The sequence below is a fragment of the Pantoea sp. FN0305 genome, assembly GCF_050113845.1.
In the GTDB taxonomy this organism is placed as follows: domain Bacteria; phylum Pseudomonadota; class Gammaproteobacteria; order Enterobacterales; family Enterobacteriaceae; genus Mixta; species Mixta alhagi.
In genome coordinates, this window is the sequence record NZ_JBNJSN010000002.1 from 568097 (window position 1) to 625767 (window position 57671).

Genomic DNA, 57671 nt, shown 5'->3' on the forward strand with positions numbered 1-57671 from the left:
AGCGTGCCGCCAATGCCGGAAAGCAGACAGGAAAACCACAATACCCACGGCTCGTGTGCCATCGCCATTGCAGCAAAACCAGCCGCACGCAGCAACATGCCGCTGATAATCATCGGCTTGGCACCGAAGCGATCGGCAATCGCGCCGCCAAATACGCCCAGTCCCTGCTGCACCAGCTGGCGCAAACCCAGCGCGATCCCGACGATCATCGCCGCCCAGCCCAGCTGATCAACGAAGCGGATTGAGATCAACGGGAATACCACAAAGAATCCCAGCACCACCAGCATGTTATCTACCAACAGAAAAACCCGACCAAGACGTCGGGCGCGCGCAACTCCAGCCATGCTGTTTCCTTAGCGATGCTAAATATAATTACTTTTTAGGGATATTATTTTGCGCGTTAACTGTTTAATTTAACAGCAAGTGCAGAATGATATTTTTTTATCGATCTTTGGCAAAATGTGCTGTAATTTCAGCGGAGTAATGATGCCTGCCGCGGCATTATCGCCACGCAGTTTTACCGGCGCTAATCGGGGCCGGGCAGCGGCGTCGCTATTAATAATCGGGCTGCGTTGATTTTTAGCGCGACAGGCATCAATAAATTTTGTTTATCAGCCATGGCTTTCAGGAGAAGAGATGTTTGGCTACCGTTCCGCCGCACCGAAAGTGCGTCTGACCACCGCTCGGTTGGTGGTCCGCCTTGTTCATGAACGCGATGCATGGCGACTGGCTGATTATTACACGGAAAACCGTGCTTTCCTTAAACCCTGGGAGCCGGTCCGTGATGAGAGCCACTGCTATCCTTCTGGCTGGCAGGCGCGTCTTGGGTTGATTACCGATATGCATAAGCAGGGCAGCGCCTTCTATTTTATCGTGATGGATCCTGAAGAGAAGGAAGTGCGCGGCGTGGCTAACTTTAGCAACGTATTGCGCGGCTCGTTTCACGCCTGCTATCTCGGTTATTCGCTTGGTGAAAAATGGCAGGGACAGGGCATGATGTTCGAAGCGCTGCAGACGGCGATTCGCTATATGCAGCGACAGCAGCGGATGCATCGTATTATGGCGAACTACATGCCGCACAACCAGCGCAGCGGCAACCTGCTGGCGCGGCTCGGGTTTGAGAAAGAAGGCTATGCGAAAGATTACCTGCTTATTAATGGCCGCTGGCAAGATCATGTGCTGACCGCGCTCACCAGTCAGGAGTGGACGCCGGAGCGGCGTGGCTAAGCGTCGATTTTTCACTTTATGCACCGCCAGAGACCGCGGCGCGGGAGTCTGTGATGACAGTAAAGATTGGAGTGGTGGGATTAGGCGGTATTGCGCAAAAAGCCTGGCTGCCGGTGCTGGCGCATGCCGACAGCTGGACGCTGATGGGTGGTTTTTCGCCTAACCAACAGAAAGCGCAGCTAATTTGCGACAGCTGGCGGATGCGCTGCTATTCACAGCTTGACGCGCTGGCCGCCGACTGTGATGCGGTATTTGTTCACAGCAGCACCGCCAGTCATTATCAGGTGGTGCGAACGCTGCTGGAGCAGGGCGTGGATGTTTGCGTGGATAAACCGCTGGCGGAAACCCTGAGCGAGGCTGAGGCGCTGGTGGAGCTGGCGCATAAACGCGGGCGCAAGCTGATGGTGGGCTTTAACCGACGTTTTGCCCCGCGCTATCAGCAGCTTAAAGCGGCCTTACAGCAGCCCGCCTCCATCCGCATGGAGAAACATCGCAGCGACAGCGTCGGGCCGCACGATCTGCGTTTTACGCTGCTGGATGATTATCTACACGTGGTGGATACCGCACTGTGGCTGGTGGAAGGGAAAGTCACCTTGCGTCACGGCTATATTCAGACCACCGAGGCGGGAGAGATGCTCTACGGCGAGCATCATTTTAGCGTGGGCAATGCGCAGATCACCACCAGTATGCACCGGCGTGCCGGGACGCAGCGCGAATCGGTCTCGGCAATTGCTGATGGCGGCGTCTGGCAGCTGGATGAGATGCGCGAATGGCGATATGAGCACAATGGTCAAACGCTAACAGAAGCGGTTCCCGCCTGGCAAACCACTCAGGTTCAACGCGGTTTCGATGGCGCGGCCCGCCACTTTATTGCCTGCGTGCAAAATCAGACAATGCCGGAAACCAGCGGCGAGCAGGCGCTGAAAGCCCAGCGTATCGTGGAAAAAATCTGGCGTGACCTTGAGCGGGAATAACCTGCAGTAACAATCCTTTGTGGTTATTTCGCTGCGTATCGGTAGACTAACCGCCGGATCGACCGCTGTCGGTCCGCTATTGTCTGTTAACCGGATTGAATATTCAGGATGCGCAGTTAACCATGAATTTGTTGAAATCCCTGGCAGCGGTCAGCTCAATGACGCTGTTTTCCCGCGTGCTGGGCTTTGCCCGTGATGCGATCGTGGCAAGAGTATTCGGCGCCGGGATGGCTACCGATGCCTTTTTCGTCGCCTTTAAACTTCCCAACTTGCTGCGCCGTATTTTTGCCGAAGGCGCGTTTTCTCAGGCTTTTGTGCCGATCCTGGCGGAATATAAAAGCAAGCAGGGGGAAGAGGCGACGCGTGTTTTCGTCGCATATATCTCAGGCCTGTTAACGCTGGCGCTGGCGTTAATCACCTTTCTGGGCATGCTTGCCGCCCCCTGGGTGATTATGATCACCGCGCCAGGCTTTGCCGATACTGCCGATAAGTTTGCGCTGACCAGTAGCCTGCTGCGCATCACTTTTCCCTATATTTTCCTGATTTCGCTCGCTTCGCTGGTGGGGGCGATTCTGAATACCTGGAACCGTTTTTCGGTACCGGCCTTTGCGCCCACGCTGTTAAATATCAGTATGATCGGCTTCGCGCTGTTTGGCGCGCCCCATTTTAACCCGCCGGTGCTGGCGCTGGCCTGGGCGGTGGTGGTCGGCGGCGTGCTTCAGCTTGGCTATCAGCTGCCGCACCTGAAGAAAATTGGCATGCTGGTACTGCCGCGTCTGAACTTCAAAGATGCGGGCGTCTGGCGCGTGCTGCGCCAAATGGGCCCGGCTATTCTCGGGGTTTCCGTTAGCCAGATCTCGCTGATTATCAATACAATTTTTGCCTCCTTTCTGGTCTCTGGCTCTGTCTCCTGGATGTACTATGCCGACCGTCTGATGGAGTTTCCTTCTGGCGTACTGGGCGTGGCGTTAGGCACGATTTTACTGCCGTCGCTGTCGCGCAGCTTCGCCAGCGGCAATCAGGCGGAATATTCGCGTCTGATGGACTGGGGGCTGCGTCTCTGTTTTCTGCTGGCACTGCCGAGCGCGGTGGCGCTGGGGATCCTTTCCGGCCCGCTCACCGTGGCGCTGTTTCAGTATGGGAAGTTTTCCGCTTTTGACGCCGCCATGACGCAGCGGGCGCTGATCGCCTATTCGGTCGGACTGATGGGGCTGATCGTGGTTAAGGTGCTGGCGCCCGGTTTTTACTCCCGTCAGGACATTAAGACGCCTGTCAAAATCGCTATCGTGACGCTGATTATGACGCAGCTGATGAACCTGGCCTTTATCGGGCCGCTGAAACATGCCGGGCTGGCGCTCTCTATTGGGCTGGGAGCCTGTCTGAACGGTGCGCTGCTTTACTGGCAACTGCGTAAGCAGCAAATTTTTCAGCCGCAGCCGGGCTGGACAGGATTTTTACTGCGTCTGATTCTGGCGGTAGTGGTGATGGCGGGTGTGCTGACTGGCATGATGATGGTGATGCCTGCCTGGGATATGGGCGGTATGTCGTATCGGCTAGCCCGTCTGGCAGCGATCTGCGCCGTGGGCGGCGGCGCTTATTTTGTGGTGCTGGGCCTGTTAGGATTCCGACCGAAAGACTTCGCACGCCGCTCGGTAGCCTGATAACAGACAGACGAAACCCGCCGGCAGCAAATCCGGTGGGTTAAGTAGGGTGGCCTTAAACCCGCCGGCAGCAAATCCGGCGGGTTAAGTGCGGTGGTCTTAAACCCGCCGCGAGTTAAAGCCGCCTGACGTCGCCTGACCATCCGGACCGTAAAAGGCCTGAGTCTGATGCGGTTTTAGCAGTGCCAGCGCCTTATCGTTATAGTCCATCTGCTTATTTAACAGCATCCCATTATGGGTATTGTTGTCGCGTAGCTGACGGGTGCGCTGCTCAATCGCCTGCCAGCGACGAGCCAGCTCCGGCTGAGCGCGATAGGGCGCCTGAATACGGTACTGCTTTTCTGATTCCCGCCGGATACCGTCAAGATAGTTCAGCGTGGTCAGCAGTGAACTTTTATCCTCGGTAATACGCTGTAGCAGGCTGCTGTTAATGAGGCCGGCAGAGAGCTGCTCGTTTTCTTCCTTCATTATTGTGCTCAGCGAACCAAGCACTTCCTGCATTTTATCCAGCGCGGTAATCAGGCTATTCATAGCGGTTATTTATCCTGTAAATAAGATTTCGCTTCCTGAATCAGGGCATCGGCGATTTTGCCGGTATCCATTTTCAGTTCGCCATTGCGAATGGCGGTTTTCAGTTGCTCAACGCGGGCAGTATTAATATCTTTTCCGTCCGAGGTCATCAGCTGAGACTGTGCGCCGCTCAGGCTAACCTGCGCTGCGCTGGCTGGCGTTGCCGGGCTGGAGGTCTGACGAGCCTTTGCAGCGCCGCTGTTATCATTGGTTTCACGTGGCTGAACAGTGCTGACAGGCTGCGTAGCTTTAGTTTTGTCGATGCTCATAATCTGGCTCCAGTAGGTTCAGGCGTTAGGGCAGCCTGAGAGGCAAAGAGTACAATGTATGTTGATCCCACTATCGGCAACTCAACACTCATCTTTAGCAGTTTATAGAGATATAAGAATATTCCCATCCGCACTCACGTTGCCACTCACTATTTGCCCATTTCCCATGCGCACCCGAACCCGTTGCATCGCCGTGGCGTTATTCAGCGCACGTCCTTCGCTACTAATGTTAAAACCGTCGCCCTGAGCGATAACGATCACCGGCTGGCCGGCCTTCACACGCCAGGCCTGGCGCACCATTGAGAGCGTTAACGGCTGACCCGGTGAAATATCGCGGACGCTTATGGCTTCTGTTATTTGTTGAGGATCCAGCACCGCCCGTGCGGGCAGGGCATCAAGCCGGCCCTGCTTGATCCTGAAATCATCGGGCGTTAACGCGGTGCCGCGTGGGATTTGGCGACTGGCGACCACATAGTCGCCGGTTACCTGTACTTCTACCTGCAGAAAACGCCGCTCCCGGTCACAGGTCGCCGCCACGCTCATGTTTCCCCACAAGCGGCTGTTGCCCGGCAGGCTAAGCTGCGGCGCGGCGCATGTGGGCCATTGCTGTTGCGGAGTGCGTACCACTACATTCATTCCGGCGGCATGCAGCGGATCGCGCGTTTTAAAGAACTGGTTAAGCTGAGCGCTAAGATCGTCTGCCCGTACCGGCATTACCAGTAAGGTCAGCATCGCACCCAGCCACCACGTCACTATCCGCATCATGTTTATCCCCGTCCTGACTCATGGGGCTGATTCTACCCGTGCGCGCAACTTTTCAAGGCAAAAAATAGCGATGCTTTTTAGCGCTATTCCAGCGATAGCTTTTGCAGCGCCCGATTATGCTGACAACTCAAAATTTCACTTCCGGAGGAAAGCATGCTCGACAAACTGGATGCAGCTCTGCAATTCGGCACCGAAGCGCTCAATCTGCGGGCTCAGCGTCAGGAAATCCTGGCATCCAACATCGCTAACGCTGATACGCCAGGCTACCAGGCCCGCGATATCGATTTTGCCAGCGAGCTTAACCGCGCGCTGGAGAAAGGGCGGGCGCAGGGCTCTGGCCTGTCGCTGGCGGTGACGTCGGCACGCCACATTCCTGCGCAAACCGCGACGCCGCCATCAATGGACCTGCTGTATCGCATTCCCGATCAGCCGTCGATGGATGGCAACACGGTCGATATGGACCGTGAGCGTACGCAGTTTGCAGATAACAGCCTGAAATACCAAACCGACCTCACGCTTATCAGTAGCCAGATTAAAGGCATGATGAACGTGCTGCAGGGACAATAACCGATGGCACTGCTTAATATTTTTGATATCGCCGGTTCGGCGATGGCTGCACAGTCACAGCGTTTAAACGTGGCCGCCAGTAACCTGGCTAACGCCGACAGCGTTACCGGACCTGACGGTCAGCCTTATGTCGCCAAACAGGTGGTATTCCAGGTGGATGCCGCTCCGGGACAGGCCACCGGCGGCGTGCGCGTTGCGCAGGTCGTGGAAGATCAAAGTCCGGCGAAGCTGGTATTCGATCCGGGCAATCCGCTGGCGGACGCCAAGGGCTACGTCAAGATGCCTAATGTCGACGTGGTCAGCGAGACGGTAAACAGCATGGCGGCGTCGCGCAGCTATCAGGCGAACGTTGAAGTGCTGAACACCGTCAAGTCAATGATGATGAAAACCCTGACCATTGGTCAATAACGGAGAATAACCATGGGCTTAGCCGTTGGCGTAAATGAAAAGATCGATCCCAGTGTATTGACCAGTACCACTGGCGCATCGGGCAGCAGCAGCGCAACCGATCTACAGAGTAACTTTTTGACATTGCTGGTGGCGCAGTTAAAAAACCAGGATCCCACCAATCCAATGGAAAACAACGAACTGACCACGCAGCTGGCGCAGATCAATACCGTGAGCGGTATTGAGAAACTGAACACCACGCTGGGTTCGATTTCTGGTCAGCTCAACAGCAACCAGTCAGTACAGGCTTCTACCCTGATCGGCCATGGCGTTATGGTGCCGGGCAGCCAGATCCTGACCGGGAAAGGCGAGACCACGCCGTTTGGCGTAGAGCTGACGCGTGCGTCAACCTCCACGACCGCCACCATTACCGACGGCAGCGGCAAAGTGATGCGTACGATCGATCTTGGCGGCCTGACCGCTGGCGTTCATACCTTTGCGTGGAATGGCACCTTAACGGATGGCACCACTGCACCGGATGGCAAATATAACGTCACCATTGCCGCCAGCAACGGGACGGAGCAACTGGTGGCGCAGCCACTGAATTACGCCTTAGTGAACGGTGTGACCACCGATTCCAGCGGGGCAATACTCGACCTCGGGACGATGGGCACTTCCACGCTCGATAAAATTCGTCAGATTCTCTGATTCGACACTCATTTATTCAGGAGTAACACATGGGCTTTTCACAAGCGGTCAGCGGTTTAAACGCGGCCTCCAGTAACCTCGACGTTATCGGCAACAACATTTCCAACTCTGCGACTGCGGGCTTTAAATCCAGCACCGTCTCTTTTGCCGACATGTATGCCGGTTCCAAAGTGGGCATGGGTGTAAAAGTTGCGGGCGTGATTCAGGACTTTAACGACGGCACCACCACCACCACCAGCCGTGGTCTTGATGTGGCTATCAGCCAGCAGGGCTTTTTCCGCATGGCGAATGACAGCGGCGCGATTTACTACAGCCGTAACGGCCAGTTCACGCTGGATGAGAACCGCAACATCGTCAACATGCAGGGCATGAAGCTGACCGGCTATCCGGTAGCGGGCACCCCGCCGACCGTGCAGACCGGCGCTAACCCGGTAGCGCTCAGCGTACCGACCACGCAGATGACCGCACGCGCAACCACCACGGGTTCGCTGGTTGCAAACCTGAATTCATCTGACGGCACCAAAGTTGATGCGAATTTCGATAGCACCGACGCTACCAGCTACAACGCCAAGTCTTCAATGACCACTTTTGATTCACTGGGTAACACGCACATCATCGATCTGTACTTCGTGAAAACGGCGGATAACAGCTGGAGCGTACACCCGATCGACTCCAGCAGCGGCACCACTACTGCGCCGTTTACTATGAGCTTTAACGCCAACGGCGTGTTGACCTCAGCTACCGACCAGACCATCTCTATGGGCGCCCTGAACGGCTCTAACGCACAGACCTTTGCGCTGGACCTTACCGGTAGCATGCAGCAGAACACCGGCGCTAATACCTTCGGTAACCCGACGCAGGATGGTTACAAGCCGGGCGACCTGGTGAGCTACCAGATTAATGGAGACGGCACGGTAGTAGGTAACTACTCCAACGAAAAAACGCAGGTACTGGGACAGATCGTTCTGGCGAACTTCGCTAACGCCGAAGGCCTGAAATCTGAAGGCAACAACGTCTGGTCCTCCACAGCCTCTTCTGGCCAGCCGCTGGTAGGCCTGGCAGGCACCGGTAACCTCGGTACCCTGACCGCAGGCGCACTGGAGTCTTCTAACGTCGATCTGAGTAAAGAGCTGGTAAACATGATTGTGGCGCAGCGTAACTATCAGTCGAACGCGCAGACCATCAAAACACAGGATCAGATCCTTAACACGCTGGTTAACCTGCGTTAATACGGCTGACGGGAGAGCGCTATGGATCACGCTATTTATACCGCCATGGGCGCGGCAAGCCAGACGCTCAATATGCAGGCGGTTACGGCCAGCAACCTGGCCAACGCCTCAACGCCGGGCTTTCGTGCCCAGCTTCATGCGCTGCGCGCGGTGCCGGTAGAAGGCTTAACGCTGCCGACGCGTACGCTGGTTACCGCCTCGACGCCAGGCTCCGATATGACGCCGGGTACGCTCAATTATACGCAGCGCTCGCTTGACGTTGCGGTACAGCAAAATGGCTGGCTGGCGGTACAAACGGCAGATGGCACTGAAGCTTATACCCGCAACGGCAATATGCAGATTAGCCCCACCGGCGAGTTGACCATTCAGGGTCGCCCGGTGATGGGTGACGGCGGCCCGATAGCGGTGCCGCAGGCGGCAGAAATCACGATTGCGGCTGACGGTACCATTACCGCGTTGAATCCGGGCGATGAGCCCAACGCGACGGTACAGCTGGGGCGTTTAAAGCTGGTGAAGGCGACGGGGCAGGAAGTGATACGTGGTGATGACGGACTGTTTCGTCTGAATGCGACGGCACAGGCCCAGCGCGGCGCGGTACTGCAAAACGACCCGACGGTGCAGGTGATGCCCGGGGTGCTGGAAGGCAGTAACGTAAACCCGGTCGAAACCATGGTTGACATGATTGCCAACGCCCGCCGCTTCGAGATGCAGATGAAAGTCATCTCCAGCGTCGATGAAAACGAACAACGCGCCAACCAGCTGCTCAATATGACCAGCTAAGGCAAGAGGAAAACAGCATGATCAGTTCCTTATGGATCGCCAAAACCGGTCTTGACGCCCAGCAAACCAATATGGACGTCATTTCCAACAACCTGGCAAACGTCAGCACCAACGGCTTTAAACGTTCACGTGCGGTATTTGAAGATTTGATGTATCAGACCATGCGTCAGCCGGGCGCTCAGTCTTCTGAGCAAACCACGCTGCCGTCTGGCCTGCAGATCGGTACCGGTGTACGTCCGGTTTCCACCGAACGTCTGCACACCCAGGGCAACCTGTCTAAAACCGACAACTCGAAAGATGTGGCGATTAACGGACAGGGCTTTTTCCAGGTGCAGATGCCGGATGGCACCGCAGCGTATACCCGTGACGGCTCGTTCCAGGTCGATCAGAACGGCCAGCTGGTAACCAATGCGGGTTTCCCGGTACAGCCCGGCATCACCATTCCCGCTAACTCCCTGAGCATCACTATCGGGCGTGACGGCGTGGTGAGCGTGACCCAACAGGGTCAGGCGCAGCCGGTACAGGTGGGGCAGCTGACGCTGAGCACCTTTATGAATGATACCGGCCTCGAAAGCATGGGTGAAAACCTCTACAAGGAAACTCAGGCTTCCGGCGCACCTACCGACAGCACGCCTGGCCTGAACGGCGCCGGCCTGCTGTATCAGGGTTATGTTGAAACCTCTAACGTCAACGTGGCGGAAGAGCTGGTCAGCATGATCCAGACGCAACGCGCTTATGAAATCAACAGTAAAGCTATTACTACCTCCGATCAGATGTTGCAGAAACTGACGCAGGTATAAGGGCAGTAAGCGCGCTTAGTCGCGGACTGGCGGAGTTTCGGCTCCGCCAAATTAAATAATGCAATGAAAGGTATATACGTCGTGGCGAAGCAATTCACTTTAAAGCCTGGACATTGGGTTATCGCAGCGATGCTGATGACTCTTAACGGTTGCGCCCTTGTTCCCCGTACACCGCTGGTCACCGGCCCGACAACGGCTCAGCCGATGCCCGCTTCGCCGCCCGTGGTTAACGGCTCTATTTTCCAGGGGGTGATGCCGATGAACTACGGCTATCAGCCTCTGTTTGAGGATCGTCGTCCGCGCAATATCGGCGACACCCTGACTATCGTATTGCAGGAAAACGTCAGCGCCAGCAAAAGCTCTTCAGCTAACGCCAGCCGCGACGGCAGCGCCAGCCTTGGCCTCACCGCTGTGCCGCGCGCCCTTGAAGGCCTGCTGGGCGGCGATAAAACCACAATGAGCGGCGCAGGGAAAAATGATTTTGCCGGGAAAGGAGGTGCTTCGGCCAATAACACCTTTACCGGTACGATTACCGTTACCGTGAATCAGGTACTGCCCAACGGCAACCTGAATGTGGTCGGTGAGAAACAGATTGAGATTAACCAGGGCACCGAATTTATTCGCTTCTCTGGCGTGGTCAACCCGCGCACCATCAGCGGCAACAATAGCGTGGTCTCCACGCAGGTGGCAGATGCCCGTATCGAATATGTCGGTAACGGTTATATCAATGAAGCGCAGAACATGGGTTGGCTGCAGCGCTTCTTCCTGAACATCTCACCGATGTAAGAGGCTTTTATGTCACAGTTACGCATTATTCATATGGCGCTCTCTCTGCTGCTGCTGAGCATCAGCACGCTGGCAAGCGCCGATCGCATCCGCGATCTCACCACGATCCAGGGCGTTCGTGACAACCAGCTGATCGGCTATGGTCTGGTGGTTGGGCTGGATGGCACCGGTGACCAGACGGCGCAAACGCCGTTTACTACCCAGTCGCTGAACAACATGCTGTCACAGCTGGGCATTACCGTACCCGCCGGCACCAATATGCAGCTGAAAAACGTGGCGGCGGTCATGGTGACTGCCAACCTGCCAGCCTTTGGTCGTCAGGGACAGCAGATCGACGTGGTGGTTTCCTCGCTGGGTAACGCCAAAAGCCTGCGCGGCGGCACGCTGATTATGACGCCGCTGAAAGGCGTCGATAACCAGGTTTACGCGCTGGCGCAGGGGAATATCCTGGTTGGCGGTGCAGGCGCAGCGGCGGGCGGTGCCAGCGTTCAGGTTAACCAACTCAACGGCGGACGTATTACCGGCGGCGCGACCATTGAACGCGAAATGCAGAGCAACTTCGGGACGCAGGGCACCATCAATCTGCAGCTGAACGAAGAAGATTTCAGCATGGCGCAGCGCATCAGCGATGCCATTAACGGACGCGGCTACGGCTCGGCACAGGCGCTGGATGCCCGTACCGTTCAGGTACGCATGCCAATGAACAACAGTTCCCAGGTGCGTCTGCTGGCGGATATTCAGAATATCGATGTTTCCGTACCGATTCAGGATGCAAAAGTGATCATCAACTCGCGCACCGGTTCGGTGGTGATGAACCGCGAAGTGACGCTCAGCTCGTGTGCGGTAGCGCAGGGCAACCTGTCGGTAACGATCAATCAGCAGCAAAACGTTAACCAGCCGGATACGCCGCTGGCCGGCGGTCAAACCGTGGTCACGCCGCAAACCCAGATCGATATGCGTCAGGAAGGCGGCGCGCTGCAGCGTGTTAACGCCAGCGCCAACCTGAATAGCGTGGTGCGTGCGCTGAACGCGCTTGGTGCAACGCCGATGGACCTGATGTCGATCCTTCAGTCAATGCAGAGCGCCGGCTGTCTGCGCGCCAAACTGGAAATTATCTGATGAATGATACGCAATCTGTAATGAGCGCGGCTTATGACAGCCAGGCGCTTAATAGTCTGAAACGTCAGGCAGGCAACGATCCGCAAGGACAGGCGTTGCAGGTGGCGAAGCAGGTAGAGGGCATGTTTGTACAGATGATGCTGAAGAGCATGCGACAGGCGCTGCCGCAGGACGGTCTGCTCAGCACCGAACAGACACGCATGTTCACCTCTATGTACGACCAGCAGATTGCGCAGGAGATGGGGAATAAAGGGCTGGGGCTGGCAGACGTTATCGTAAAACAGATGATGCCAGCCCAGGCACCGGACGAGCGTGCGGGCACCGTACCGATGCCGCTCGATCGTTCAGTGGTTATTAATACGTTGCTGCCGCGCCAGATGGAGCAGATGCAGACGCAGATGGCGCAAATGGTGCAGCGCGCCATGCCAAAACTGCCGCAGCCCACGGCTGTCGCGCCGCTGAGCGGCGACAGCAGCGACTTTATTGCCAAACTCACGCAGCCGGCGCAGCTTGCCAGCCAGCAGACCGGCATTCCCCATCAGCTGATCCTTGCCCAGGCGGCGCTGGAATCGGGCTGGGGGAAACGCCAGATCCTGACCGAAGATGGCAAGCCGAGCTACAACCTGTTCGGCATTAAGGCCACCGGCAGCTGGCAAGGCAAGACCACGGAAATCACCACCACCGAATATGAAAACGGCGTGGCGAAAAAAGTGAAGGCGGCGTTCCGCGTCTATGACTCCTATATCGATGCATTAGCGGACTACGCCAATCTGCTGAGTAAGAATTCGCGCTATGCCAAAGTCACGACGGCAAAGACGGCGGAAGAGGGCGCGCATGCGCTGCAGGCTGCGGGCTACGCGACCGATCCGAAATATGCCAAAAAACTGGTCGGTATGATTCAGCAGTTCAAAGACCTGGGTGAAAAAGTCGCTAAAGCGTACGGCAATGAGCTAGGCGATCTGTTCTGATTTTTTACTCAAGTTTCACTTAAGCACGCCGATAACCAAAACAGGCCAGAAAGCGTCCCGTTACGCTTGCGGCACCCGATTCGTTGAATGCCGCCCGGTGCGTACCGGCGCAAAAAGGAACCGACATGTCCAGCTTAATTAACTCCGCAATGAGCGGGCTGAGCGCGGCGCAGGCTGCGCTGAATACCACCAGCAGCAACATCAGCAATTATAATGTGGCGGGTTATTCACGTCAGACGGCGGTACTGAACTCGCTGCCCAGTACCCTGAACGGCGGCAACTATTACGGTAATGGCGTAACAATCAGCAGCGTTCACCGCGAATATGATGAGTTTATTACCGGGCAGCTGCGCAGCGCCTCGGCGCAAAACAGCGGTATAACTACCCAGTACAATCAGATCTCTAACATCGATGACTTGCTCTCTTCATCATCGAACAGCCTCTCTACCACGCTCTCGGATTTTTTTACCAACGTTCAGAATGTGGTGAGCAACGCGAATGACCCTTCAGCGCGTCAGACCCTGCTGGGCAAGGCGGAAGGTCTGGTTAACCAGTTTAAGGTTACCGATCAATATCTGCGGAATATGGATGCCAGCATTAACACCGGCATCTCCTCTTCCGTGGAGCAGATTAACAGCTATGCCAGCCAGATTGCTGGCCTGAATACCCAGATTGGCAAACTGCAGGCGGCAGGTGCCGGTGCCGATCCTAACACTTTGTTGGATCAGCGTGACGCGCTGGTCAATAAACTGAACGACCTGGTAGGCGTAAGCGTCTCGAAACAGGATGGCAGCTATATCGTTTCTATGTCTAACGGCCTGGCGCTGGTTAACGGCGCGGATACGCGTCAGCTGGTGGCCATGACCGCCAGCAACGATCCGACCCGCACCACCATTGGCTATGTGGATAAAACCGCCGGCAACGTCGAGATCCCTGAAAGCCTGGTAAGCACTGGCTCATTAGGCGGTCTGCTGAAGTTCCGTACCGAAGATCTCGATTCGGCGCGCAATAAACTGAATCAGCTGGCGCTGAACTTCGCCGATAACTTTAACACGCAGCATAAAGCGGGCTTCGACAGTGAAGGCAACGCCGGTACTGATTTCTTTGCAATCGGCGGCCCGACCGTGGTCGGCAACAGCAAAAACGCTTCCGGCGTCACGCTGACCGCCAGCTGGAGCGACACCAGCAAAGCGCAGGCAACAGATTATAAAGTGAGCTGGGACGGCAGCAACTGGAACGTTAAGCGTCTCTCTGACAATACCAGCGTCAGCGCGTCACTGGACGCTAACGGCCAGCTTAATTTCGACGGTTTGCAGGTTACGCCGTCCGGCACGCCTGCTGCCAATGACAACTTTATCGTCAAGCCGGTCAGCAATGCGATTGTGAATATGGATGTCGTAGTCACCAATGAGGCACAGGTTGCCGCCGCAGGCGCTGCGGGTGGTAAAAGCGATAACCGTAATGCGCAGAAGCTGCTGGACCTGCAGAGCAAAAACCTGGTCAACGGCAACGCCACGCTGGCTCAGGGCTATGCCAGCCTGGTGAGTGATATTGGTAACAAAACCAATACGCTGAAAACCACCAGCGAGACGCAGACCAACGTGGTGAATCAGCTCACCAGCCGTCAGCAGTCGGTATCAGGCGTTAATCTTGATGAAGAGTACGTGAACCTGCAGCGCTATCAGCAATATTACATGGCGAATGCGCAGGTTCTGCAGACAGCATCAGCAATTTTCGATGCCTTAATCAGCATCCGTGGCTAATTGAATTGATGAAGGAATAACCACCATGCGACTCAGTACCAGCATGATGTATGACCAGCAGACTCGTGGCGTAACCAATGCCCAGTCAAGCTGGCTGAAAGCGGGCGAGCAGCTCTCTACCGGCAAGCGGGTCATTAACCCGTCGGACGATCCGCTGGCCGCCGCGCAAGCGGTCGTGCTTTCCCAGGCGCAGGCCGAGAACAAGCAGTACAAGCTGGCGCGTGATTTCGCGACGCAAAGCGTGTCGCTGGAAACCAGCGTGCTGGATGACGCCACTGCGGCGGTGCAGAGCGCCCAGTCACTGGTGATCTTAGCGGGCAACGGTGCGCTTTCTGACGATGATCGTGAATCTTATGCTACCCAGCTGGAGGGCGTACGCGCTCAGTTGCTCAATCTGGCGAACAGCACCGACGGCAATGGGCGCTATATTTTTGCTGGCTATAACAGCGGCAGCGCGCCCTTTACTGAAGATGCCAGTGGCAGCATTGTTTACAACGGCGGCACCGATGCGATCACGCAGAAAGTGGATGCCAGCCGTACCATGACCACCAGTCATACCGGTGCGCAGGTGTTTATGTCCATCACCAGCAATGCGGTAAAAGAGCCGGACGGTTCACAAGGCGAAAGCAATATTTTCGCCACGCTGGATACCGCTATCAACGCCCTGAAACAGCCGATTCAGAATACGGATGATGCAACACGAGCAGTAGCTAAAGAGGCGTTGGATAAGACCATGCGCGGCCTGGGCAACTCGTTGAACAACATTCTAAAAGTACAGTCTGAGCTGGGTACACAGTTGAGCGAGCTGGAAAAACTGGATAGCCTGGGCGACGATCGCAGCACGCTGCAGGAAGTAAGAATGAGCGCACTGGTAAACGTGGATTATACCAGCGCAATTTCAAAATATACCATGCAGCAGCAGGCGCTACAGGCTTCTTATAAGACCTTCAGCGATATGTCACAGATGTCTCTGTTTCAGATGAATAGATAAAACTTTAGTTTTGGGCGTGCTTAAACCGGGCGCGTTCGTTTTTACCCGTCACCGATGGCTTATCGTCGCTGACGGGTTTTTTTTGCTCTGAAAACGGTGAGCCTGATTTAACAATAATGGGCGGAATGCAGTGAAGCGGGGCGAAGCAGGGCAGCCAGCTGCGGATAACCAGACGGTAGCAGTTAGGTCGGCAGCAGCAGCAGGCAGTCTGACGGTAGCCTTGGATAAACAGGTAGCAGCAGCGGATAGCTAACGGTAGTGGAACCAGAGGCCAGCAGCGGGCTGACGCCCGGCATGGAACAGGATTGCGTCTGCCTAAGCCATAAAAAACCCCGGCCTGAGCCGGGGTTGAGAGAGGCTTATTTAGCGCAATCAGGGCTTGGTGGCCGGAGCCGTTGCCTGATGTGTCGCGCTGTGGCCACCGGCTGCGCCTTTGCCTTCAAACTGGAAGGGCGGACGTACCCAGTCACTATGACGCGGCGCTTCTGGCTGCCATGCCGGAGCCGGTGCTTTCGTCATCGGCGCGCTGGCATGGTATTTACCGGCCAGCAAGGACTGACTGGCTGCAGGCGCTTGATCACGAGCCGGAACCGGCGCATGCGGTTCGCGAACCGGTAATACCTCTTCCGGCTCGATTGCTGGCGCATTCAGCACCTGCTCGACCTGGGCCGCCGTATCAGCGCTAACGTCGCTGGCGCTGGCCTGCTGCTCATCCGTTACGGACGGCGTGGCTTCAACGTTCTGCTGCGCGCTTTCAACCGGCACCGATGCTGCCTGAGCGACTTCTGCTGCTGCGGTTTCCACCGGCGCAGCTTCTGGCTCAGCGGCTTCTGCTGACGCGTTAACCACGTCGTCTGCCGGCTGCGCCTGAGCGGCAACCTGAGCGGCACGTGCTTCAGCAGCGGCCGGAATCACAGAAGGCTCTTCATTTACCGGCACTTCAATAGCTGAAGTGTCATGCGTATCAACCGGCGTTATCGGCGCATCAAACTGCTGCGGCGCTTCATGTACTGCATCCTGCGCCGTTTGCTGTTCAGCTTCTGTCGGCTGAGCGGAAGAGGTCTCAACGGCGGCTTCGCTGGCGGCAACTGGCAAAGCAACGGCGGCAGCGGTTTCAACGCGACTGTAGTCCGGCGTTTCATGCTGCACATCAGCTGCCTGAACGGTCTCCTGGCTGGCCTGCGCGACCGGATAGCGAACCCAAACTTTACCTGAAGCCATTTCCGGCGAGGCAGCAGCACAGGCGATAGGCATCGGAGACTGCGTTGGATAACGCTCATCGCGGTAACGGCGACGGCGCTGACCGCTGACGCGCAGATGACGCGGAGAGCGGCGTGAGCGGCGCGGCATATTGCCATTATCGCGGTTCTCCTGCTCTTCCTGCTGATCTTCAGGCTGCGTCTGCGCTTCTGGTGCGGCGGCTTCGAACTGTGGCGTCTCTGCTGGAGCCGCTTTCACTTCATCAACGGCAGGCTGCGTTTCCGACACTGTTTCAGCGCTGACCACGCGCACTTTCTGCGCCAGCTGACGCGGCTTACGACGCGGCATGACCTGCACGCGCTCTTCTGCCGGGTTTTCTTCGCTCTCTTCAACGACGCTGGCTACCGGCTGCTGCTCTTGCTGAGCGGCGGCTTTGGCGGCTTCCTGCTGCTGACGACGCTCTTCCTGACGGCGACGCTGACGTTCGGCACGCTGCTCACGACGCTGCTGCTGCTGCTCTTCACGTTGCGCGCGTGCTTCGTCAGTCAGTGTGTTTTGCGTCTCTTCACGCACTTCAGCATTGGCCTGCTGGCGTTTGTTGTTACGACGCGGTTCTTCACGGGTTTCACGATTATCGCGCGCCTGCTGCGGGGCGTTTTCCCCGTTGCGGTCACGGTTACGATCGCGGCGGTTATTGTTGTTGTTGCGGCGGTTGTTGCCCTGACGGCGTTCACGCTGCTGGGTTGGTTCAGACTCATCATCAGCAGCTTTATCCTGCTGCGGCTGCTCGGCTGTGGCTGGCGCAGCCGGCTCAGAGGCAAACAGCTTTTTCAGGCCGCCAAACAGGCGTCCGATAATACCGGTCGACGCAGCAGGCTCCGCTGCGGCCTGCTGCGGCGCGGCGGGCTGAGCAGGTTTATTGCTTTCAACGGCGGTTTCCTGCGGGGCAGGCGGTGCATCAGGCATCACAAAGGCGGCCAGTGCAGGCTGCTCAGGACGACGACGTTCAGCCTGCTCATTTTCAGAGGGCAGCGCCATCTCAGCTTCATGCAGTTTCGGCAGGTGATAGCTGAGCGTTTGTGTCTCTTCACCGCTGCGTACGCGCAGTACCGAGTAGTGCGGCGTCTGCATCTGATCGTTCGGAACGATAATCGCACGCACGCCGCCCTGACGTTTTTCAATGGCGTTAACGGCGTCGCGTTTTTCGTTCAGCAGATAAGAGGCGATCGGCACCGGTACAATGGCGTGCACTTCTTTGGTGTTCTCTTTCAGCGCTTCTTCTTCAATCAGACGCAGAATAGAGAGCGACAGCGATTCGTTATCACGAACGGTGCCGGTTCCGCTACAGCGCGGGCAAACATGATGGCTCGATTCGCCCAGCGATGGGCTAAGACGCTGACGCGACATCTCCAGCAGGCCGAAGCGGGAGATATGACTGATCTGGATACGGGCGCGATCCTGACGAACGGACTCGCGCAGACGGTTTTCTACTGCACGCTGATGGCGCACCGGCGTCATATCGATAAAGTCGATAACGATCAGGCCGCCAAGGTCGCGCAGGCGCAGCTGACGCGCAATTTCGTCGGCAGCTTCAAGATTGGTGTTAAACGCTGTCTCTTCGATATCGCCGCCGCGCGTGGCGCGTGCTGAGTTGATATCGATCGCGGTCAGCGCTTCAGTGCTGTCGATCACAATCGAGCCGCCGGAAGGCAGACGCACTTCACGCTGGAAGGCCGATTCGATCTGGGATTCAATCTGGTAATGGCTGAACAGCGGAATCTCACCAGTGTACAGTTTGATTTTGCTGCTGAAATCAGGACGACCAAGGGCGGCGATATGCTGACGCGCCAGATCGAGGACTTTCGGGTTATCAATCAGGATTTCGCCGATGTCAGGGCGCAGGTAGTCGCGGAAGGCGCGAACAATCACATTGCTTTCCTGATGGATCAGGAAGGGTGCCGGACGATTTTCCGCCGCTTTTTTGATCGCTTCCCAGTGCTTCAGACGGAAGCTCAGATCCCACTGCAGCGCTTCGGCTGATTTGCCCACGCCTGCGGTACGCACGATTAAGCCCATGCCGTCCGGCAGCTCAAGCGACGAAAGCGCTTCTTTCAGCTCGGTGCGGTCATCGCCTTCAATACGGCGTGAAATGCCGCCTGCGCGTGGGTTATTCGGCATCAGCACCAGATAGCTGCCTGCCAGGCTGATAAAGGTAGTCAGAGCCGCGCCTTTGTTGCCGCGCTCTTCTTTATCGATCTGAACAATGACTTCCTGACCTTCGCGCAATACGTCTTTGATATTGGGGCGGCCATGAGCGTTGTAACTGGCAGGGAAATATTCGCGGGAAATCTCTTTAAGCGGAAGGAAACCGTGTCGTTCAGCGCCGTAATCAACAAATGCTGCTTCCAGACTTGGCTCAATGCGGGTGATCTTGCCTTTATAGATATTCGCCTTTTTCTGTTCGTGTCCGGGGCTTTCAATATCCAGGTCGTACAGACGTTGTCCATCTACTAAGGCGACACGCAACTCCTCCTGTTGAGTTGCGTTTATTAACATTCTTTTCATCGTAACGTACTCGTTATTCTTACGTGAGTGACTAAGCTGCGGGCTAAGTAACACTGGACGAAGAATAACCGACGGCCCCGTGTCTTATCGCTTCATCGTCAACCTCACGGTTGTCGGTCGCTCAAGGGGCGCAAAAATCTCGGTAGCCTGTTTTTATAAGGAAAAACAGCGCTCGGATGAGGGAACCGCCACTGAATTTACCAGAGAGAGTCAATCCCGTCTTATCGTCCAGGCTGCAACCCGCAGCCCGCTAAATGCCTGATTTCACAATACGTCTTACGCCATTGCTGCGTGTATGTGCTATCCGGCAAAATTTCTTAATTCGCTATTTATGGTTTCCTGACGGTAGGCGCTCAGGAGACCGGGCCATTATTCCATTGCTAACCTTGTTATAGCAAGGTGACTTTTCATTACTGATAAACTTTCTTGCAGCATTACGCATTCATTTTGCAGGCTTTTTCACCAGCACTGTGGAAAAGTATGAAACAGACCGCAAAATTGGCGGTACGTTGTCAGTTAAGCACAGAAAAAGAAGTGGCGCTATTATCCGCCACTCATTAGAATCGCCGCCCATGAATATGAATACGCCATCGGTACAAATCGTCGCCATTTCCGCTGAAGAAGCGGGACAGCGCATCGACAATTTTTTGCGCACGCAGCTTAAAGGCGTGCCGAAAAGCATGATTTATCGCATTTTGCGTAAGGGCGAAGTGCGCGTGAATAAAAAACGCATTAAGCCTGAATATAAACTGCAGGCCGGGGATGAGGTTCGCATTCCGCCGGTACGCGTGGCAGAGCGCGAGGAAGCCGCTATTTCGCCGAAGCTTGAGCGCGTAGCCAGCCTGAAGGATGCGATTCTTTATGAAGATGAATACATTCTGATACTGAATAAACCATCCGGTACGGCGGTGCATGGCGGCAGCGGCTTAAGCTTCGGCGTGATCGAAGGGCTGCGCGCGCTGCGCCCGGAAGCTCGCTTCCTTGAACTTGTGCATCGTCTTGACCGCGATACTTCTGGCGTGCTGCTGGTGGCGAAAAGGCGCTCCGCGCTGCGTTCGCTGCATGAGCAGCTGCGTGAAAAAGGCATGCAGAAGGATTATCTGGCATTGGTGCGCGGGCAGTGGCCTTCGCATATAAAAACGGTGCAGGCGCCGCTGCTGAAAAATATTCTGCAGAGCGGTGAACGTATTGTCCGCGTGAGCAGCGAAGGGAAACCCTCTGAGACGCGCTTTAAGGTAGAGGAGCGCTATACGTTCGCTACGCTGGTGAAAGCCAGCCCGGTAACCGGCCGTACGCATCAGATTCGTGTTCATACCCTGCATGCCGGTCACCCCATCGCCTTTGACGATCGCTATGGCGAGCGGGAGTTTGATAAGCAGTTAAGCGCTACCGGCCTGCGTCGTCTGTTCCTGCATGCAGCGGCGCTCAGCTTTAATCATCCCCACAGCGGCGACAGAATGCGCATTGAAGCGCCGCTGGATGATGAACTGAAACAATGCCTGGCGGTGTTGCGTAAACCGTCGTAACGTCTTTATATAAGAAAACCTGATGCGGCGCGTCGCATCAGGCTATCGCATTCGCTGTTTAGCGCCCCGTGGTTAAAGGATTGATCCCCACCTCACGCAGCATATCGCACAGTGCGATCAGCGGCAGTCCCACCAGCGTATTAGGATCGCGTCCTTCCAGCCGATCGAATAATGTAATACCTAACCCTTCGCTTTTAAAACTGCCGGCACACTGTAACGGCTGCTCAATGGCCACATAAGCATGAATTTCTGCTTCGCTTAATGAGCGGAAACCGACATGGAATGTTTCATAAAGAGAGAGCAGGTGCTTCTTCTCAGCGCAATAAAGCGCCAGTCCGGTATAAAAGGTAATAACTTTTCCGCTGGCGGCGCGTAACTGCGCGCGTGCATTTTCTACTGTATGCGGCTTGCCGGTTATTTTGCCTTCCAGTACGCAAACCTGATCGGAGCCAATAATCCAGCCGTGCGGATAATGCGCCGCCAGCGCCTGGGCCTTGGCCTGCGCCAGCCGTTCTACCAGCTGCGGCGCCTTTTCATCCGGCAGCGGCGTCTCATCCACCTCCGGCGCAGCGGTAATAAAAGAGAGGCCGAGTTTATTTAACAGCGCCTGACGAAAGGGAGAGGTTGAAGCTAAAATCAGCTGTGTCATATTTTTTCAGTTAAAATATAGCGAATCGGATGCAGACATTTTAAACTGTCCGCCGCATTGGATGCGAATACCAAGTGAAAGATGCTGTTAAACAGCCTTTTTCTTTGACTCTCTGTCGTTACAAAGTTAATATGCGCGCCCTATGCAAAAGGTAAAATTACCCCTGACAATCGATCCGGTTCGCGCCGCTCAAAAACGCCTTGATTATGCGGGCGTCTATACGCCTCAACAGGTGGAGCGCGTAGCCGATACCGTTGTTAGTGTGGACAGTGATGTACAATGCGTTATGTCGTTTGCCGTTGATAACCAGCGTCTGGCTGTTCTGAAAGGAACCGCTGACGTTAGCGTCACGCTGAGCTGCCAGCGCTGCAACAAGCCATTTGCACATCAGGTTCACGTAACGTATTGCTTCAGTCCCGTCGCAGATGATGCGCAGGCTGATGCGTTGCCGGAAGCCTACGAGCCGATCGAAGTCAACGACTTCGGTGAGATCGATCTGCTGGCGGTGGTTGAAGATGAAATTATCCTCGCCCTGCCTGTAGTTCCGGTGCATGATTCTGAACACTGTGAAGTGTCCGACGCGGACATGGTCTTTGGCAAACTGCCTGAAGAGGCGGAGAAACCAAACCCATTCGCCGTATTAGCCAGTTTAAAGCGTAAGTAATAGGAGTAAGGTCCATGGCCGTACAACAGAATAAACCAACCCGTTCCAAACGTGGCATGCGTCGTTCTCACGATGCGCTGACCACTTCCACTCTGTCCGTAGATAAAGTTTCTGGCGAAACTCATCTGCGTCACCACATCACTGCGGATGGCTACTACCGCGGTCGCAAGGTCATCGTTAAGTAATACTTGCGGCAACGCAAGGCGATACTTTGACACGTTTGACCCTGGCCATCGATGCTATGGGCGGGGACTTCGGTCCCTGCGTGACAGTGCCTGCAGCTTTGCAGGCACTGGCCTTACATTCGCAATTACAGCTTCTTCTGATCGGCGATCCCGCCGCTATCACGCCATTACTTGCTAAAGCTGATTCCGCTGTACAACGGCGTCTGCAGGTTATCCCTGCCGAATCGGTTATCGCCAGTGATGCCAAACCTTCTCAGGCTATCCGCCACAGTCGCGGTAGCTCTATGCGCATCGCGCTTGAGTTGGTCAAAGAGGGAAAGGCGCAGGCTTGCATTAGCGCCGGGAATACCGGTGCCTTAATGGGGCTGGCAAAACTGTTATTAAAACCGCTGGACGGCATTGAGCGCCCGGCGTTAACTACCGTGTTGCCGAATCAGCCAGGCGGTAACACGGTAGTGCTGGATTTAGGCGCTAACGTTGAATCTGACAGTGCCATGCTGGTGCAGTTTGCCATTATGGGTGCGGTGATGGCGGAAGAAGTCTTAGCCATTGAAAAACCGCGTGTGGCATTGCTGAATATCGGCCAGGAAGAAACCAAAGGGCTGAATTCGATTCGTGAAGCGGCGGAGCAGCTCAGGGCATCGCCGCAAATTAATTATATCGGCTACCTTGAAGGCAACGATCTGCTGACAGGCAAAACTGATGTGCTGGTTTGCGACGGTTTCGTGGGCAATGTCACGCTGAAAACCCTGGAAGGCGTGGTAAGGATGTTTCTTTCGCTGTTGAAATCATCTGGCGAAGGCAAAAAACGGGCGTGGTGGATGAAACTGCTGGAGCGCTGGATTAAAAAACGGCTGGCTAAGCGTTTCGGTCATTTAAACCCCGACCAGTACAATGGCGCCTGTCTGTTAGGATTGCGAGGCTTGGTTATCAAGAGCCACGGTGCAGCAAATCAACGTGCTTTTGCCGCAGCAATTGAACAGGCAGAGCAGGCGGTGCGGCGGCAAGTCCCGGAGCGGATTGCCGCGCGCCTAAAGGCTGTATTAGCCAGGAGTGATTGAGCGGACATGTATACCAAAATTATCGGTACGGGCAGCTATCTGCCTGCTCAGGTGCGGACTAACGCCGATCTGGAAAAAATGGTGGATACGTCGGATGAGTGGATTGTCACTCGTACCGGCATTCGTGAGCGACGTATTGCCGCGCCTGATGAAACCGTTGCGACGATGGGGTTTCAGGCCGCTGAGCGCGCGCTGGAAATGGCTGGCGTTAGTAAAGACGATATCGGACTGATTATCGTTGCCACCACGTCAGGCAGCCATGCATTCCCCAGCTCAGCCTGTATGATCCAGAATATGCTGGAGATCAAAGACTGCGCGGCTTTCGATCTGGCCGCCGCCTGTGCCGGCTTTACCTATGGGCTGAGCGTTGCCGACCAATACATTAAAAACGGCGCGGTAAAACATGCGCTGGTGATTGGCGCGGATGTGCTGGCGCGCACGCTCGATCCCAACGATCGCGGCACCATTATTCTGTTTGGCGATGGCGCAGGCGCCGTCGTGCTTTCCGCCAGCGAAGAACCTGGCATTATTTCTACTCATCTGCATGCCGATGGCCGTTACGGTCAGTTGCTGACGCTGCCTTATCATAACCGTGCGCAGCAGGATCAACCGGCTTATCTCACCATGTCCGGTAATGAAGTATTCAAAGTCGCGGTAACCGAACTGGCGCATATCGTTGATGAGACGCTGGCGGCCAATAACCTTGAACGCGCTGAAATCGACTGGCTGGTGCCGCATCAGGCTAACCTGCGGATTATTAATGCCACCGCGAAAAAGCTGGGTATGGGCATGGATAAAGTTGTCGTTACGCTTGACCGTCATGGCAATACTTCTGCTGCTTCCGTACCGGCTGCGCTGGATGAAGCGGTGCGCGATGGACGTATTAAGCCGGGCCAGTTGGTTCTGCTGGAGGCCTTTGGTGGTGGATTCACCTGGGGCTCGGCTCTGGTTCGTTTTTAATCGAAGGAACAAAAGATGACGCAATTTGCAATGGTTTTCCCAGGTCAGGGTTCGCAAACCGTTGGCATGCTGGCTGAGCTGGCAGCGGACAACCCGATTGTCGAAGCAACCTTTAAAGAGGCTTCCGACGCGTTGGGTTACGATCTTTGGCAACTGACGCAGCAGGGGCCAGCGGAAGAATTAAACAAAACCTGGCAAACGCAGCCTGCGCTGCTGGCTGCCTCGGTTGCGCTGTTTCGCCTGTGGCAGCAGAAGGGCGGTAAAACGCCTGCGATGATGGCTGGTCACAGTCTGGGCGAATATTCTGCGCTGGTATGCGCAGGTGTGCTGGATTTTGCCGAAGCGATCAAACTGGTTGAGCTGCGTGGGAAACTGATGCAGGAAGCGGTACCGGCCGGTACCGGCGCGATGCAGGCGATTATCGGCCTTGATGATGCCGCTATCCAGCAGGCCTGTGAAGAGGCTGCGCAGGGAGAAGTGGTATCGCCGGTAAACTTTAACTCGCCGGGCCAGGTTGTGATTGCTGGACACAAAGACGCGGTTGAACGTGCGGGCGCAGCCTGTAAAGCTGCTGGCGCGAAACGTGCGCTGCCGCTGCCGGTAAGTGTGCCGTCTCACTGTGCGCTGATGAAGCCTGCCGCAGATAAACTGGCGGTTGCGCTGGAAAATATGACTTTTAACGCGCCAGCCTTACCGGTAGTTAATAATGTTGATGTAAAATGCGAAACCTCGCCAGAAGCGATTCGCAGCGCGCTGGTACGTCAGCTCTACAGCCCGGTACGCTGGACGGAATGCGTAGAATTTATGGCGGCGCAGGGCGTGACCTCGCTGCTGGAAGTCGGTCCGGGTAAAGTCCTGACGGGCCTGACGAAACGTATTGTTGACACCCTGACAGCCTCGGCGGTAAATGATCCCGCCAGCCTGGCAGCGGCGCTTGAACAATAACAGAGGATAAAAATGAGCTTCGAAGGAAAAATTGCCCTGGTAACCGGTGCCAGTCGTGGTATTGGTCGCGCTATTGCGGAAACGCTGGTGGCACGCGGTGCGAAAGTGATCGGCACGGCAACCAGCCAGAGCGGCGCAGATGCGATCAGCGCTTACCTGGGAGAGAGCGGTAAAGGCTTTCTGCTGAACGTTACCGATCCCGCGTCAATTGAAAGCGTACTGGAAAATATCCGTGCCGAATTTGGCGAGGTGGATATTTTAGTCAATAATGCTGGCATTACGCGTGATAATCTCCTGATGCGCATGAAGGATGAAGAGTGGCAATCCATTGTGGATACCAATCTGACCTCCGTTTTCCGCTTATCTAAAGCGGTAATGCGTGCCATGATGAAAAAACGTGTGGGCCGTATCATTACCATCGGTTCCGTTGTTGGTACCATGGGTAATGCAGGCCAGGCAAACTACGCGGCAGCAAAAGCGGGTTTGATCGGCTTCAGCAAGTCACTGGCGCGCGAAGTTGCGTCACGTGGTATTACCGTTAACGTCGTGGCTCCTGGTTTCATTGAAACCGACATGACGCGTGCGTTGAGCGAAGATCAGCGCGCTGGCATCCTGGCCGAAGTTCCTGCAGGTCGTCTTGGCGACGCGCAGGAAATCGCCAATGCCGTTGCATTTTTAGCCTCTGACGAGGCAGCGTACATCACAGGTGAGACGCTGCATGTCAATGGCGGAATGTACATGGTCTGATAATTACGAAAATTATTTGCGTTAATTGCGGGAATAGCCGCAAAATAGCGTGAAATCGTGGTTGGACCAGCCGGGATTGAGTTGCATCTTTTCCAACTTTTTATACACTACGAAAACCATCGCGAAAGCGAGTTTTGATAGGAAATTTAATAGTATGAGCACTATCGAAGAACGCGTTAAGAAAATCATCTCCGAGCAGCTTGGCGTTAAGCAGGAAGAAGTCACCAACGAAAAATCTTTCGTTGAAGATCTTGGCGCTGATTCTCTTGATACCGTTGAGCTGGTAATGGCTCTGGAAGAAGAGTTTGATACTGAGATTCCGGACGAAGAAGCTGAGAAGATCACTACCGTTCAGGCTGCCATTGATTACATCAATAGCCATCAGGCCTAATGAACTACCATCAGGCGGTCACTCGACCGCCTGAGTTTTTATCCGTCCCACATAGTGTCAATCTTTCCCTCCCTGGAGGACGAACGTGTCTAAGCGTCGTGTAGTTGTGACCGGTCTTGGCATGTTGTCTCCTGTCGGCAATACCGTAGAGTCAACCTGGAGTGCTCTCCTTGCCGGGCAGAGTGGCATCAGCCTGATCGACCATTTCGATACTAGTGCCTACGCAACGCGTTTTGCTGGCTTAGTAAAGGATTTTAACTGTGAAGAGATCATCTCGCGCAAAGAACAGCGCAAGATGGATGCCTTCATTCAATATGGAATTGTCGCTGGCGTACAGGCCATGCAGGATTCCGGCCTGGTTGTTACCGAAGAAAACGCGACTCGCATCGGCGCTGCTATCGGTTCAGGCATTGGCGGGTTAGGGCTGATTGAGGAAAACCACGCGTCGCTGGTAAAAGGCGGCCCGCGTAAAATCAGTCCGTTCTTTGTGCCTTCTACCATCGTTAATATGGTGGCCGGTCACCTGACCATTATGTATGGTCTGCGTGGACCAAGCATTTCCGTTGCGACCGCCTGTACAACAGGCGTGCATAACATCGGCCATGCGGCTCGTATGATTGCCTACGGCGACGCGGATGCGATGCTGGCTGGCGGTGCGGAAAAAGCCAGTACGCCTTTGGGCGTAGGCGGCTTTGGCGCGGCGCGCGCACTCTCCACGCGTAACGATAATCCGCAGGCGGCCAGCCGTCCGTGGGATAAAGATCGCGATGGTTTTGTGTTGGGTGATGGCGCAGGCATTATCATGCTGGAAGAGTATGAGCATGCTAAAAAGCGCGGCGCGAAAATCTATGCCGAGCTGGTTGGCTTTGGTATGAGCAGCGATGCTTACCATATGACTTCTCCGCCGGAAGATGGTGCTGGTGCTGCACTGGCGATGATCAATGCGCTGAAAGATGCGCAGCTGACGCCAGAGCAGGTTGGCTACGTTAACGCTCACGGAACCTCAACGCCGGCTGGCGATAAGGCCGAAGCGCAGGCGGTTAAGTCAGTGTTTGGCGCAGCGGCCTCCAGCGTGATGGTCAGCTCGACCAAGTCAATGACGGGTCACCTGCTGGGTGCAGCAGGCGCGGTAGAATCTATTTACTCGATTCTTGCGCTACGCGACCAGGCGATTCCACCGACCATTAACCTTGATAACCCGGATGAAGGCTGCGATCTCGATTTCGTTCCTCATACCGCACGTCAGGTTAAGGGGTTGGAATATGCGCTGTGTAACTCCTTCGGTTTCGGCGGTACCAACGGATCGCTGATCTTCCGTCGCGTTTAACGATATCATTGCTATTTAAGGCCCGCTTTGCGGGCCTTTTTTACATCTGGACTATTCTGAACGGCTCAGGGCTGTAACCTGAGCGTCATAGCGGTAAGCTTAAGTTGGCAGCTTCAGCAAACGAGTGAGCAAATGATTTGGATTAACGGCGAGCAGCAGCAGCAGATAGCGGTCAGCGATCGCGCCTTACACTACGGCGATGGCTGTTTTACCACCGCGCGTCTGCAACAGGGCAAAATAGCCTGGCTGGAGGCACATCTTCAGCGCCTGCAGGAAGCGGCTTCTGTACTAATGATCCGCGACGTTGACTGGCCTGGGTTAAAACAGGAGATGGAGATCGCTGCAGCCAGCTGGCAGCAGGACGACGGCGTTCTGAAGGTCATTCTGTCACGTGGCTCAGGCGGGCGAGGCTATAGCGGTACCGGATGCCATCAACCGGTACGTATCATTATGCTGTTTGCCGCGCCGGGACATTATGCCGCACTGAGTGAAAGCGGCGTTCGCCTGATGACCAGCCCGGTGCGCCTTGGCATTAACCCTCAGCTTGCCGGAATCAAACATCTTAACCGGCTGGAGCAGGTGCTGATCCGCACACAGCTTGAGCAGAGCGGTGCTGATGAGGCGCTGGTGCTTGACACTGAGGGCAAGCTGGTGGAATGCTGTGCGGCTAATTTATTCTGGCGCAAAAGAAATCAGCTCTATACGCCCGCTGTTAGCGGCGCAGGCGTTGACGGGATTATGCGTCGGCGCATCATTGCGCTGGCGCGGCAGCACGGTTATGTCTGTCAGGTGGTGCGGGAAGAGCCGCAGACGCTGGCGGATGCGGATGAGGTTTTTATCTCCAACGCTCTGATGCCGTTACTGCCAGTAAGGCAGATTGATAGCTGGCACTATCAATCCCGTACGCTTTATCAACGACTGCTGCCAGATTGTTAATATTGGATTAATCATGACCCGAGAAATAAAAATTTTGGCTGCTGTGGCGCTGCTGTTAGCTGCCGCTGCTGCTGTTTGTTACTGGCAGGTGCGTCAGTTTGCTGCGTCGCCATTAACCATTAGCCAGGAAAAAATATTCACGCTGCCGGCCGGTACGGGCCGCCTTGCTCTTGAAGCGCAGCTGGAAAGCCAGCATATCATTACGCCGTCACCGTGGTTTGGTGTGCTGCTGAAGCTGGAGCCGGAACTGGCAAAATTCAAGGCGGGCACCTATCGCCTGGACGCTGGCATGAATGTGCGTCAGCTGCTGGCGCTGTTGGCCAGCGGCAAAGAGGCGCAGTTCCCGGTACGCTTTACCGAAGGCACACGTCTGCAGGATGTTCTGCAGGCGTTACGTAGCTCGCCCTGGATCAAACATACGTTGAAAGATGACCGGCCAGAAACGGTCGCAGCGGCGCTGGGGCTGAAAGAGGGTGAAAACCTGGAGGGCTGGCTCTGGCCGGATACCTGGCTCTATACCGCCAATACCAGCGACGTCGCGTTACTGAAACGCGCGCATCAGCGCATGAAAGAGGAAGTGGCAAAAATCTGGCAGAACCGTATGCCTGATTTGCCTTATAAAACGCCCAATGAGTTAGTGACCATGGCCTCTATCATTGAAAAAGAGACGGCGGTCAGCAATGAACGAACAAAGGTCGCCTCGGTATTTATTAACCGCCTGCGGGTGGGTATGCGTTTGCAAACCGATCCCACGGTGATTTACGGGATGGGCGAGAAGTATAATGGCACCCTGACGCGTAAAGATCTGGAGGCGCCGACGGCTTATAACACCTATACCATCAACGGCCTGCCGCCGGGACCCATCGCCTTGCCGGGTAAAGCCTCGCTTGAAGCCGCTGCCCATCCGGTAAAAAGCAATTATCTCTATTTTGTCGCCGACGGTAAGGGCGGGCATACCTTTACCACCAACCTGGCCAGCCATAATCGGGCCGTGCAGGCATGGCGCACGACCATGAAGGAAAAAAATGAACGCTAAGTTTATTGTGATTGAAGGGCTGGAGGGTGCCGGGAAAACCACCGCACGCGACTGCATTGTTGAACAGCTGCGCGAGCAGGGCATTACCGATATCGTCTTTACCCGTGAGCCGGGCGGTACCCCGCTGGCAGAGCAGCTGCGCGATCTTATTAAGCAGGGGCTGGAAGGAGAAAAGATAACCGATAAAGCCGAACTGCTGATGCTGTATGCCGCCCGTGTACAGCTGGTGGAGACGGTAATCAAACCAGCGCTGGCGCGTGGTGCATGGGTGGTGGGCGATCGCCACGATCTCTCTTCACAGGCGTATCAGGGCGGCGGACGCGGTATCGACCAACAGTTGATGCAGACGCTGCGCGATGCGGTGCTGGGCGACTTTCGTCCTCACTTAACGCTCTACCTGGATGTTACGCCGGAAATCGGTTTACAGCGTGCACGCGCACGCGGCGAACTCGATCGTATTGAACAGGAGTCGCTGAATTTCTTTATGCGCACCCGTGAGCGTTATCAGGCCCTGGCAGCCTGCGATGATTCCATTAAAACCATTGATGCCAGCCAGTCGCTGGAACAAGTGACAACGTCACTTAAAGCTGTTCTGCAAGCCTGGCTGGCGGAGCAAAAATAATGAACTGGTATCCGTGGCTTAATCCTGTTTATCGTCAGCTTATAGCTCAGCATCAGGCTGGGCGGGCGCACCATGCTGTGCTGGTACAGGCATTGCCGGGTATGGGCGACGCTGCGCTAATCTGGGCAGTAAGCCGCTGGCTGTTATGCCAACGACGCGATGGACAAAAAAGCTGCGGTCACTGTCACGGTTGCCAGTTAATGATGGCGGGCACCCATCCTGACTGGCATCCACTGACGGCGGAAAAAGGGAAAAGCGCGCTGGGGATTGATGCAGTACGCGATGTGAACGAGACGCTGTATCACCATGCTCAGCAGGGCGGCGCAAAAGTAGTGTGGCTACCCGATGCCGGACAGCTCACTGAGGCAGCCGCTAACGCCCTGTTGAAAACGCTGGAAGAGCCGCCGCAGAACAGCTGGTTTTTTTTGAGCAGTGCAGAGCCGTCAAGGCTGTTGCCTACGCTACGCAGCCGTTGTCTGAAGCTGCATCTGGCACCGCCTGACGAGGCGCACAGCCTTGCGTGGTTACAAAAGCAAAATGCGGGTTCTCATGAAGCGATGCTAACTGCGCTCCGCCTCAGCAGCGGCGCACCTGCTGCCGCGCTGGCGCTGCTTGATAAGCAAAGCTGGGAACAGCGTCAGACGCTGTGCGCTACGCTGGCCAGCGCTCTGACAGGCGATGTGCTTACGCTGTTGCCGCAGCTCAATCATGATAATGTCGCCGAAAGAATTAGCTGGCTGGCTTCACTGCTGACGGATGCGCTGAAATGGCAACACAGCGGCGACCAGTTTATCGCCAATGTCGATCAACCCGCGCTGATTACTCAACTGGCACAGCGTCTACCGGCCGCCGCGCTGGATAAAAGCCTGCGTCAATGGCTGCTGTGTCGGGAACGCCTGATGCATATTGTTGCGGTCAACCGGGAATTATTGCTAACCGAACAGTTATTAAACTGGGAAACCTTACTCAGACCAGCGGCGACATCGCTGGCTGATTAACCAAGAGAGTTGTTATGTTTTTAGTTGATTCACACTGCCATCTTGATGGTCTGAATTATGAGACATTGCATAAAGACGTGGATGATGTGCTGGCGAAAGCTGCCGCGCGCGATGTCAAATTTATGCTGGCGGTTGCTACCACGTTGCCAGGGTTCAAAGCCATGGCGCAACTGCTGGGTGACCGCCCGAATGTTGCCTGGTCCTGCGGCGTACATCCTTTGAATCAGCAAGAGGAATGGGATTTCGCTGAGCTAGCGCAGCTGGCTGACGATCCTCGCGTTATTGCCATGGGCGAAACCGGGCTGGATTACCACTATCAGCCGGAAACCAGGGCGCGTCAGCAGGCTTCTTTCCGTGAGCATATTCGCGTGGGCCGCCAACTGAACAAACCCGTTATCGTACATACACGCGATGCGCGGGAAGATACGCTGGCGATTCTGCGGGAAGAAGGGGCAGAGGAGTGTAGTGGCGTACTGCACTGCTTTACCGAGGATCGTGAAACCGCAGCTAAGCTACTGGATATGGGCTTTTACATCTCGTTTTCCGGCATCGTTACCTTTCGCAATGCAGAAGCGTTACGCGAAGCTGCACGCTATGTTCCGCTGGATCGCTTGCTGGTGGAGACCGATTCACCCTATCTTGCGCCCGTGCCGCATCGCGGAAAAGAGAACCAGCCTGCCTTTACCCGCGATGTAGCGGAGTATATGGCCGTGCTTAAAGGGGTTGATTTAGAAACGCTGGCTCAGGCCACTACGCAAAACTTTTCTGACCTGTTTCATGTTCCGCTTTCACGGTTGACCGATACGCCTGCATGACTTTTTTTAGAGCTCGTAATTAATCCGTTAAGATCGTAAAGTGCAGCGCCAAAAACGCTGCACAGACGATTTTTTCTGTACAAAAGTTGGCAAAACAATAAAAAATATCCTAAATGTTAGCCGCCTGATGGGCGAAACGTGACAGGTATCAAACAAAACTGAACAGATTTATTTTACTCTTCGTAATAAATCCAGAGAGCCTTAACAAGCTCCAAAGGCAGAAGATCCTCCCTCTTTTGCCACGCGTACCACGCGATTAAAAGCACTCATACTCAGGAGTTCCACAATATGTTTAAGAACGCATTTGCAAACCTGCAAAAGGTCGGTAAATCGCTCATGCTACCGGTGTCGGTTCTGCCGATCGCCGGTATTTTATTGGGTGTCGGTTCGGCAAACTTTTCCTGGTTGCCTGCCGTAGTTTCACATGTGATGGCGGAAGCGGGCGGCTCGGTGTTCGCTAACATGCCGTTGATCTTTGCTATTGGTGTGGCATTAGGCTTTACCAATAACGACGGCGTTTCGGCGCTGGCGGCTGTGGTTGCTTACGGCATCATGGTGAAAACCATGGCGGTTGTCGCACCGCTGGTGCTGCATTTACCGGCAGAAGAAATTGCCGCTAAACACCTGGCGGATACCGGGGTACTGGGCGGCATCATTGCCGGTTCTATCGCCGCCTACATGTTTAACCGCTTCTACCGCATCAAACTGCCTGAATATCTGGGCTTCTTTGCCGGTAAACGTTTCGTACCGATTATTTCTGGTATGGCGGCGATTATCCTGGGCGTTATCCTTTCCTTTATCTGGCCGCCAATTGGCAGCGCGATTCAGGAATTCTCCCAGTGGGCGGCCTATCAGAACCCGGTTGTGGCCTTTGGTCTGTACGGTTTGATTGAGCGTTCTCTGGTGCCGTTTGGCCTGCATCATATCTGGAACGTTCCTTTCCAGATGCAGATTGGTGAATTCACCAACGCCGCAGGACAGGTCTTCCATGGTGATATTCCTCGCTATATGGCAGGCGACCCGACTGCGGGCAAACTTTCTGGCGGCTTCCTGTTCAAAATGTATGGTCTGCCGGCAGCCGCTATCGCTATCTGGCACTCTGCAAAACCAGAGAACCGTGCGAAAGTGGGCGGTATCATGATCTCCGCAGCGCTGACCTCGTTCCTGACCGGTATCACCGAGCCGATCGAGTTCTCGTTCATGTTCGTGGCACCGATTCTCTATGCAATCCACGCTATTCTGGCAGGCCTGGCCTTCCCGATCTGTATCCTGCTTGGCATGCGTGACGGCACCAGCTTCTCGCACGGTCTGATCGACTTTATCGTGCTGAGCGGCAACAGCAGCAAAATCTGGCTGTTCCCGATTGTGGGTATCATCTACGGTCTGGTTTACTACACCATTTTCCGCGTGCTGATCGCCAGGTTGAACCTGAAAACGCCGGGCCGTGAAGAAACCACGACTGAGCAGTCAACCGGTACAGCCAACGAAATGGCGGCAAACCTGGTTACCGCGTTCGGTGGTAAAGAGAACATCACGAACCTGGATGCCTGTATTACCCGTCTGCGCGTGAGCGTGGCCGACGTATCCAAAGTGGACCAGGCTGGCCTGAAAAAACTGGGCGCTGCCGGTGTGGTAGTGGCAGGTTCTGGCGTACAGGCTATCTTCGGCACTAAGTCGGATAACCTGAAAACCGAGATGGATGACTATATTCGCAACAGTTAATCACTGATGCGCACAGCAAAGGCGAGCTTCGGCTCGCCTTTTTACGTTTAAGGACTATGGCGGGCTTTATCGCGGCCTGTCAGATCGAAGCTGCTGCATATCCGCCCGCTATCAGAAACAGGATGAAGAATTTTTAATATCCCAGCCCATGCGGCTTTCCGCACCTTTAATTCCAGCAGCGGTCTGCTCCCAGTACTGGAACTTCACCTTGTCTGCCTGAAACGCATACGCGGCCTCAGAGATATGATCTAAATTCGCATCGATGACAATCACGTTTTCCAGCGTCAGCCGGCAGGACTCAATCATGCCGTTGCCCGCTTTACAGAACGAAAGCTGGATTGCCTTTATGCGGTTGCCATTAGACGCAAACAGCAGCACCGCTGCGGTCGCTTTATCTATAGGGCAGTGAACCGTCAGATTTTTATAGCGCGATGCAGCTGGCCCGGCGACGTTGCCGTTTCTGTGAACGCCCCAGGAGTAACTTTTTACATCGATCCAGCCCTGATGAGCGGCATCCTGCGATTCACCGGTTAAGCCTGCTATTTTAAGAAATACGCTTTCCATATGATTCCTTATTTTCCTGAGTGCTACGTTGCGTCTGTGAATGTGTCTTCCATACAAAGGCTTTGTATGGGACAGGCAGTTGCAATGATTTTTAATTAAAATTCATTTTTACAATTTCGCCTTTGTCATTTATGCGGTGATAACCCGCATAGGTTGTAAAGAAAAGCCCGGTATTTTTACTGTAGTCAACGGTAAAAGTCTTATTCTTTTCGATGCATTTTTTTTGGGGTTTCATGTCGGTAAAGCACAGCCTTTCATCTTCATCGGGTTCCATGTAACCATCGCCGAATAACCAGAAGGTGATGCTGAAATTTTCGGTGAATGCGGGGGCTGGTATGCCGTAGCGGCTTTTGAGCATCTCTTTGTTTTCCTGCCACCAGGCTATTTTCCCGCTTACGGTCAAAGGGAAATGATCAACCAGTACGTCGCTAAATCCGCTGCTTCTGTTATGAACTGCTATGATTTTCACTGGACGAAGAGTGCGCCAGAGAAAAAAACATAATAATGTAATGATGATGTATATTGCCCATTGCACCTTTTTACCTGACACTTTCATTACGTATCCCATTGATATTTATTGTAGCGTCCATCTCGGTTATAAAAGGTCGAAAGCCGAAGCGGTTGTATCGCTGCAGTACAAACCAGATGCGAAAGAATCGGAAAAGATTAAATTTATCATTTAAAATATCGTTAGCGTCCAGACCAAAATGATCCTGTACTTTATAATTAACTTGAGCACGATAGTGGTTACTGTGGATATAAAGGGATTTAATAGTGATGTAGGTCGCCCAGGTGTCATGTACGGTAATTCCCAGACCGTTAATAGTATCCTGAATTCTGTCAAACTTAGGCAGCTTACCGGAAAGTATGGCTTCTTTTAACTTCTCTCTGTTTGACGTTGGGAAAAAACCTTTATCCCAGTCTATGTTTCGGTTAAGAATATTTTGTAATAGCATGCGCGTGCTGTTTTCCTCTGAAAAATCATTAATAATCTGCAATTTCAGTGCGCTATCCAGTGACAAACTACTGAACGGCGCACCTTCACCCTGCTGCATATGGGTAATCATCTCTTCGATAAGATATTTGTAAGGGCCATAAATGGCAAAAGCCTGCGACAGATGGCGCATTTCATCAAAAAGAATAGCGGCGCACTCGGCAACGGAATGTTTTGCGCCTGCGCCCCGGGAGCCATAAAATCGCGAATGCGGCTGCCTGAGCGGGGTAATTTCCGTCAGGGTATATGGATCAATGCGGGTGGAAACATCATGCAGGTGAAAATCATTTTTTAACTGCGATTCGGTAAGATCGCCGTAGCGCATATCTTCGGCGCTATAGTCGTCCATTCTTTTTTGTGTTTCAAATATCCGGCAGGGAAAGCGTAAAGCAGTCACTGGCAACTCCTTGTATGATCTTTTTTCCATATGTCACTTTGTCAATACCAACCCACCGCGAAAACCGGATAAAAGCGGCTTCGGCTCGTTTTTTTATGGCTGTGATTAATGGCTGAGCCACCATTCACCATCAGAAACAGGATGAGGAGTTTTTAATATCCCAGCCCATACGGCTTTCCGCACCTTTAATTCCAGCAGCGGTCTGCTCCCAGTACTGGAACTTCACCTTGTCTGCCTGAAATTCATACATGACCCGATTAATGTTTTCGAAATTAACCTCAGAGATAATAACATTTTCCAGGGTTACCCGGCACGATTCGATCATTCCGTCACCCGCTTTACAGAGCGAAAGCTGTACCTTTTTAATCAGGTTGCCGTTTGAGGCAAATAATAGTGCGCCTGAGGTAGCTTTATCGATATAACAGTGGGCTGCCAGATTACGATAGCAGGCTTTTCCTGGCCCTCTGCCTTCGTTTCTTCTTACTCCCCAGGAATAGCTCTTTACATCAATCCAGCCCTGATGAGCGGCATCCTTTGCCTCACCGCTAATACCGTCTATTTTTAAAAATATGCTTTCCATACATTTCCTTTGCTGTTATGCCCGGTTCACGCTCCTGGGCTCCATGAGATACCTCGCCTTTGTTAGCGGCGGCTCTTGTTACACGGGGTCTGATACTTTCTGCAAGTGCGAACTTTTGCGCTTTACTGGAAAAAAAGAGAGTAATAAATTTCATTTAATGGGAAGGTCGCTTTACTATCTTTCCGCTATCGGTTAACTGGTAATAACCTTCGTTTGCCAGGAAATAGAGGCCGCTATTGCCGCCATCGCTAACCGTGAATGCTTTATCCTTTTCTATACAGTTTTTTTCTGTTTTCATCTCTCTGAAGCAGAGCCTGTCATACTTCCCTTCTTCCATATAGCCGTCGCCGAAGTACCAGAAAACGATGCTATAGCTGCCGTAAGAGGATATTTTTGGAATGCCGTAACGCTGCTTAAGAATATCTCTGTTTTCCAGCCACCAGCTTATCTTTCCCCGCGCGGTGACAGGGAAATTGTCTACCAGCACATCACTGTAATGCCCGTCATAATGAACCGCAATAATATTTACCGGGCGTAGGTTAAGCCAGAGTATATAACTCAAAATTACTGCTGTAATAGCTAATATTGGCCAAGTGATTTTTTTGTTTTTTATCATTTTTTTATCTCTCCGTTGATTTCAATTGTAGCGTTAAGATGGGTTATAAAAGGTTTGAAACCAAAACGATGGTATCGTTGCAGCACAAACCAGATGCGGAAGAAGCGAAACAGGTTAAACTTCGCGTTTAATATGTCGTGAGCATCCAGACCAAAATGATCCTGTATTTTATAATTCACTGCAGCCCGGTAATAGCTAGCATTAACATGAATAGATTCAATAGTGATATGTGTGGCCCAGGTATCATGTACGGTTATGCCCATACCGTTGATATTATCCTGAAACCGGTCAAATTTTGGTAGTTTACTTTTTGAAACGGCTTTTTTTAATTCTTCTGCTTTTTCTGCAGGGTAATAGCCCTTATTCAGTGTTATATAACCGCTCAATACTTCCTGCAATCGCAGACGTGTACTGTTTTCGGATGATTCATCATTCATAATATGCATTCGCAGCGCGCTATTCAGATATTCACTGCTAAACGGCGCACCTTCACCCTGCTGCATATGGGTAATCATCTCTTCGATAAGATATTTGTAAGGGCCATAAATGGCAAAAGCCTGCGACAGATGGCGCATTTCATCAAAAAGAATAGCGGCGCACTCGGCAACGGAATGTTTTGCGCCTGCGCCCCGGGAGCCATAAAATCGTGAATGCGGCTGCCTGAGCGGGGTAATTTCCGTCAGGGTGTACGGATCAATGCGGGTGGAAACATCATGCAGGTGAAAATCATTTTTTAACTGCGATTCGGTAAGATCGCCGTAGCGCATATCTTCGGCGCTATAGTCGTCCATTCTTTTTTGTGTTTCAAATATTCGGCAGGGAAACGGTAATGCAGACATAGTGATACCTTCCTTGTGTCACGCTCCTGAGTCACAAAATGATAATATGCCTCAACAGAATCTGTGTAAATAATGAACAGCGTTACTGATAAGCGTAACGTTGGTTTTTTCAGGTGAGAGCAGGGCAGGCTGCGCTGGCTGTGAATGCGGCAGCGTTAGGCGGGAAAGGGAAAAGTAGCGAAGAGCGACCCCGTACGGGGCCGCTGGTTAATCAGGAATTTAAAGATAAACGCGCAGATATTCTGTCAGGCAGAGCAGGGCCATCGCCTGACCATAGGGCATAGAGGTCAGCGGTATCTGGCGGTAATAATCGAGATCGCTGCCCATTGCGGTGCCGAAAGAGACCTGCGTCAGCTCGCCATCGCTGTTGATATGCTGCATCACGCCTTTTACCGCCTGTTCCGCCATTGGCAGATAGTCACGCGACAGATAACGCTTACGCATCGCCTTTAATATGCCGTAGGCGAAGCCAGCAGTGGCGGACGCTTCCAGATAGCTGTCACGATCGTCCAGCAGGGTATGCCACAGGCCGCTTTCATGCTGCCACTGGCGCAGCGCCGCCACCTGGCTTTCCAGGACCTGCTGCAGGAAACGGCGCGTTGCGTGCTGTTCCGGCCATGCCATCAGCTCAATAAACTCCGGGATGACGATGGTGAGCCAGCTATTACCACGCGCCCAGCGCGCTTTGGCAAAATTGTGGCGGCCTTCAAAGGTCCAGCCGTGGAACCACAGGCCAGTTTCGCGATCCATCAGATATTGCACATGCAATAAAAATTGATAGCTTGCTTCCTCAACATATTCCGGGCGGTTGAGCAGCTTGCCGATCTTCGCCAGCGGCAACACACTCATCATCAGCGTATCGTCCCACAGCTGCTGATGATTCTCATTGTTATAAACAATATGCTGCAGGCCGCCCTGTTCCGTACGCGGCATTTCATACATCACCCATTCAGCCCAACGCTCCAGCACCGGCAGCAGCGCAGGATTGCGCGTCTCTTCATAGCGATAAGCGAGGGTTAACAGCGGGCAAACGGTATTGACGTTTTTGGTTGGCGTGCCTTCTGCCAGCCGCTCACGGAACCAGTCATCAATAATCGCCAGCGTTTTTGTGTCGCCCGTTTGCTGATAGTAGTGATACATACCATACAGCCCGATGCCGTGTGTCCATTCCCAGCCGGCCCAGCCTTTGGTATCGATCACCCGGCCATCGTCCAGACGCAACAGAAACTCGCCGCTCTGATCAGTGATTGCCACCAGGTTGTCGGTTAGCTTTTCAATCAGCGTTACCAGTTCGGGACGCGGCACCAGAAATTCAGGCTGACGCAGCAGAGCGCTATGCTTTACAGGAAATACCGTCATCATTCAGATCCTATCGTTTTAACGTATGTGGTTGCACCACGCCCACAGCCTGAGCAGGCCGTAGCGGCGGTGCCGGGGATTTATGGCGATTAAGAAAGCCTATGTTGTTGTTGCCCCAAAGGTTTTCATAAGGCATTCCGGCCAGCGTTTCCACCGTCGCACGCGCTGCAGGCGTCAGGCTCTCTGGCACTGGACGTCCTGCCTGGCGCATTTTTTGGGTCTCTTCTCGCAGTACTGAATGTGTCTGCAGATTCAGGCGAAAGCGCAGAGAGATAAAGAAGCCGATCGCCAGTACGCACAGCGTACCCACGCTCAGAATCAACAGAATGGTGTGCTGAACGTTATCGCTCTGATTAGCCTGACCGGAAACGAAGCCGGAAAGCTGTAAGACAATCCCCACCAGCATCACCGCGCCAGCCTGCGAAGCCTTACGCGTTAACGTCATGATGCCGGCGAAAATCCCTTCGCGACGCTGGCCGGTGATCACCTCGTCAACATCCGCGATATAGGTGTAGATATTCCACGGCACATAGTTGATGCCACCGCGACCCAGGCCGGCCAGCGCAGAGATCAGCACCAGCAGCGTCATGTTATCGTTCATGCCGGTATACCAGAGCCCCGCATAAGAGAGGGCGCTCAGACCAAACAGCGTCACAACCAGACGATAGGAAGGTGCGGGTCCAAGGCGAATACAGAGCGGGATCATGCCCATCACAGCGATAAATTGCAGAATGGCCATCGTTCCCATCAGGTTGGAAGCGATCTGCGCGCTCTGCATCAGCACGAAAACCACATACCAGGTAAAGACTGCATTAAACACATCCTGTGCAATATAGCCGCCGAGGTACATGCCCAGATGCTGGCGGAAAATACGGATGCGAAGGGTAGAGGCCAGTTCGACATACAGACGCTTCAGGCTTTGTGCCAGCGTCAGCTGCTGTTTTTCCGCCTCAGCGCGGCGTGACTCTTCAGAAAAATCTTCTGGTGCGCGTTCCCAGGTGAAAAACCACACCAGCGTCAGCACAATGGCGCAAATCACCGAAAATACCAGGCTGGCATAAAAGAAGGAGACGGCGTTATCTTTGCCGAAGTGATTGATCAGCACGCCCGGCAGGAAAGCGGCCAGAATAGCGGAAAGCTGCGCCAGTGCGATACGTGCGCCGGAAAACTTGGTTTTCTTTTTGAAATCGTCGGTCATTTCCGGAACCAGCGTTTCATAAGGCACCAGAATCATGGTGTAGACAATATCAAACAGCAGATAGGTCAGCAGGTAGTAGAGGTAACTCATATCGCCGACCCACATCAGGCTATAGCTGAATACGCAGGGAATGCCGAGCAGAATAAAGAATTTGCGGCGTCCAAAGCGCTTGCCGAGTCGGGTAGAGCCAAAGTTATCGGTAAGGAAGCCCATCAGCGGGCTGACCACTGCATCCAGCACGCGCGCCATAGCAAAGATAAAGGTTGCTTCAATCGGCGTCAGGCCACAGAAAGTGGTATAGAAATAGAGCAGCCACGCTGCTGTCAGGGCTGTAGTGCCGGCACCCAGGAAGTCGCCCGATCCATAAGCCAGGTAATGCCGTAAACCAATTTTACGCACTGGCATTGTTAATCTCCTCGTCATAACCATTAAAAAACGCACGGATTCCGACAGCTCAGACGGATTACCCCAGAAGGTAGAATGGCGGGAGAGGGCAAACCTTCGCGTTTTGGTTAAGAAAAGGCATTGAGTGGCAAAAAAACAAAGGAAAACCTGCCCTGCCTCTAATTTATAAAACGGTGTTTTATTTTTGTCAGGAGAAGCCTGTGAGAATGCGAAAGGCCGCACAAAAAATCGGCCCGCCTGTCAGGTCTGTACAAAAAAGTGGCACTACGGCAGGTGAAACAAAAGAAAAACAGCAGGAAGGTTGAAAGAAAACGAAATTCTCGCTCATACTCCATGCTTACGTCTCTGCTAAGGATATGCATCATGGCTGAAGAAACTATTTTCAGTAAAATTATTCGTCGTGAAATTCCGGCCGATATTGTTTATCAGGATGAACTGGTAACGGCTTTTCGGGATATTTCTCCCAAAGCGCCAACCCATGTATTGATTGTGCCGAATATTTTAATCCCGACCGCTAACAATGTCAGCGAAGCACATGAGCAGGCCATGGGACGTATGTTCACCGTGGCGGCAAAAATCGCTAAAAAGGAAGGCATTGCTGAGGATGGTTACCGACTGATTGTTAACTGCAATCGTCATGGCGGCCAGGAAGTTTATCATATCCATATGCACCTGGTCGGTGGTTGCCCACTGGGGCCGATGCTAAGCCTTTAATTAACGTGCGGAACGCCATCATGCGCGCTTTACTAACCAGTTTGTCGCTGGTACTGACGCTAACTGCCTGTAGCAGCGATAAACCGGTGATTGATACGTCACAATCGCTGATTATGGAATCGTCCGTGCTCTCGGCGGGAATTTTGCCCAGCAAGCCCACCCTTTCTGAGCAGGCCGGACAACAGCGGGCGGTAAGCACGCTGGAGAATCAGCAAGATACGCCGGTTACCGTGTACTATCGTTTCTACTGGTATGATGATAAAGGCCTGGAAATCCAGCCTTTTGAAGCGCCCCGCACGCTGGTAGTTCCTGCAAATCAGCGGGTTGAAATCAGTTCGCAGATGGGCAATCTGATGGCCAGTAAAGTTCGTCTCTATGTTTATTTGTAAGGGGAAATACTGTGTTCAGGCGTTTAAAACTCTCCGGCGTCATGCTGCTGGCATTCGTTTTGGCGGGCTGTATTAATAATCAACAGCAACAACCACCGGCACCGGTGGAACCCGTGCAGCCATCGACGCCGCCGGTTGTGGTCCAGCCGCCGCCGATTACCAGTCCGCAGCCGGGCGAAACGGTGCCGCAGCCGCCGAAGCTAAAAACCATAAACTGGGATGCCAGCGTACAGCCGCTGGTGGCGCAGATGCTACAGGCCCAGGGCATCACATCCGGCAGCGTATTGCTGGTGGATCGGATCAAGAACAGCACTAATGGCAGCCTGCAAACCGCGAAAGCAACAGCGGCGCTGCAAAATGCCCTGGCAAGCAATAATACCTTTACGCTGGTTACCCAGCAGCAGCTGATGCAGGCAAGGCAAACGCTGGGGCTATCGCCTGAAGACAGCCTGAATTCACGTAGCAAAGCGATCGGCCTGGCGCGCTACGTTGGCGCGCAGTATGTGCTTTACAGTAATGCGCGGGGCGACATAAAAGCGCCTGAACTGCAGATGCAGCTGATGCTGGTGCAAACCGGTGAAATCATCTGGTCAGGAAATGGCAGCGTCCAGCATTGATACCGCCCTGCAGGCGCTGATTGAACGCCTCCAACCGGTAGCTTCGTCTGCCGGTTATTTTTATCCGCTAAACGGCCTTACCGGGCTATCCGGAAAAGTGGTATGCGGCCAGCAATGCTGGCTGGCGCGCCGAATCCCACATCAGCCGATCCCTTTTATCTCTCGCCGACGTGAATGGCATCTGCTACGGGGTTTAACCGCCAGCGGACTGGCGCCCCATGCGCTGGCGATCGATCGGCGCTGGCTGCTGCTGGAGTGGCTGCCGGGCGAGACGCTGGCGGAAGGGGAATTTCTGGCTCGTCAGTCTGAACTGGTTACGCTGTTAACACGGTTGCATCATCAGCCGCTTAGCGGTTATCGGCTACAGCTGCTGCCATTATTGCACCACTATTGGCAGCAGTGCCGTCAACGCAATCCGCGCTGGCTGCGACGACTACGTCAGCTGGCGCGTCAGGGAGAACCGCTGCCGCTGCGGCTGGGACTGCTGCATATGGATATCCATCCGGGCAACCTGCTGGCCCATCCCGACGGCTTGCGGCTGATTGACTGGGAGTATGCCGCCGATGGCGATATAGCGCTGGAACTGGCTGCTATCATCAGCGGCAACGGGCTGAACGCTGCGCAACGCGCGACGCTTCTGGCTGATTATGCCTGCAGTAATCGTCTGGATCTCAGGGCGCTTAAGCGGCAGGTCAGGCTTTGGCAGCCCTGGCTACATCTGTTGATGGCCAGCTGGTATCAGCTGCGCTGGGAGCAGAGTGGCGATTCGGCGCTGCATCAACGGGCCATTGCCGCCTGGCGACAAATTTAGCGCGCTGTTTCTGCATTCCGGCTATGATGTGCGCCAGTTTTTACAGGAGGAATCATCATGTCGATACCCGGTCCGGTAATGTTGGACGTGGCAAGCTATGAGCTGGACGCCGAAGAGCGCGAAATTCTGGCGCACCCGCTGGTGGGCGGGCTGATTTTATTCGCGCGTAACTATCACGATCCCGCTCAACTGAGTGAACTGGTGCGTCAGATCCGCACCGCATCTCATGCGCGGCTGGTGGTCGCGGTCGATCAGGAAGGCGGGCGGGTGCAGCGCTTTCGTGACGGCTTTACCAACCTACCGGCCATGCAGTCCTTTGCCGCGCTGAACAGCCCGGAGCAGGCGGACACGCTGGCACAGGAGGCGGGCTGGCTAATGGCGGCGGAGATGATGGCAATGGATATCGATATCAGCTTTGCGCCGGTACTGGATATTGGACATGTCAGCGCCGCGATTGGTGACCGCGCTTTCCATGAAGATCCCGCTATTGCGTTGCGTGTGGCGCGCTGTTTTATTGCGGGTATGCACGAAGCTGGCATGAAAACCACCGGCAAACACTTTCCCGGTCATGGCGCCGTCACCGCTGACTCACATAAAGAGACGCCGCGCGATGAGCGCGATAAGGCCACTATCCGCCAGCACGACATGGCCATTTTTCAGCAGTTGATCGATGAGAACGCGCTGGACGCGATTATGCCGGCGCACGTTATCTACTCGCAGGTAGACCCGCGCCCGGCCAGCGGCTCTTCATACTGGCTGAAGCAGGTACTGCGTACTGAACTGGGCTTTAACGGCATTATCTTCTCTGACGATTTATCGATGGAGGGAGCGGCGATTATGGGCAGCTACGCGGAGCGCGCGCGCGCCTCGCTGGATGCTGGCTGCGATATGATTCTGGTGTGCAACGATCGTAAAGGCGCGGTTAGCGTGCTGGATAACCTGCCGCCGATCAAAGCAGAGCAGGTTAGCCGCCTGTATCATCGTGGAACATTTAACCGCCAGCAGCTGCTTGATTCTGCGCGTTGGCAGCGCGCCAGCCAACAGCTGAGCGCATTACAGGCGCGCTGGCTGGAGCACAAGGCGTCGGGTAACTAACAGGAAACCCGGCAGGCTAAGTAACGGTGAGGATAGCCATGATTATTTATCTGCACGGTTTCGATTCCACTAGTCCGGGTAACCATGAAAAAGTTTTGCAGCTGCAGTTTATCGATCCTGATGTGCGGCTGCTGAGCTACAGCACACGCCATCCGAAACATGATATGCAGCATCTGCTGAAAGAGACCGATAAGATGCTGATGCTGAATGTCGATGAACGGCCACTGATTTGCGGCGTCGGTCTGGGAGCCTTCTGGGCTGAGCGCATTGGTTTTTTATGTGATATTCGCCAGGTGATGGTTAACCCTAATCTTTGGCCGCAGGAAAACATGGCGGGCAAAATCGATCGGCCGGAAGAGTATCTTGATATTGCTACCAAGTGCGTAAGTAATTTCCGCGAGAAAAACCGCGACCGCTGCCTGACGCTGCTTTCGCGCCACGACGGTATCCTTGACAACCAACGCACGGCAGAGGCGCTGCAACCCTGGTATGAAATTGTCTGGGATGAAAAGCAGCCGCATAAATTCCCCAGCTTTTCTCCCCACTTACAGCGTATTAAAGCGTTTAAAACTCTCGGCTAATGCCTGTTTAGCGGGATGATTGCCCGACAATCGCCCGCTTTTTTTATGGGCAATAATCCGACTTATTGCAGTAAAATTGATCTGTATCAAATTTGGTATGACCAACTTACCCCGCCATGTTATTCTGACTCCAGCTCGCGATTTAACTTCGCAACCCTATGTTAACTAAGGTTTTTGTTAACCTTTGGTTAACTTTTGGTTTACATTTTAAGGGGGTCATTTTGACTACACCGTTGAAAAAAATTGTTATCGTTGGTGGGGGAGCCGGTGGTCTGGAGCTGGCAACGCAGCTGGGGCACAAGCTGGGTCGCCGTCAGAAAGCGGAAATTACGCTGGTCGATCGCAACCATAGTCATTTATGGAAACCGCTGCTGCATGAAGTGGCAACCGGATCGCTGGATGAAGGTATCGATGCGCTCAGCTACCTGGCCCATGCGCGTAATCACCACTTCCAGTTCCAGCTGGGGTCGCTCACCGATATCGATCGGGAAAACAAGCGGCTACAGCTGGCGGAAATTCGTGATGCGCAGGGCGAAGTGCTGGTCCCGGCGCGTGAAGTGCCTTACGACACGCTGGTTATGGCGCTGGGCAGCACCTCGAATGATTTCGGTACGCCGGGCGTGAAAGATCACTGCATCTTCCTCGATAACCCGCATCAGGCGCAGCGTTTCCATAATGAAATGCTTAACCTGTTCCTGAAGTATTCCGCCAATGCCGACCGGCAGGGGAAAATCAATATTGCGATTGTTGGCGGCGGCGCAACGGGCGTTGAGCTTTCCGCTGAGCTGCATAACGCAGTTAAACAGCTGCACAGTTACGGCTACAAAGGGCTGGATAATCAAGTGCTGAACGTTACGCTGGTCGAAGCGGGCGAACGCATTCTGCCAGCGCTGCCGGCACGCATTTCTGCAGCGGCGCATCAGGAACTGACCAAACTGGGTGTGCAGGTGCTGACGCAAACCATGGTCACCAGCGCGGATAAACATGGCCTGCATACCAAAAGCGGCGACTTTATCGAAGCGGATCTGATGGTCTGGGCAGCGGGCATCAAAGCGCCAGATTTTATGAAAGATATCGGCGGACTGGAAACCAACCGTATTAATCAGCTGGTGGTGAAAGAGACGCTGCAAACCACGCTGGATGACGATATCTACGCCATCGGCGACTGCGCCTCCTGCGCGCTGCCGTCCGGCGGATTTGTGCCGCCGCGTGCGCAGTCGGCACATCAGATGGCTTCGAAGGCGCTGGAAAATATCCTGGCGCAAATGCGTCAGCAGCCGCTGAAGCCTTATGTTTATAAAGATCACGGCTCGCTGGTTTCGCTCTCCCGGTTCAGTACTGTAGGCAGCCTGATGGGTAACCTGATGCGTGGTTCAATGATGGTGGAAGGACGTATCGCGCGTTTCGTCTACATCTCGCTTTATCGTATGCACCAGATTGCGCTGCACGGCTACTTTAAAACCGGTCTGATGATGCTGGTGGGCAGCATCAACCGGGTGATCCGTCCACGCCTGAAGCTGCATTAATTTCCCGCAGCTAAGGCAGCCTGTGCTTCAACACGGGCTGCCTCTTTCCTGATACTGCGTTAAATAAAAAATGCGCTTAGCTCGCTGGCAACGGCCTGCGGCTGCTCTTCCGGTAAAAAATGGCCGCAGTGCGGCACCAAAATTCCGGTAACCTCTTCGGCAAAAGCGCGCAGCGGCGTAGCCATATCAGGAATCGAGCCAAATTCAGCGCTGACAGCCAGCATCGGTACTTACTCCGCCAGCAAACGCGTGTCGTAACCGGTAAGGCTACGATCGCTGCGCTGGTCTGACGAAGCGGAGCCGTGGATATGATGTTTGATCCGCGATTGTCCATAGTGAATTCCTCTGTTTTCTGGCTTACCGACATAGCAAAGATTGATTTAGAAAATTTTGTTTCCTCAACGGGACAGAAATTTCCCGGGCCCGTAAATCACGAACCGGGCGGGCGTGAAATATTTATGTGACCGGCGTGGCGTTAAAGTAAAAAAGGGAGGGGCAACATTGTTATGGGCAACGCGCTGATGGCTAAGAACTCTCTGAAAAGCCTTTGTTTATCCGGCTTTAGCGCTTTTCCTCCCTTTATCTGATTGCTGGTTTTCGTCTGCATCTGCACAATTTTTATCAATTACCACGGCGAGTCGCGCACGCCGAGTAGGGCTTACTGCCAGGGAACCGGCAGCAGCAGGATTGCGCGGTAACATAGTCAGGAGGTTTTCCTGTGAATAAATCAATGATAGCGGGTATGGGTATTGGTGTGGTTGCTGCTCTGGGCGTGGCTGCCGTTGCCAGTATGAATGTGTTTAATCCGGCTCCCCAATACGCACAGGTTATTTCCGCAACGCCCATCAAGGAAACGATCAAGAACCCACGGCAGGAGTGCCGTAACGTGACGCTTACCCATCGTCGGGCGGTACAGGATGAGAATCGTATCGCTGGCTCAGTACTGGGCGCGGTGGCTGGCGGGGTACTGGGTCACCAGTTTGGCGGCGGGCGCGGTAAGGATGTGGCAACAGTAGCGGGCGCGCTGGCAGGCGGCTATGCCGGTAATCAGGTTCAGGGCAGTCTGCAGGATCGTGATACTTACACCACCACTGAACAGCGTTGCAAAACGGTCTACGATAAGCAGGATAAAATGCTGGGCTATGACGTCACCTATAAAATTGGCGATCAGCAGGGAAAAATCCGTATGGAAAACGATCCCGGCACCCGCATTCCGCTGGATCGGAACGGGCAGCTCATCCTTAACAGCAACGGCAATCAGGCATAAGCTCTGACAGCATTTCGGCTGGGTACGGGCAACAACCAGAGCTGACAGGCCACACCTGCATAACGAGCCTCATTATTGTGATGAGGCTCGTTTTCAGTTTTATCGCTGAGTTGGTATCATCAACTTACCTGCTTCCGATAACGGTTCTTTTCGCCAACAGACATGCTGTATTCGCGCTAACCTCCGCTTTATTTAATTGAAAGAATAATATGATGCCGTTACGAAATTTGCGGACAGAGGTAAAGGAACATACGGGAGAGTATGTGGCACTTATTTATTGATGCTGATTAATTAAACAGGGTGATTATAATTAAAAATAATCAGTGTTATATTATTTTTATTTGCCTTAAGGTAATTTAAAACTCCGCGCGCTGCCTGATAATTAAAATAGATATAATTTATATTTTCTTGTTCCCGGATCTAAATAACATTATTTCGCGTACCCAGAAATGCTGTTTATAAACATTTCATAAACAGCCTGCGTAAATAAAGCGTATATTCTATTTTCTGTTTTTATCAGGGTGCATAATAGCGTTTCATACCTATTTGTTTACTCTTTACGCCGCCGGAATTAATATGCAGGGCCAGAAAAAAATACGCGTATCAGCGCCATCTGTCGCTGCGCTTGTTACTTTGTTTGTTGGCGTCGTTCAGGCCGCGCCGGGTGACGAACAAATACAGCATCAGCAAGAACAGCAAAAAGCCCGCCAACAACAATTGATGCCGCAAGCGCCTGATATTCGCCTGTCTAAGCCCGTACCCGTGCCTTCGCGCCTGGTTTTCCCGGACGAAACGCCTTGTTTTACCATTAAACAGGTTACGCTCTCTGGAAAAGAAACGTTACCTCACTGGGTTCCCCTGCAACGGCTTGCCGATCGGGCGACTGGCCACTGCCTGGGTGTGCAGGGCATCAATCAGCTGATGGGGACGCTGCAAAACCGACTAATCAACCACGGCTGGGTGACAACGCGTGTACTGGCGCCGCAGCAGGATTTGCGCGCTGGGGAGCTTAAGCTGCTGATAGTGGCCGGTAAAGTGCGCAACGTGACGCTAACGTCATCCTCTGCGCAGTATGCCAGTCTTTACCCCACCATGCCGGCGCACGCTGGCGCGCTGCTCGATTTGCGGGATATTGAACAGGGGTTGGAAAATTTGCAGCGTCTGCCGAGCGTGGAGGCGCATATGACGTTACGCCCTGGCGCCAAAGCGGGTGAAAGCGACATTATCATTGAACGTAAACAGCAGCGATTCTGGCGCCTGGGGTTCTGGCTGGATGATTCTGGTACGGAAAACACAGGGCGCTATCAGAGCGGCGTAATGCTGGCGCTGGATAATCCCACCTCGTTAAGCGATTTACTCTATTTCACTGCCAGCCGTGACCTGAGATTCGCTGGCAGGAAAAGCAGCAAAAATCTTTCTGGTCATTACTCGGTGCCGTTCGGCTATTGGCAATTCGGGATAACCGCCAGTGACTACGATTACCATCAGACAGTAGCCGGATACAACAATCTGGATGTGCTGTATGCCGGCAAAAGCCGCTTGCTGGATCTGCAGGTCAGTCGGGTACTGCACCGTAATGCCACTTCCAAAACGACCGCCAGCTACGATGTACTGGTTAAAGCGTCGCAAAATTTCATTAATAACACTGAAATCGCCAGCCAACAGCGTCGTACAAGCGCATGGCGGTTGGGGCTGACGCATCGGCACTACCTTGGCCCGGCGACGCTGGACGCGGGGGTGAGCTATCAGCGTGGAACTCGTTGGTTTGGCGCGCTACCTGCGTGGGAAGAAAGCTATGAGGATGATACCTGGGCCACCGCGCTCTCGAAAATCCTTACCTGGCAGGCGGCACTGACCACGCCCTTTTCGCTGGGCAACCAAAATTTCAGTTACAACATCCAATATCGTCGTCAGATGAGCAATACGCCATTAACGCCGCAGGATGAATTCGCCATCGGCAACCGATGGACGGTACGCGGATTCGACGGTGAAAGAACCCTGAGCGCCAGCCGGGGTTGGACGCTACAAAACACGCTGGCCTGGCAAACGCCGGTTCCGGCACAGGAGTTTTATCTGGGAGCAGACTATGGCGAGGTTGGCGGCAATCGTGCCACGCAGGGCGGATTGCCCGGCGGCCATCTGGCGGGTGGCGTAGCAGGCTTACGCGGCGGGATCGCACCGGCCAACATCAGCTATGACTTTTTTGCCGGTATCCCCCTCTCTAAGCCAGAGGGATTTAAAACCAATCCGGTTACGTACGGCTTTAGCCTGAACTGGAATTATTGAAAACCTGCTCACCGGGTATCTTGTCTGACAATGGACTGTGCGTATTATGAATAAACTTTGCTATCGCATTATTTTTAATAAAGTTCGTGGGATATTGATGGTGGTGCCCGACATCGCCCGCGGAGGTTATACCCGCTTTGCCCGCAGCCGTCAGCGCAGAATGCCAGAAGTGCAGGTGCGCATTAACCCGCTCTGTTACGCTCTGTGGTTTGCAGCAGGCGTGGTCAGCCTGCCCACGCAGGCCAATATTGTCGCGGATAGCCGTGCGCCCGGAAATCAGCAGCCCACGGTTGTGTCAACGGCCAATGGCCTGCCGCAGATCAATATCCAGACGCCGAACAGCCACGGCGTTTCGCGCAACCAATACAGCCAGCTTGATGTCGATAAGCGCGGCGCTATTCTCAATAACAGCCATAAAAATGTCCAAACCAAACTGGGCGGCATGGTTGCGGCCAACCCCTGGCTGGCAAAGCAGGAAGCCAGCGTCATTCTCAATGAAGTGAACAGCCGTAACCCAAGCCAGCTTAACGGTTTTATTGAGGTCGCCGGGAAACGTGCGGCGGTAGTGATCGCTAATCCCTCTGGTATTACCTGCAACGGCTGCGGCTTTATCAATGCCAGCCGCAATACTTTGACCACCGGGCAGCCGGTAATGGAAAACGGGCAGTTGAAGGGCTTCGACGTCAACGGCGGTCGCATCAATATTGAAGGGAAAGGCTTACGAGATACGGCAGCAGACTATACCCAGATTATTGCGCAGTCGGTGACGGTGAATGCTAAATTGCATGCCGGCGAGCTGAACGTCGTAACCGGTCGAAATGAGGTGTCGGCAGAGGGGCGCGTGACCCGCGTAAAAGCGTCTGATGCCACCAGCCAGCCTGCTTATGCGCTTGATGTGGCAGCGCTTGGCGGCATGTACGCCAACAAGATTACCCTGACCGGCACTGAGCAGGGCGTTGGGGTTCGCAACGCAGGGGAACTGGGTGCAAGTGTAGGCGAGCTTCGCCTGACCCTTGATGGCAAGCTGGAGAACAGCGGCACGCTGCACAGCCATGACGCGCTGCATATCGCCAGCCAGGGCGATCAACACAACAGCGGAAAGATAGGCTCACAGCAGGATGTCACGTTAACTTCAGAAGGGACACTGCATAACAGCGGGACGATTATTGCTGCAGGAAATAACAGACTCACAGCACAGGGTATTAAGAGTAGCAGCGAAGGAACCTTGGCGGCAGGCGTTGACAACAGCGGCGCTCTGACGCAGCCGGGAAATCTGGTGCTCACCAGTCAGGGAGAGCTGAAAGCGCAGGGGCAAAACCTGGCGCGTGATGGGATTTTGGTTCAGGGAGCCAGGGTCGATCTGAGCGGAAGCCAGACAACAGCGGGAAATATTGCGCTGACTTCTACGCAGGGAGATATCACCACCTCGGCTGCCACGCTAACGGGGAAAAATCTTCGCGTGCAGGCGGCTACCCAACTGACCAATAAGAAAGGCAAGATCGCTTCGGACAGCCTCAGCGTTACGGCAAAAAATATTGATAACGAGGGCGGCCTGCTGCGCCAGCAAAATCATGAGACGCTGATCCTGAATACCGGATCATTGCTTAACAATCAGGGAACGATCGTTAACGAAGGTGATACGCACCTTCAGGCGCAAGACATTGAAAACCGCAGCGGGTTGATCGCAGGCAACGGGCATGCCCTCACGCTTGATGCAGAGCGCTTAAATAACCAGCAGGGCAGCATACAGCTGGCGGGCAACGGGAGATTAACGGTTAACGCTGGTCAGCTTGAGGGCGCGCAGGGCAACCTATTATCGGCTGGCGCAATGACCATAAAAGGCGACCATCTCGATTTATCCCACGGGCAGACACAGGCGGAGTCGCTAACCTTGACCGGGAAGACGCTTGATCACCATCAGGGTCTGCTCAGTCAGCGGGGCACAGGAGAGATGGTTCTTGCGCTTTCCGACGCAGTGGATAACCAAAATGGACGTATTGAAAGCGGCGGCAGCCTGAATGTGACGTCAGGCAACCTGAATAACCGCCGTGGCACGCTGCTGGCGGCGGACAAAGGCGATCTGCAACTGCATGCCCGCCGCGATCTGAACAATGCTCAGGGCAAGCTGCTGGCGGGCAATAACCTGCAACTATCCGCCGCCACGCTGCAAAACCAGCAAGGTCTGGTTGCCGCAACACACGGAGAGGCCCGTCTGACGACCCAGGAGAAGATTGATAATACCCAGGGACGTATTGAGGCTGCGCGGCAGTTGACGGCTAAGAGTCAGGGCCTGAATAACCGTGACGGTATATTGCTGGGCGGCGATCTGGCCGTGAATACACAGCAGGGCGAGTTAACTAACGCCAGCGGTAAGCTGGTGGCGCAACAGAACCTGAATTTCACAGGTGGTAAGGTAGATAACACCGCAGGCCTTATTCAGTCCGGTAAGGATTTGCTGATAGATACCCAGGGTCAGATGCTGGTCAACGCAGAGAGCGGCAAGGCGGGCATTCTGAGCGGCGGCACGCTCTCCGTCACCAGCGGTGCTATTGATAACCGTCGTGGCTTGATCGCTGCGTCCGATGCTGCACATCTCACCAGTGGCAATCTAACGAATACCGATGGCACGGTGCTTTCAGAACAGGCGCTTACCCTTGATACCGGCGCGCTAAATAACCAGCGCGGCCTGCTACAGTCGGCAGAAAAATTGACGATCGATACCCGTGGTGAGACGCTGAACAATACGGATAGCGGCGAGCGGGGCGGTATTGTGGCGTGGGGGGATGTGCGCCTGAAAACCGGTCAGATTGAAGGCAGCAAAGGGGTCATTCAGGGACGAAATGTTGTTATCGATACGCAACAGCATGCGTTTAATCATCAGGAAGGGGTGCTCAGCTCGCAAGGGGGCTTACAGCTGGACAGCGGCAGGTTTAATAACCAGGCCGGACGTATTCAGGCTGGGGGGGAGATGCAGCTTGATACCCACGGCGAGGCCCTGATTAATCAACAAAGCGGGCCGGAAGGCGGCATTATTGCGGGCGGTGATGTCATCCTGAATAGCGGCGAACTGAATAATGATGCGGGTGTGCTGGCCTCAGCGGGGGATATGCAGCTGAACAGCGGTACGCTGGCCAATAGCGACGGCATCCTGGCTGCAGATAAGGCGCTGACGTTGGTGACCGACCGCCTGGATAACGGGCGTGGTTTGCTGCAGGCGGGGGGCCAGTTCTCTCTTGATACGCAAGGCGCGAAGTTGATCAATACCGATAGCGGCGATACCGGCGGTATTATAGCCGGTGGCGATCTACAGTTATCGACTGGACAAATCAGCGGCGACCGTGGCGCAATCTTTGGGCAGAACGTCATTATCGATACCCATCAACAGGCTTTTGATAACCAGCAGGGAAAACTGGGTGCTCTGGGCATCCTGCAACTGAATAGCGGTACGCTGAATAATCGCGCAGGAGAAATTGCCTCTGCTCAGGAGCTCCAGTTGGATACGCATGGCAACCTCCTGGCCAACCGGGATGGACGGCTGATCGGCGGTGACAGGCTGATAATCCATGCGGGAGAAATCGATAATCAAAATGGTCGGCTTACCGGTCAGCGCGCGGCCGACATTACTGGGGGTAACGTTAACAACCGTGCGGGTACGCTGGCCAGCGGCACCGGATCGCTGACGCTGACGGTGGGCGAGATGCAAAACCAGGGCGGGCTGCTGCAGGCGGGAAGCGATCTGACGCTTGATACGCAAGGTCACACGCTGATCAATACCCAGAGCGGTGACCAGCGCGGCATTGTCGCGCTGAATAATCTTGATTTGCACAGCGCGGACATTAACAATCAGGGCGGTTTTATCGCAGCCGGAAACCGGGCCATACTGACAGCGGATAAATTGAATAATGTCCTGGGGCAGGTGGCGGGCAACGGTGGGCTGACCTTTAACGGTCAGGCTGTGGATAACACTGACGGTAAACTGCAGTCGGCGGGTGATGTTGCGATCGATACCGCGGGGCAAAGGCTCGTTAATCAGCGTGGCCTGATTGCCGCATCGGGAGATGCCCATATCGGGAGCGGATTGCTGGATAACCAACAGGGGCAGATTCAGAGTGGAAAAGATCTGACGCTGAACCCCGGCGCGAACCGGCTGCTCAACCAGGGCGGCAGGCTGCTTTCTGCGGACACGCTGACACTGACGGCGGGTCAGCTTGATAACCAGTCGGGGCAAGTACAAAGTATCGGTACAGGACGCCTTGTTCTTGCTCAGCAGCTTGATAATAGCGGTGGATTCATACATGGCGGTCAGGGGCTGGATATCATCACGCCCTGGCTAATAAACCGTGACACGGGGCTGGACGGTAAAGGCATTGAGGGAGCAGCGCTGACGCTACAGACGAATAAGCTGGACAACAGCCAGGGCGCACTGCGGGCAGCCGATCAACTGGAACTGACCGTGCAGCAGGAGCTGGAAAACGTCAATGGTCTTATCTCATCCGCAGCGAGGCTAATCGTTCAGGACGCAGCTCAAGGCCAGACGCTGAAGATCAACAACCGCCAGGGAACGTTGATTGTTGATAAAGAGGGGCAGATCAGAGCCGCTTCTCTGAGCGGAGATGGGCAGGTACTGTCAAAGGGCAATCTGGGCATAACCCTCAACGGCGACTTCCATAATGTGGCTGACGTGAAAGCCAACGGTACGCTGCAACTCACGGCAAAAGGTGACGTGACCAACGAGAGCACCATCGGCGCTCAGCAGGCGCTTTTTCTCACTGCACGCAACATCGACAACAGAGCGACGGGCGAGATCAGCGCCCAGGACACACACGTAAAAGCCGCTAACAACCTGAACAATACCGGACTGATCGATGGCGCGCTGACACATCTGGTGGCAAACGTACTGAATAATACCGGCACGGGACGTATTTATGGCGATCATATCGCCATGGCGGTCAGCATACTAAATAACCTCAGTGAAAATGGCAAAGCGGCCGTTATCGCCGCGCGCGAGCGTCTTGATATCGCTGCCGGCACCATCAACAATCGTCATCACGCCCTTATTTACAGTGCGGGAGATATGCAGTTCGGCAGGCAGCTGGATAACCATTATCACGCCACCGGGCAGGGAGAGCAGCTTAATAACGCTGGCGCGACTATCGAGGCGGGACGGAATGCCTCTATCGCGATGGCGGAGGTAAACAATTCCAACAACCAGCTGACGACCACAACGGTAACAACCGAGAACGCCCGGCATCATGAGGCGGCATTAAAAGGGCACGCCGATCGTTTTGACTGGGGAAAAGTGGATACCAGCCATAAAAACAAGTATGGAGTTCACAAAGCCATTATGCCGGACGGTACCAGCGGCAGTGAATTCTATGAATACAGCTACCAGCGTGTTGTCCAGGAAACTCAGGTCAAAGAGAGCGATCCGGGCAAAATTCTGTCGGGCGGGAATATGTTCTTTACCGCCGATCGTCTGGCTAACCATGACAGTCAAATTCTGGCTGGAGCCACGCTGGGTGGCCAGATAGGCAAACTGGATAATCAGGCCACTAAAGGAACGCGCGTCACAACCGATAACGGAACCGTAAGACGTTGGTATGCCAAAAAAAAGAAAAGGAAATTAGGCGGTACCAAAACTTCGCAGGGCAAAAGCACCAGCAACTATCGCCCGGCGGCAGTTACGCAAACTATCGATCTTAATACCCTGTCATGGCAGGCGAATACCACCGCGCAGGGTACGGGTTACCAGACCGGTAACCGGCAACAACAGGGGGTGGCTACTCAGGCTGGCGCTGTCAGTGCGGTTAACATGCCACAGACGGCAATGGCGGTAGCGTTGCCGACCCATAACGAACCGGCCACCTCACCGGTGATAAATTCGCCGCGTCACAGCAGCGCCGCCACGCTGGACAGCATCAAAGATCGCCCCCTGGTATTACCCGCGGGAGAGCAGTTTTCCCTGACGCTGCCAGCTACCGTGGCGGACGGGCAATCCATCAGGCCGGTTATCCGCACTATTTCACCGAACATCCACCTGCCAGATAACAGCCTGTTCGCACTACAGCCCGCCAGCGACAGCCACTATCTGGTGGAAACCGATCCGCGCTTTGTTAATCAGAAGACCTGGCTGGGCAGCGACTATATGCAGAACGCCCTGTCAGCGGACGGCAGCCAGACCCTCAAGCGGTTGGGTGACGGCTATTATGAACAACGCCTGGTGCGGGATCAGATCGTTCAGCTTACCGGCAATCGCTATATCAGCGGCTATCACAGCGACGAGGAGCAATTCCGTGGACTGATGAATAACGGCGTGGCTTTTGGTGAAAGATATCAGCTTGAACCGGGCGTGGCGCTGACGCCTGTGCAGATGGCGCTGCTGACCAGCGACATCGTCTGGCTGGTTAATCACAAGGTGACGCTGCCGGACGGTACGCAGCAGACTGTGCTGGTGCCGCAGGTCTATGCGAAAGTGAAAGAGGGCGATCTGACCGGCGACGGCGCGTTGCTCGGCGGCGGCGACGTAGCTTTTGATGTTCAGCGGGATATGACCAACAGCGGCACCATTCACGGGCGTGAGGTGACGCAGCTCACTGCGCAGACGCTGGCTAACAGCGGCTATATCGGTGGCAATCAGGTCAGCCTCACCGCTCGCCAGGATATTATCAATACAGGTGGTACGATTGGCGGCGATAAGCGAGTTTCACTGCTGGCCGGACGCGATATTACCAGCCAGGCGACGCTGCGCGGTGAGGGTGCCGATCGCTGGATGGATCGCCCGGCGGGTATTTATGTACAGGCGCCGGACGGCGCGCTGACGCTGAGCGCGCTGAACAACATCACGCTTACGGCCAGCGACCTCGGCAATGCCGGGAAAAGCGGCACCACCCGGCTCGAGGCAGGTAACGATCTGACGCTGGACACCCTGACAACCCGCCACAGCGAGAACGATAGCTGGGGAAGCGACAACTATCGCCGCCTCACGCAGCAGACGGATGTGGGAACGCGTATTACCACCGCCGGGGATCTGCAGCTCAGCGCCGGACGCGACATCCGTACCCACGCGGCTGACGTCATGGTGGACGGCGCGCTGAGTGCCGCTGCCGGGCGTGATATTGCGCTGAACACGGGCAACAGCGTGACTGACTTGACCGAACACAGTAAACAGAGCAGCAGCGGGCTGCTGTCGCGCAGCAGCCTGGAAACCCATGATGCACTGCGCGATCGTCAGGGGATCAGCACCACCTTCAGCGGGGAGAGCATACAGCTGCAGGCGGGGCGGGATATTGCCGTCACGGGCAGCAACATCACGGGGACGCAGGATGTTGGTCTGGTGGCGGGGCGTGATCTGCATGTAACCACCGCCGCAGAATTCCGCGAGGAAAATCATCAGCGTGAGGAGAAAACATCGGGCCTGATGGGGACCGGTGGTATCGGCTTCACCATCGGAAAAGCATCGCAGAAAAGCACCACCGACGCGACCGGCACGTTCAGCAAAGGCAGTGCGGTCGGCAGCAGCG

The 57671-nt window shown here is 54.4% G+C and carries 53 protein-coding genes and 1 pseudogene (2 of these 54 running past the window's edge); 39 read left to right on the plus strand and 15 right to left on the minus strand.

Annotated elements, in window-relative coordinates; translation table 11 throughout:
* Window positions 1-344: the start of a multidrug efflux MFS transporter MdtH gene (gene mdtH / locus ACQE3Y_RS06750; protein ID WP_426981147.1), read on the minus strand. It extends 862 nt beyond the left edge of the window; the window shows 344 of its 1206 coding nt (coding positions 1-344); the start codon lies at window positions 342-344; its stop codon lies beyond the left edge, outside the window.
* A 292-nt stretch (window positions 345-636) separates the two neighbouring features.
* Here mdtH and rimJ point away from each other — a divergent pair, with 292 nt between their 5' ends.
* From rimJ to murJ, 3 genes are all read left to right on the plus strand, one after another.
* The gene (gene rimJ / locus ACQE3Y_RS06755; RefSeq protein WP_426974326.1) at window positions 637-1227 is read left to right on the plus strand and encodes a ribosomal protein S5-alanine N-acetyltransferase; all 591 of its coding nucleotides are present in this window, start codon (window positions 637-639) and stop codon (window positions 1225-1227) included.
* A 53-nt stretch (window positions 1228-1280) separates the two neighbouring features.
* The gene (locus tag ACQE3Y_RS06760) at window positions 1281-2201 is read left to right on the plus strand and encodes a Gfo/Idh/MocA family protein (protein ID WP_426974327.1); all 921 of its coding nucleotides are present in this window, start codon (window positions 1281-1283) and stop codon (window positions 2199-2201) included.
* A 122-nt stretch (window positions 2202-2323) separates the two neighbouring features.
* Window positions 2324-3862 (plus strand): murein biosynthesis integral membrane protein MurJ, encoded by a 1539-nt coding sequence (gene murJ / locus ACQE3Y_RS06765; RefSeq protein ID WP_426981148.1) that lies wholly within the window; start codon window positions 2324-2326, stop codon window positions 3860-3862.
* Between the two features lie 99 nt (window positions 3863-3961).
* Here the strand turns inward: murJ and flgN are convergent, their stop codons facing one another.
* The 3 genes from flgN to flgA all read right to left on the minus strand — a co-directional run bounded on the left by flgN (window position 3962) and on the right by flgA (window position 5463).
* Window positions 3962-4393, minus strand: coding sequence for a flagellar export chaperone FlgN (gene flgN, locus ACQE3Y_RS06770; RefSeq protein ID WP_085072127.1), 432 nt, complete (start codon window positions 4391-4393; stop codon window positions 3962-3964).
* Window positions 4394-4398: 5 nt separating this feature from the next.
* Window positions 4399-4701: a flagellar biosynthesis anti-sigma factor FlgM gene (gene flgM, locus ACQE3Y_RS06775; RefSeq protein WP_426974329.1), complete on the minus strand. Its 303-nt coding sequence runs from the start codon at window positions 4699-4701 to the stop codon at window positions 4399-4401.
* 102 nt (window positions 4702-4803) lie between these two features.
* Entirely contained in the window at window positions 4804-5463 is a 660-nt protein-coding gene (gene flgA, locus ACQE3Y_RS06780; protein ID WP_426981193.1) for a flagellar basal body P-ring formation chaperone FlgA, read from the minus strand.
* Window positions 5464-5619: 156 nt separating this feature from the next.
* Here flgA and flgB point away from each other — a divergent pair, with 156 nt between their 5' ends.
* The 11 genes from flgB to flgL all read left to right on the plus strand — a co-directional run bounded on the left by flgB (window position 5620) and on the right by flgL (window position 15564).
* Window positions 5620-6033, plus strand: coding sequence for a flagellar basal body rod protein FlgB (gene flgB, locus ACQE3Y_RS06785; protein ID WP_085072125.1), 414 nt, complete (start codon window positions 5620-5622; stop codon window positions 6031-6033).
* A gap of 3 nt (window positions 6034-6036) precedes the next feature.
* Window positions 6037-6441, plus strand: a complete 405-nt coding sequence (gene flgC / locus ACQE3Y_RS06790; RefSeq protein ID WP_085072124.1) for a flagellar basal body rod protein FlgC — start codon at window positions 6037-6039, stop codon at window positions 6439-6441.
* Window positions 6442-6453: 12 nt separating this feature from the next.
* Complete coding sequence (gene flgD / locus ACQE3Y_RS06795; protein WP_426981149.1) at window positions 6454-7128, plus strand: flagellar hook assembly protein FlgD; 675 nt, start codon at window positions 6454-6456, stop codon at window positions 7126-7128.
* Between the two features lie 29 nt (window positions 7129-7157).
* Window positions 7158-8357 (plus strand): flagellar hook protein FlgE, encoded by a 1200-nt coding sequence (gene flgE / locus ACQE3Y_RS06800; RefSeq protein WP_426974332.1) that lies wholly within the window; start codon window positions 7158-7160, stop codon window positions 8355-8357.
* Window positions 8358-8378: 21 nt separating this feature from the next.
* A complete protein-coding gene (locus ACQE3Y_RS06805) occupies window positions 8379-9137 on the plus strand; it encodes a flagellar basal body rod protein FlgF (RefSeq protein ID WP_426974333.1) in 759 nt (252 codons plus the stop codon).
* 17 nt (window positions 9138-9154) lie between these two features.
* Complete coding sequence (flgG, locus tag ACQE3Y_RS06810; RefSeq protein ID WP_085072120.1) at window positions 9155-9937, plus strand: flagellar basal-body rod protein FlgG; 783 nt, start codon at window positions 9155-9157, stop codon at window positions 9935-9937.
* Between the two features lie 81 nt (window positions 9938-10018).
* Entirely contained in the window at window positions 10019-10723 is a 705-nt protein-coding gene (flgH, locus tag ACQE3Y_RS06815) for a flagellar basal body L-ring protein FlgH (RefSeq protein ID WP_426974334.1), read from the plus strand.
* A 9-nt stretch (window positions 10724-10732) separates the two neighbouring features.
* Window positions 10733-11842 carry a flagellar basal body P-ring protein FlgI gene (locus ACQE3Y_RS06820; protein ID WP_426974335.1) on the plus strand — a complete coding sequence of 370 codons (1110 nt, stop codon included), beginning with the start codon at window positions 10733-10735 and terminating at the stop codon, window positions 11840-11842.
* Window positions 11842-12810 carry a flagellar assembly peptidoglycan hydrolase FlgJ gene (gene flgJ, locus ACQE3Y_RS06825; protein WP_426974336.1) on the plus strand — a complete coding sequence of 323 codons (969 nt, stop codon included), beginning with the start codon at window positions 11842-11844 and terminating at the stop codon, window positions 12808-12810. Before ACQE3Y_RS06820 ends, flgJ begins: the two co-directional genes overlap by 1 nt.
* Window positions 12811-12935: 125 nt before the next feature.
* Window positions 12936-14573, plus strand: coding sequence for a flagellar hook-associated protein FlgK (flgK, locus tag ACQE3Y_RS06830; RefSeq protein ID WP_426981150.1), 1638 nt, complete (start codon window positions 12936-12938; stop codon window positions 14571-14573).
* Window positions 14574-14598: 25 nt separating this feature from the next.
* Window positions 14599-15564, plus strand: coding sequence for a flagellar hook-associated protein FlgL (gene flgL / locus ACQE3Y_RS06835; RefSeq protein WP_426981152.1), 966 nt, complete (start codon window positions 14599-14601; stop codon window positions 15562-15564).
* A 372-nt stretch (window positions 15565-15936) separates the two neighbouring features.
* Here flgL and rne read toward each other — a convergent pair whose 3' ends face one another.
* Window positions 15937-19329, minus strand: a complete 3393-nt coding sequence (rne, locus tag ACQE3Y_RS06840) for a ribonuclease E (protein ID WP_426981153.1) — start codon at window positions 19327-19329, stop codon at window positions 15937-15939.
* A 572-nt stretch (window positions 19330-19901) separates the two neighbouring features.
* On the opposite strand from rne, the gene rluC reads away from it, so the two are divergent.
* Window positions 19902-20855, plus strand: coding sequence for a 23S rRNA pseudouridine(955/2504/2580) synthase RluC (rluC, locus tag ACQE3Y_RS06845; RefSeq protein ID WP_426974340.1), 954 nt, complete (start codon window positions 19902-19904; stop codon window positions 20853-20855).
* 58 nt (window positions 20856-20913) lie between these two features.
* On the opposite strand, the gene ACQE3Y_RS06850 is transcribed toward rluC, so the two are convergent.
* Window positions 20914-21504 (minus strand): Maf family protein, encoded by a 591-nt coding sequence (locus ACQE3Y_RS06850; protein WP_426974341.1) that lies wholly within the window; start codon window positions 21502-21504, stop codon window positions 20914-20916.
* Window positions 21505-21646: 142 nt separating this feature from the next.
* Between ACQE3Y_RS06850 and yceD the strand changes: the two genes are divergently transcribed.
* The 14 genes from yceD (at window position 21647) to ptsG (ending at window position 33913) form a co-directional block, all read left to right on the plus strand.
* Window positions 21647-22168 carry a 23S rRNA accumulation protein YceD gene (gene yceD, locus ACQE3Y_RS06855; RefSeq protein ID WP_426974342.1) on the plus strand — a complete coding sequence of 174 codons (522 nt, stop codon included), beginning with the start codon at window positions 21647-21649 and terminating at the stop codon, window positions 22166-22168.
* A gap of 14 nt (window positions 22169-22182) precedes the next feature.
* Entirely contained in the window at window positions 22183-22353 is a 171-nt protein-coding gene (gene rpmF / locus ACQE3Y_RS06860; RefSeq protein WP_038626789.1) for a 50S ribosomal protein L32, read from the plus strand.
* Between the two features lie 26 nt (window positions 22354-22379).
* Window positions 22380-23414 (plus strand): phosphate acyltransferase PlsX, encoded by a 1035-nt coding sequence (gene plsX, locus ACQE3Y_RS06865; RefSeq protein WP_426981154.1) that lies wholly within the window; start codon window positions 22380-22382, stop codon window positions 23412-23414.
* Between the two features lie 6 nt (window positions 23415-23420).
* Window positions 23421-24374, plus strand: a complete 954-nt coding sequence (locus ACQE3Y_RS06870; protein WP_426974344.1) for a beta-ketoacyl-ACP synthase III — start codon at window positions 23421-23423, stop codon at window positions 24372-24374.
* 15 nt (window positions 24375-24389) lie between these two features.
* Window positions 24390-25319, plus strand: a complete 930-nt coding sequence (fabD, locus tag ACQE3Y_RS06875; RefSeq protein ID WP_250652369.1) for an ACP S-malonyltransferase — start codon at window positions 24390-24392, stop codon at window positions 25317-25319.
* A gap of 12 nt (window positions 25320-25331) precedes the next feature.
* Window positions 25332-26066, plus strand: coding sequence for a 3-oxoacyl-ACP reductase FabG (fabG, locus tag ACQE3Y_RS06880; protein ID WP_250652370.1), 735 nt, complete (start codon window positions 25332-25334; stop codon window positions 26064-26066).
* Window positions 26067-26220: 154 nt separating this feature from the next.
* Complete coding sequence (gene acpP, locus ACQE3Y_RS06885; protein ID WP_085072106.1) at window positions 26221-26457, plus strand: acyl carrier protein; 237 nt, start codon at window positions 26221-26223, stop codon at window positions 26455-26457.
* A gap of 85 nt (window positions 26458-26542) precedes the next feature.
* The gene (fabF, locus tag ACQE3Y_RS06890) at window positions 26543-27784 is read left to right on the plus strand and encodes a beta-ketoacyl-ACP synthase II (RefSeq protein ID WP_250652371.1); all 1242 of its coding nucleotides are present in this window, start codon (window positions 26543-26545) and stop codon (window positions 27782-27784) included.
* A 132-nt stretch (window positions 27785-27916) separates the two neighbouring features.
* Window positions 27917-28720, plus strand: a complete 804-nt coding sequence (pabC, locus tag ACQE3Y_RS06895) for an aminodeoxychorismate lyase (protein WP_426974345.1) — start codon at window positions 27917-27919, stop codon at window positions 28718-28720.
* 13 nt (window positions 28721-28733) lie between these two features.
* Window positions 28734-29756, plus strand: coding sequence for a cell division protein YceG (yceG, locus tag ACQE3Y_RS06900; protein WP_426981155.1), 1023 nt, complete (start codon window positions 28734-28736; stop codon window positions 29754-29756).
* The gene (gene tmk / locus ACQE3Y_RS06905; RefSeq protein ID WP_426981156.1) at window positions 29746-30378 is read left to right on the plus strand and encodes a dTMP kinase; all 633 of its coding nucleotides are present in this window, start codon (window positions 29746-29748) and stop codon (window positions 30376-30378) included. The genes yceG and tmk overlap by 11 nt, the downstream gene beginning before the upstream one ends.
* Window positions 30378-31376 (plus strand): DNA polymerase III subunit delta', encoded by a 999-nt coding sequence (gene holB / locus ACQE3Y_RS06910; RefSeq protein ID WP_426981158.1) that lies wholly within the window; start codon window positions 30378-30380, stop codon window positions 31374-31376. The genes tmk and holB overlap by 1 nt, the downstream gene beginning before the upstream one ends.
* Window positions 31377-31390: 14 nt before the next feature.
* On the plus strand, window positions 31391-32191 hold the full coding sequence (locus tag ACQE3Y_RS06915; RefSeq protein WP_426981159.1) for a metal-dependent hydrolase: 801 nt from the start codon (window positions 31391-31393) through the stop codon (window positions 32189-32191).
* Window positions 32192-32479: 288 nt separating this feature from the next.
* Window positions 32480-33913: a PTS glucose transporter subunit IIBC gene (gene ptsG, locus ACQE3Y_RS06920; protein ID WP_426981160.1), complete on the plus strand. Its 1434-nt coding sequence runs from the start codon at window positions 32480-32482 to the stop codon at window positions 33911-33913.
* Between the two features lie 111 nt (window positions 33914-34024).
* Here the strand turns inward: ptsG and ACQE3Y_RS06925 are convergent, their stop codons facing one another.
* The 8 genes from ACQE3Y_RS06925 to ACQE3Y_RS06960 all read right to left on the minus strand — a co-directional run bounded on the left by ACQE3Y_RS06925 (window position 34025) and on the right by ACQE3Y_RS06960 (window position 40865).
* Complete coding sequence (locus ACQE3Y_RS06925; RefSeq protein WP_250652376.1) at window positions 34025-34477, minus strand: Hcp family type VI secretion system effector; 453 nt, start codon at window positions 34475-34477, stop codon at window positions 34025-34027.
* Window positions 34478-34568: 91 nt separating this feature from the next.
* Window positions 34569-35033, minus strand: a complete 465-nt coding sequence (locus ACQE3Y_RS06930) for a DUF943 family protein (RefSeq protein ID WP_426974352.1) — start codon at window positions 35031-35033, stop codon at window positions 34569-34571.
* The gene (locus ACQE3Y_RS06935) at window positions 35017-35898 is read right to left on the minus strand and encodes a YPO3983 family protein (protein WP_426974353.1); all 882 of its coding nucleotides are present in this window, start codon (window positions 35896-35898) and stop codon (window positions 35017-35019) included. The genes ACQE3Y_RS06930 and ACQE3Y_RS06935 overlap by 17 nt, the downstream gene beginning before the upstream one ends.
* A 100-nt stretch (window positions 35899-35998) precedes the next feature.
* Entirely contained in the window at window positions 35999-36448 is a 450-nt protein-coding gene (locus tag ACQE3Y_RS06940; RefSeq protein ID WP_426981162.1) for an Hcp family type VI secretion system effector, read from the minus strand.
* 154 nt (window positions 36449-36602) lie between these two features.
* A complete protein-coding gene (locus ACQE3Y_RS06945) occupies window positions 36603-37064 on the minus strand; it encodes a DUF943 family protein (RefSeq protein ID WP_426981163.1) in 462 nt (153 codons plus the stop codon).
* Window positions 37061-37903, minus strand: a complete 843-nt coding sequence (locus ACQE3Y_RS06950) for a YPO3983 family protein (protein ID WP_426981164.1) — start codon at window positions 37901-37903, stop codon at window positions 37061-37063. The genes ACQE3Y_RS06945 and ACQE3Y_RS06950 overlap by 4 nt, the downstream gene beginning before the upstream one ends.
* A gap of 219 nt (window positions 37904-38122) precedes the next feature.
* Complete coding sequence (locus ACQE3Y_RS06955; RefSeq protein WP_426981195.1) at window positions 38123-39262, minus strand: glycoside hydrolase family 88/105 protein; 1140 nt, start codon at window positions 39260-39262, stop codon at window positions 38123-38125.
* A gap of 10 nt (window positions 39263-39272) precedes the next feature.
* Entirely contained in the window at window positions 39273-40865 is a 1593-nt protein-coding gene (locus tag ACQE3Y_RS06960) for an MFS transporter (RefSeq protein WP_426974356.1), read from the minus strand.
* A 363-nt stretch (window positions 40866-41228) separates the two neighbouring features.
* Between ACQE3Y_RS06960 and hinT the strand changes: the two genes are divergently transcribed.
* The 7 genes from hinT (at window position 41229) to ACQE3Y_RS06995 (ending at window position 46598) form a co-directional block, all read left to right on the plus strand.
* Window positions 41229-41579 carry a purine nucleoside phosphoramidase gene (gene hinT, locus ACQE3Y_RS06965; protein WP_085072095.1) on the plus strand — a complete coding sequence of 117 codons (351 nt, stop codon included), beginning with the start codon at window positions 41229-41231 and terminating at the stop codon, window positions 41577-41579.
* Window positions 41580-41599: 20 nt separating this feature from the next.
* The gene (locus ACQE3Y_RS06970) at window positions 41600-41968 is read left to right on the plus strand and encodes a YcfL family protein (RefSeq protein WP_426981166.1); all 369 of its coding nucleotides are present in this window, start codon (window positions 41600-41602) and stop codon (window positions 41966-41968) included.
* A 41-nt stretch (window positions 41969-42009) separates the two neighbouring features.
* Complete coding sequence (lpoB, locus tag ACQE3Y_RS06975) at window positions 42010-42585, plus strand: penicillin-binding protein activator LpoB (RefSeq protein WP_426981196.1); 576 nt, start codon at window positions 42010-42012, stop codon at window positions 42583-42585.
* Entirely contained in the window at window positions 42545-43396 is an 852-nt protein-coding gene (gene thiK / locus ACQE3Y_RS06980; protein WP_426974358.1) for a thiamine kinase, read from the plus strand. The genes lpoB and thiK overlap by 41 nt, the downstream gene beginning before the upstream one ends.
* Before the next feature lie 57 nt (window positions 43397-43453).
* Complete coding sequence (nagZ, locus tag ACQE3Y_RS06985; protein ID WP_426981167.1) at window positions 43454-44491, plus strand: beta-N-acetylhexosaminidase; 1038 nt, start codon at window positions 43454-43456, stop codon at window positions 44489-44491.
* 38 nt (window positions 44492-44529) lie between these two features.
* Window positions 44530-45072 (plus strand): alpha/beta hydrolase YcfP, encoded by a 543-nt coding sequence (ycfP, locus tag ACQE3Y_RS06990; RefSeq protein WP_426981168.1) that lies wholly within the window; start codon window positions 44530-44532, stop codon window positions 45070-45072.
* Between the two features lie 221 nt (window positions 45073-45293).
* Entirely contained in the window at window positions 45294-46598 is a 1305-nt protein-coding gene (locus ACQE3Y_RS06995) for an NAD(P)/FAD-dependent oxidoreductase (RefSeq protein ID WP_426974362.1), read from the plus strand.
* Between the two features lie 59 nt (window positions 46599-46657).
* Here ACQE3Y_RS06995 and ACQE3Y_RS07000 read toward each other — a convergent pair.
* Window positions 46658-46828: pseudogene (locus ACQE3Y_RS07000) on the minus strand (alpha/beta fold hydrolase); the annotation flags it as partial.
* A gap of 488 nt (window positions 46829-47316) precedes the next feature.
* Between ACQE3Y_RS07000 and ACQE3Y_RS07005 the strand changes: the two are divergent.
* The 3 genes from ACQE3Y_RS07005 to ACQE3Y_RS07015 form a co-directional block, all read left to right on the plus strand.
* On the plus strand, window positions 47317-47865 hold the full coding sequence (locus ACQE3Y_RS07005) for a glycine zipper 2TM domain-containing protein (RefSeq protein ID WP_426974363.1): 549 nt from the start codon (window positions 47317-47319) through the stop codon (window positions 47863-47865).
* A gap of 576 nt (window positions 47866-48441) precedes the next feature.
* Window positions 48442-50151, plus strand: coding sequence for a ShlB/FhaC/HecB family hemolysin secretion/activation protein (locus ACQE3Y_RS07010; protein WP_426974364.1), 1710 nt, complete (start codon window positions 48442-48444; stop codon window positions 50149-50151).
* A 46-nt stretch (window positions 50152-50197) separates the two neighbouring features.
* Window positions 50198-57671, plus strand: the 5' portion of a protein-coding gene (locus ACQE3Y_RS07015) for a hemagglutinin repeat-containing protein (protein WP_426981169.1). It continues 3272 nt past the right edge of the window; only the first 7474 of its 10746 coding nucleotides appear in the window; the start codon lies at window positions 50198-50200; the stop codon falls past the right edge of the window.

What these genes read in the sequence shown, in the direction of transcription:
- rimJ (WP_426974326.1), top strand. Translation starts at nt 637, where the DNA reads ATGTTTGGCTACCGTTCCGCCGCACCGAAAGTGCGTCTGACCACCGCT.
- ACQE3Y_RS06760 (WP_426974327.1), top strand. Translation starts at nt 1,281, where the DNA reads ATGACAGTAAAGATTGGAGTGGTGGGATTAGGCGGTATTGCGCAAAAA.
- murJ (WP_426981148.1), top strand. Translation starts at nt 2,324, where the DNA reads ATGAATTTGTTGAAATCCCTGGCAGCGGTCAGCTCAATGACGCTGTTT.
- flgN (WP_085072127.1), bottom strand. Translation starts at nt 4,393, where the DNA reads ATGAATAGCCTGATTACCGCGCTGGATAAAATGCAGGAAGTGCTTGGT.
- flgM (WP_426974329.1), bottom strand. Translation starts at nt 4,701, where the DNA reads ATGAGCATCGACAAAACTAAAGCTACGCAGCCTGTCAGCACTGTTCAG.
- flgA (WP_426981193.1), bottom strand. Translation starts at nt 5,463, where the DNA reads ATGCGGATAGTGACGTGGTGGCTGGGTGCGATGCTGACCTTACTGGTA.
- flgB (WP_085072125.1), top strand. Translation starts at nt 5,620, where the DNA reads ATGCTCGACAAACTGGATGCAGCTCTGCAATTCGGCACCGAAGCGCTC.
- flgC (WP_085072124.1), top strand. Translation starts at nt 6,037, where the DNA reads ATGGCACTGCTTAATATTTTTGATATCGCCGGTTCGGCGATGGCTGCA.
- flgD (WP_426981149.1), top strand. Translation starts at nt 6,454, where the DNA reads ATGGGCTTAGCCGTTGGCGTAAATGAAAAGATCGATCCCAGTGTATTG.
- flgE (WP_426974332.1), top strand. Translation starts at nt 7,158, where the DNA reads ATGGGCTTTTCACAAGCGGTCAGCGGTTTAAACGCGGCCTCCAGTAAC.
- ACQE3Y_RS06805 (WP_426974333.1), top strand. Translation starts at nt 8,379, where the DNA reads ATGGATCACGCTATTTATACCGCCATGGGCGCGGCAAGCCAGACGCTC.
- flgG (WP_085072120.1), top strand. Translation starts at nt 9,155, where the DNA reads ATGATCAGTTCCTTATGGATCGCCAAAACCGGTCTTGACGCCCAGCAA.
- ACQE3Y_RS06820 (WP_426974335.1), top strand. Translation starts at nt 10,733, where the DNA reads ATGTCACAGTTACGCATTATTCATATGGCGCTCTCTCTGCTGCTGCTG.
- flgJ (WP_426974336.1), top strand. Translation starts at nt 11,842, where the DNA reads ATGAATGATACGCAATCTGTAATGAGCGCGGCTTATGACAGCCAGGCG.
- flgK (WP_426981150.1), top strand. Translation starts at nt 12,936, where the DNA reads ATGTCCAGCTTAATTAACTCCGCAATGAGCGGGCTGAGCGCGGCGCAG.
- flgL (WP_426981152.1), top strand. Translation starts at nt 14,599, where the DNA reads ATGCGACTCAGTACCAGCATGATGTATGACCAGCAGACTCGTGGCGTA.
- rne (WP_426981153.1), bottom strand. Translation starts at nt 19,329, where the DNA reads ATGAAAAGAATGTTAATAAACGCAACTCAACAGGAGGAGTTGCGTGTC.
- rluC (WP_426974340.1), top strand. Translation starts at nt 19,902, where the DNA reads ATGAATATGAATACGCCATCGGTACAAATCGTCGCCATTTCCGCTGAA.
- ACQE3Y_RS06850 (WP_426974341.1), bottom strand. Translation starts at nt 21,504, where the DNA reads ATGACACAGCTGATTTTAGCTTCAACCTCTCCCTTTCGTCAGGCGCTG.
- yceD (WP_426974342.1), top strand. Translation starts at nt 21,647, where the DNA reads ATGCAAAAGGTAAAATTACCCCTGACAATCGATCCGGTTCGCGCCGCT.
- rpmF (WP_038626789.1), top strand. Translation starts at nt 22,183, where the DNA reads ATGGCCGTACAACAGAATAAACCAACCCGTTCCAAACGTGGCATGCGT.
- ACQE3Y_RS06870 (WP_426974344.1), top strand. Translation starts at nt 23,421, where the DNA reads ATGTATACCAAAATTATCGGTACGGGCAGCTATCTGCCTGCTCAGGTG.
- fabD (WP_250652369.1), top strand. Translation starts at nt 24,390, where the DNA reads ATGACGCAATTTGCAATGGTTTTCCCAGGTCAGGGTTCGCAAACCGTT.
- fabG (WP_250652370.1), top strand. Translation starts at nt 25,332, where the DNA reads ATGAGCTTCGAAGGAAAAATTGCCCTGGTAACCGGTGCCAGTCGTGGT.
- acpP (WP_085072106.1), top strand. Translation starts at nt 26,221, where the DNA reads ATGAGCACTATCGAAGAACGCGTTAAGAAAATCATCTCCGAGCAGCTT.
- pabC (WP_426974345.1), top strand. Translation starts at nt 27,917, where the DNA reads ATGATTTGGATTAACGGCGAGCAGCAGCAGCAGATAGCGGTCAGCGAT.
- yceG (WP_426981155.1), top strand. Translation starts at nt 28,734, where the DNA reads ATGACCCGAGAAATAAAAATTTTGGCTGCTGTGGCGCTGCTGTTAGCT.
- tmk (WP_426981156.1), top strand. Translation starts at nt 29,746, where the DNA reads ATGAACGCTAAGTTTATTGTGATTGAAGGGCTGGAGGGTGCCGGGAAA.
- holB (WP_426981158.1), top strand. Translation starts at nt 30,378, where the DNA reads ATGAACTGGTATCCGTGGCTTAATCCTGTTTATCGTCAGCTTATAGCT.
- ACQE3Y_RS06915 (WP_426981159.1), top strand. Translation starts at nt 31,391, where the DNA reads ATGTTTTTAGTTGATTCACACTGCCATCTTGATGGTCTGAATTATGAG.
- ptsG (WP_426981160.1), top strand. Translation starts at nt 32,480, where the DNA reads ATGTTTAAGAACGCATTTGCAAACCTGCAAAAGGTCGGTAAATCGCTC.
- ACQE3Y_RS06925 (WP_250652376.1), bottom strand. Translation starts at nt 34,477, where the DNA reads ATGGAAAGCGTATTTCTTAAAATAGCAGGCTTAACCGGTGAATCGCAG.
- ACQE3Y_RS06930 (WP_426974352.1), bottom strand. Translation starts at nt 35,033, where the DNA reads ATGAAAGTGTCAGGTAAAAAGGTGCAATGGGCAATATACATCATCATT.
- ACQE3Y_RS06935 (WP_426974353.1), bottom strand. Translation starts at nt 35,898, where the DNA reads ATGGAAAAAAGATCATACAAGGAGTTGCCAGTGACTGCTTTACGCTTT.
- ACQE3Y_RS06940 (WP_426981162.1), bottom strand. Translation starts at nt 36,448, where the DNA reads ATGGAAAGCATATTTTTAAAAATAGACGGTATTAGCGGTGAGGCAAAG.
- ACQE3Y_RS06945 (WP_426981163.1), bottom strand. Translation starts at nt 37,064, where the DNA reads ATGATAAAAAACAAAAAAATCACTTGGCCAATATTAGCTATTACAGCA.
- ACQE3Y_RS06950 (WP_426981164.1), bottom strand. Translation starts at nt 37,903, where the DNA reads ATGTCTGCATTACCGTTTCCCTGCCGAATATTTGAAACACAAAAAAGA.
- ACQE3Y_RS06955 (WP_426981195.1), bottom strand. Translation starts at nt 39,262, where the DNA reads ATGACGGTATTTCCTGTAAAGCATAGCGCTCTGCTGCGTCAGCCTGAA.
- ACQE3Y_RS06960 (WP_426974356.1), bottom strand. Translation starts at nt 40,865, where the DNA reads ATGCCAGTGCGTAAAATTGGTTTACGGCATTACCTGGCTTATGGATCG.
- hinT (WP_085072095.1), top strand. Translation starts at nt 41,229, where the DNA reads ATGGCTGAAGAAACTATTTTCAGTAAAATTATTCGTCGTGAAATTCCG.
- ACQE3Y_RS06970 (WP_426981166.1), top strand. Translation starts at nt 41,600, where the DNA reads ATGCGCGCTTTACTAACCAGTTTGTCGCTGGTACTGACGCTAACTGCC.
- lpoB (WP_426981196.1), top strand. Translation starts at nt 42,010, where the DNA reads ATGCTGCTGGCATTCGTTTTGGCGGGCTGTATTAATAATCAACAGCAA.
- nagZ (WP_426981167.1), top strand. Translation starts at nt 43,454, where the DNA reads ATGTCGATACCCGGTCCGGTAATGTTGGACGTGGCAAGCTATGAGCTG.
- ycfP (WP_426981168.1), top strand. Translation starts at nt 44,530, where the DNA reads ATGATTATTTATCTGCACGGTTTCGATTCCACTAGTCCGGGTAACCAT.
- ACQE3Y_RS07010 (WP_426974364.1), top strand. Translation starts at nt 48,442, where the DNA reads ATGCAGGGCCAGAAAAAAATACGCGTATCAGCGCCATCTGTCGCTGCG.